This window comes from Streptomyces cyaneofuscatus (assembly GCF_000718135.1).
Lineage (GTDB): Bacteria > Actinomycetota > Actinomycetes > Streptomycetales > Streptomycetaceae > Streptomyces > Streptomyces cyaneofuscatus.
Genome location: NZ_JOEM01000005.1, coordinates 395,251 through 451,265 on the forward strand (window position 1 = coordinate 395,251; position 56,015 = coordinate 451,265).

General features: G+C 71.4%; 59 protein-coding genes and 1 tRNA gene (2 of these 60 only partly in view). 28 read left to right on the top strand and 32 right to left on the bottom strand.

All coding sequences use genetic code 11. The annotated features are described in order from the left end of the window. A protein-coding gene (locus IF17_RS0110845) for a peptidoglycan-binding domain-containing protein (protein ID WP_078615848.1) crosses the window boundary here: on the top strand, positions 1-955 show its 3' portion. Its footprint begins 227 nt before the window's first position; 955 of the gene's 1,182 nt are visible here — the last part of the coding sequence; its start codon lies off the left edge, out of view; its stop codon occupies positions 953-955. A gap of 188 nt (positions 956-1,143) precedes the next feature. Beyond that, complete coding sequence (locus IF17_RS0110850; RefSeq protein WP_030564591.1) at positions 1,144-1,806, top strand: HAD-IA family hydrolase; 663 nt, start codon at positions 1,144-1,146, stop codon at positions 1,804-1,806. Positions 1,807-1,836: 30 nt separating this feature from the next. Here the strand turns inward: IF17_RS0110850 and IF17_RS0110855 are convergent, their stop codons facing one another. Next, the gene (locus IF17_RS0110855; RefSeq protein ID WP_030564593.1) at positions 1,837-2,571 is read right to left on the bottom strand and encodes an ABC transporter permease; all 735 of its coding nucleotides are present in this window, start codon (positions 2,569-2,571) and stop codon (positions 1,837-1,839) included. Positions 2,572-2,894: 323 nt separating this feature from the next. Here IF17_RS0110855 and IF17_RS0110860 point away from each other — a divergent pair, with 323 nt between their 5' ends. The 3 genes from IF17_RS0110860 to IF17_RS0110870 all read left to right on the top strand — a co-directional run bounded on the left by IF17_RS0110860 (position 2,895) and on the right by IF17_RS0110870 (position 5,921). Further along, positions 2,895-3,539 (top strand): HNH endonuclease family protein, encoded by a 645-nt coding sequence (locus IF17_RS0110860; protein ID WP_030564595.1) that lies wholly within the window; start codon positions 2,895-2,897, stop codon positions 3,537-3,539. A 137-nt stretch (positions 3,540-3,676) separates the two neighbouring features. After that, the gene (locus IF17_RS0110865; protein ID WP_030564597.1) at positions 3,677-5,356 is read left to right on the top strand and encodes an alkaline phosphatase D family protein; all 1,680 of its coding nucleotides are present in this window, start codon (positions 3,677-3,679) and stop codon (positions 5,354-5,356) included. A gap of 115 nt (positions 5,357-5,471) precedes the next feature. Continuing rightward, on the top strand, positions 5,472-5,921 hold the full coding sequence (locus IF17_RS0110870; protein WP_030564600.1) for a DoxX family protein: 450 nt from the start codon (positions 5,472-5,474) through the stop codon (positions 5,919-5,921). A gap of 84 nt (positions 5,922-6,005) precedes the next feature. On the opposite strand, the gene IF17_RS0110875 is transcribed toward IF17_RS0110870, so the two are convergent. Then, on the bottom strand, positions 6,006-6,641 hold the full coding sequence (locus IF17_RS0110875) for a superoxide dismutase family protein (RefSeq protein WP_032771861.1): 636 nt from the start codon (positions 6,639-6,641) through the stop codon (positions 6,006-6,008). Positions 6,642-6,948: 307 nt separating this feature from the next. On the opposite strand from IF17_RS0110875, the gene IF17_RS0110880 reads away from it, so the two are divergent. After that, complete coding sequence (locus IF17_RS0110880; RefSeq protein ID WP_030564605.1) at positions 6,949-7,755, top strand: DedA family protein; 807 nt, start codon at positions 6,949-6,951, stop codon at positions 7,753-7,755. Positions 7,756-7,782: 27 nt separating this feature from the next. Here the strand turns inward: IF17_RS0110880 and IF17_RS0110885 are convergent, their stop codons facing one another. The 9 genes from IF17_RS0110885 to IF17_RS0110925 form a co-directional block, all read right to left on the bottom strand. Then, a complete protein-coding gene (locus tag IF17_RS0110885; protein WP_030564607.1) occupies positions 7,783-8,019 on the bottom strand; it encodes a DUF2277 domain-containing protein in 237 nt (78 codons plus the stop codon). A 62-nt stretch (positions 8,020-8,081) separates the two neighbouring features. After that, a complete protein-coding gene (locus tag IF17_RS0110890) occupies positions 8,082-9,464 on the bottom strand; it encodes a DUF1254 domain-containing protein (protein ID WP_051883946.1) in 1,383 nt (460 codons plus the stop codon). A gap of 1 nt (position 9,465) precedes the next feature. Continuing rightward, positions 9,466-9,915, bottom strand: a complete 450-nt coding sequence (locus tag IF17_RS0110895; RefSeq protein ID WP_030564618.1) for a DUF7144 family membrane protein — start codon at positions 9,913-9,915, stop codon at positions 9,466-9,468. Between the two features lie 224 nt (positions 9,916-10,139). Continuing rightward, a complete protein-coding gene (locus IF17_RS0110900; protein ID WP_030564620.1) occupies positions 10,140-10,358 on the bottom strand; it encodes a hypothetical protein in 219 nt (72 codons plus the stop codon). 62 nt (positions 10,359-10,420) lie between these two features. Then, positions 10,421-11,068, bottom strand: a complete 648-nt coding sequence (locus tag IF17_RS1000000138465) for a GNAT family N-acetyltransferase (RefSeq protein WP_030564622.1) — start codon at positions 11,066-11,068, stop codon at positions 10,421-10,423. An 81-nt stretch (positions 11,069-11,149) separates the two neighbouring features. Then, positions 11,150-11,440: a TraR/DksA family transcriptional regulator gene (locus tag IF17_RS0110910; protein ID WP_373036919.1), complete on the bottom strand. Its 291-nt coding sequence runs from the start codon at positions 11,438-11,440 to the stop codon at positions 11,150-11,152. A gap of 95 nt (positions 11,441-11,535) precedes the next feature. Then, entirely contained in the window at positions 11,536-11,781 is a 246-nt protein-coding gene (locus IF17_RS0110915) for a hypothetical protein (RefSeq protein WP_051883947.1), read from the bottom strand. A 144-nt stretch (positions 11,782-11,925) separates the two neighbouring features. Further along, positions 11,926-14,736 (bottom strand): CDP-glycerol glycerophosphotransferase family protein, encoded by a 2,811-nt coding sequence (locus IF17_RS0110920; RefSeq protein ID WP_030564627.1) that lies wholly within the window; start codon positions 14,734-14,736, stop codon positions 11,926-11,928. Positions 14,737-14,981: 245 nt separating this feature from the next. Then, positions 14,982-15,056 (bottom strand) — tRNA-Val (locus IF17_RS0110925). Between the two features lie 264 nt (positions 15,057-15,320). Between IF17_RS0110925 and IF17_RS0110930 the strand changes: the two genes are divergently transcribed. The 3 genes from IF17_RS0110930 (at position 15,321) to IF17_RS0110940 (ending at position 17,978) form a co-directional block, all read left to right on the top strand. After that, a complete protein-coding gene (locus IF17_RS0110930) occupies positions 15,321-16,121 on the top strand; it encodes a DUF4097 family beta strand repeat-containing protein (protein ID WP_030564629.1) in 801 nt (266 codons plus the stop codon). 252 nt (positions 16,122-16,373) lie between these two features. Continuing rightward, on the top strand, positions 16,374-17,678 hold the full coding sequence (locus IF17_RS0110935) for a hypothetical protein (RefSeq protein ID WP_244890455.1): 1,305 nt from the start codon (positions 16,374-16,376) through the stop codon (positions 17,676-17,678). Positions 17,679-17,756: 78 nt separating this feature from the next. Continuing rightward, on the top strand, positions 17,757-17,978 hold the full coding sequence (locus tag IF17_RS0110940) for an FmdB family zinc ribbon protein (RefSeq protein WP_026241426.1): 222 nt from the start codon (positions 17,757-17,759) through the stop codon (positions 17,976-17,978). Positions 17,979-18,036: 58 nt separating this feature from the next. Here IF17_RS0110940 and IF17_RS0110945 read toward each other — a convergent pair whose 3' ends face one another. The 4 genes from IF17_RS0110945 to IF17_RS0110960 all read right to left on the bottom strand — a co-directional run bounded on the left by IF17_RS0110945 (position 18,037) and on the right by IF17_RS0110960 (position 23,370). Continuing rightward, a complete protein-coding gene (locus tag IF17_RS0110945) occupies positions 18,037-18,696 on the bottom strand; it encodes an O-methyltransferase (protein WP_018511714.1) in 660 nt (219 codons plus the stop codon). A gap of 93 nt (positions 18,697-18,789) precedes the next feature. Beyond that, on the bottom strand, positions 18,790-19,611 hold the full coding sequence (locus IF17_RS0110950; protein WP_030564634.1) for an HAD family hydrolase: 822 nt from the start codon (positions 19,609-19,611) through the stop codon (positions 18,790-18,792). Further along, the gene (locus IF17_RS0110955; RefSeq protein WP_030564636.1) at positions 19,608-22,121 is read right to left on the bottom strand and encodes a phosphoribosyltransferase; all 2,514 of its coding nucleotides are present in this window, start codon (positions 22,119-22,121) and stop codon (positions 19,608-19,610) included. Before IF17_RS0110955 ends, IF17_RS0110950 begins: the two co-directional genes overlap by 4 nt. Positions 22,122-22,197: 76 nt before the next feature. Beyond that, positions 22,198-23,370, bottom strand: coding sequence for an HpcH/HpaI aldolase/citrate lyase family protein (locus IF17_RS0110960; RefSeq protein WP_030564638.1), 1,173 nt, complete (start codon positions 23,368-23,370; stop codon positions 22,198-22,200). Between the two features lie 267 nt (positions 23,371-23,637). Here IF17_RS0110960 and IF17_RS0110965 point away from each other — a divergent pair, with 267 nt between their 5' ends. Further along, complete coding sequence (locus IF17_RS0110965; RefSeq protein ID WP_030564641.1) at positions 23,638-24,564, top strand: TerD family protein; 927 nt, start codon at positions 23,638-23,640, stop codon at positions 24,562-24,564. A 36-nt stretch (positions 24,565-24,600) separates the two neighbouring features. On the opposite strand, the gene IF17_RS0110970 is transcribed toward IF17_RS0110965, so the two are convergent. The 6 genes from IF17_RS0110970 to IF17_RS0110995 form a co-directional block, all read right to left on the bottom strand. Further along, positions 24,601-25,335 carry a TerD family protein gene (locus IF17_RS0110970; protein ID WP_030564643.1) on the bottom strand — a complete coding sequence of 245 codons (735 nt, stop codon included), beginning with the start codon at positions 25,333-25,335 and terminating at the stop codon, positions 24,601-24,603. A 164-nt stretch (positions 25,336-25,499) separates the two neighbouring features. After that, positions 25,500-26,660, bottom strand: a complete 1,161-nt coding sequence (locus IF17_RS0110975; protein WP_030564645.1) for a DUF475 domain-containing protein — start codon at positions 26,658-26,660, stop codon at positions 25,500-25,502. Positions 26,661-26,730: 70 nt separating this feature from the next. Beyond that, positions 26,731-27,306: a TerD family protein gene (locus tag IF17_RS0110980; RefSeq protein WP_018511707.1), complete on the bottom strand. Its 576-nt coding sequence runs from the start codon at positions 27,304-27,306 to the stop codon at positions 26,731-26,733. A 242-nt stretch (positions 27,307-27,548) separates the two neighbouring features. Then, the gene (locus IF17_RS0110985; RefSeq protein ID WP_018511706.1) at positions 27,549-28,124 is read right to left on the bottom strand and encodes a TerD family protein; all 576 of its coding nucleotides are present in this window, start codon (positions 28,122-28,124) and stop codon (positions 27,549-27,551) included. A gap of 138 nt (positions 28,125-28,262) precedes the next feature. Further along, positions 28,263-28,721 carry a peroxiredoxin gene (locus tag IF17_RS0110990; protein ID WP_030564647.1) on the bottom strand — a complete coding sequence of 153 codons (459 nt, stop codon included), beginning with the start codon at positions 28,719-28,721 and terminating at the stop codon, positions 28,263-28,265. 195 nt (positions 28,722-28,916) lie between these two features. Then, entirely contained in the window at positions 28,917-29,354 is a 438-nt protein-coding gene (locus IF17_RS0110995) for a DUF3052 domain-containing protein (RefSeq protein ID WP_030564649.1), read from the bottom strand. Between the two features lie 506 nt (positions 29,355-29,860). Between IF17_RS0110995 and aceE the strand changes: the two genes are divergently transcribed. After that, on the top strand, positions 29,861-32,593 hold the full coding sequence (gene aceE / locus IF17_RS0111000) for a pyruvate dehydrogenase (acetyl-transferring), homodimeric type (RefSeq protein ID WP_030564651.1): 2,733 nt from the start codon (positions 29,861-29,863) through the stop codon (positions 32,591-32,593). 77 nt (positions 32,594-32,670) lie between these two features. Here aceE and IF17_RS0111005 read toward each other — a convergent pair whose 3' ends face one another. Both IF17_RS0111005 and IF17_RS0111010 read right to left on the bottom strand, forming a co-directional pair. Further along, positions 32,671-33,102, bottom strand: a complete 432-nt coding sequence (locus tag IF17_RS0111005; RefSeq protein WP_018511703.1) for a peptidase inhibitor family I36 protein — start codon at positions 33,100-33,102, stop codon at positions 32,671-32,673. 183 nt (positions 33,103-33,285) lie between these two features. Continuing rightward, a complete protein-coding gene (locus IF17_RS0111010) occupies positions 33,286-34,905 on the bottom strand; it encodes an MFS transporter (protein ID WP_030564654.1) in 1,620 nt (539 codons plus the stop codon). Between the two features lie 115 nt (positions 34,906-35,020). Between IF17_RS0111010 and IF17_RS0111015 the strand changes: the two genes are divergently transcribed. From IF17_RS0111015 to IF17_RS0111045, 7 genes are all read left to right on the top strand, one after another. Further along, entirely contained in the window at positions 35,021-35,677 is a 657-nt protein-coding gene (locus IF17_RS0111015; RefSeq protein ID WP_030564656.1) for a TetR family transcriptional regulator, read from the top strand. 148 nt (positions 35,678-35,825) lie between these two features. Then, positions 35,826-37,034: an alpha/beta hydrolase gene (locus IF17_RS0111020; RefSeq protein WP_030564658.1), complete on the top strand. Its 1,209-nt coding sequence runs from the start codon at positions 35,826-35,828 to the stop codon at positions 37,032-37,034. 86 nt (positions 37,035-37,120) lie between these two features. Next, positions 37,121-38,089 (top strand): DUF4429 domain-containing protein, encoded by a 969-nt coding sequence (locus IF17_RS0111025; protein ID WP_018511699.1) that lies wholly within the window; start codon positions 37,121-37,123, stop codon positions 38,087-38,089. A 151-nt stretch (positions 38,090-38,240) separates the two neighbouring features. Beyond that, the gene (locus tag IF17_RS0111030) at positions 38,241-39,623 is read left to right on the top strand and encodes a sensor histidine kinase (protein ID WP_030564660.1); all 1,383 of its coding nucleotides are present in this window, start codon (positions 38,241-38,243) and stop codon (positions 39,621-39,623) included. Further along, entirely contained in the window at positions 39,620-40,309 is a 690-nt protein-coding gene (locus tag IF17_RS0111035; protein WP_018511697.1) for a response regulator, read from the top strand. Before IF17_RS0111030 ends, IF17_RS0111035 begins: the two co-directional genes overlap by 4 nt. A gap of 166 nt (positions 40,310-40,475) precedes the next feature. Beyond that, positions 40,476-41,537: an alpha/beta hydrolase gene (locus IF17_RS0111040; protein ID WP_030564661.1), complete on the top strand. Its 1,062-nt coding sequence runs from the start codon at positions 40,476-40,478 to the stop codon at positions 41,535-41,537. Then, positions 41,534-42,769 carry an acyltransferase family protein gene (locus IF17_RS0111045; RefSeq protein WP_030564662.1) on the top strand — a complete coding sequence of 412 codons (1,236 nt, stop codon included), beginning with the start codon at positions 41,534-41,536 and terminating at the stop codon, positions 42,767-42,769. The genes IF17_RS0111040 and IF17_RS0111045 overlap by 4 nt, the downstream gene beginning before the upstream one ends. An 80-nt stretch (positions 42,770-42,849) precedes the next feature. Here the strand turns inward: IF17_RS0111045 and IF17_RS0111050 are convergent, their stop codons facing one another. The 3 genes from IF17_RS0111050 to IF17_RS0111060 form a co-directional block, all read right to left on the bottom strand. Further along, positions 42,850-43,878, bottom strand: coding sequence for an aldo/keto reductase (locus IF17_RS0111050; protein WP_030564663.1), 1,029 nt, complete (start codon positions 43,876-43,878; stop codon positions 42,850-42,852). Next, positions 43,878-44,384, bottom strand: coding sequence for a MerR family transcriptional regulator (locus tag IF17_RS0111055; protein ID WP_030564664.1), 507 nt, complete (start codon positions 44,382-44,384; stop codon positions 43,878-43,880). Before IF17_RS0111055 ends, IF17_RS0111050 begins: the two co-directional genes overlap by 1 nt. 73 nt (positions 44,385-44,457) lie before the next feature. Beyond that, positions 44,458-44,997 carry a hypothetical protein gene (locus tag IF17_RS0111060; RefSeq protein ID WP_030564665.1) on the bottom strand — a complete coding sequence of 180 codons (540 nt, stop codon included), beginning with the start codon at positions 44,995-44,997 and terminating at the stop codon, positions 44,458-44,460. A gap of 147 nt (positions 44,998-45,144) precedes the next feature. Between IF17_RS0111060 and IF17_RS0111065 the strand changes: the two genes are divergently transcribed. Beyond that, positions 45,145-45,960, top strand: a complete 816-nt coding sequence (locus tag IF17_RS0111065) for a serine hydrolase domain-containing protein (protein WP_030564666.1) — start codon at positions 45,145-45,147, stop codon at positions 45,958-45,960. Between the two features lie 169 nt (positions 45,961-46,129). Here IF17_RS0111065 and IF17_RS1000000140350 read toward each other — a convergent pair whose 3' ends face one another. Then, positions 46,130-46,408, bottom strand: a complete 279-nt coding sequence (locus tag IF17_RS1000000140350; RefSeq protein ID WP_425315161.1) for an ATP-binding protein — start codon at positions 46,406-46,408, stop codon at positions 46,130-46,132. An 84-nt stretch (positions 46,409-46,492) separates the two neighbouring features. On the opposite strand from IF17_RS1000000140350, the gene IF17_RS0111075 reads away from it, so the two are divergent. Both IF17_RS0111075 and IF17_RS0111080 read left to right on the top strand, forming a co-directional pair. Beyond that, the gene (locus tag IF17_RS0111075) at positions 46,493-47,317 is read left to right on the top strand and encodes a helix-turn-helix domain-containing protein (RefSeq protein ID WP_030564667.1); all 825 of its coding nucleotides are present in this window, start codon (positions 46,493-46,495) and stop codon (positions 47,315-47,317) included. Further along, entirely contained in the window at positions 47,301-47,567 is a 267-nt protein-coding gene (locus IF17_RS0111080) for a DUF397 domain-containing protein (protein WP_030564675.1), read from the top strand. The genes IF17_RS0111075 and IF17_RS0111080 overlap by 17 nt, the downstream gene beginning before the upstream one ends. 77 nt (positions 47,568-47,644) lie before the next feature. On the opposite strand, the gene IF17_RS01000000136295 is transcribed toward IF17_RS0111080, so the two are convergent. From IF17_RS01000000136295 to IF17_RS0111095, 3 genes are read right to left on the bottom strand one after another with little or no spacing between them, the layout of a single operon-like run. Further along, entirely contained in the window at positions 47,645-47,845 is a 201-nt protein-coding gene (locus tag IF17_RS01000000136295) for a hypothetical protein (protein ID WP_032771837.1), read from the bottom strand. Then, positions 47,842-48,051, bottom strand: coding sequence for a hypothetical protein (locus IF17_RS0111090; protein WP_030564677.1), 210 nt, complete (start codon positions 48,049-48,051; stop codon positions 47,842-47,844). Before IF17_RS0111090 ends, IF17_RS01000000136295 begins: the two co-directional genes overlap by 4 nt. Positions 48,052-48,079: 28 nt before the next feature. Continuing rightward, positions 48,080-48,415, bottom strand: a complete 336-nt coding sequence (locus tag IF17_RS0111095; RefSeq protein ID WP_030564679.1) for a hypothetical protein — start codon at positions 48,413-48,415, stop codon at positions 48,080-48,082. Between the two features lie 35 nt (positions 48,416-48,450). Between IF17_RS0111095 and IF17_RS0111100 the strand changes: the two genes are divergently transcribed. Then, the gene (locus IF17_RS0111100) at positions 48,451-48,756 is read left to right on the top strand and encodes a hypothetical protein (protein WP_030564681.1); all 306 of its coding nucleotides are present in this window, start codon (positions 48,451-48,453) and stop codon (positions 48,754-48,756) included. 37 nt (positions 48,757-48,793) lie between these two features. On the opposite strand, the gene IF17_RS0111105 is transcribed toward IF17_RS0111100, so the two are convergent. After that, positions 48,794-49,453, bottom strand: coding sequence for a pirin family protein (locus tag IF17_RS0111105; protein WP_030564683.1), 660 nt, complete (start codon positions 49,451-49,453; stop codon positions 48,794-48,796). A gap of 157 nt (positions 49,454-49,610) precedes the next feature. On the opposite strand from IF17_RS0111105, the gene IF17_RS0111110 reads away from it, so the two are divergent. From IF17_RS0111110 to fabF, 5 genes are all read left to right on the top strand, one after another. Further along, positions 49,611-50,810 carry a PucR family transcriptional regulator gene (locus IF17_RS0111110; RefSeq protein ID WP_015608300.1) on the top strand — a complete coding sequence of 400 codons (1,200 nt, stop codon included), beginning with the start codon at positions 49,611-49,613 and terminating at the stop codon, positions 50,808-50,810. 89 nt (positions 50,811-50,899) lie between these two features. Continuing rightward, positions 50,900-51,817 (top strand): ACP S-malonyltransferase, encoded by a 918-nt coding sequence (locus IF17_RS0111115; protein WP_030564685.1) that lies wholly within the window; start codon positions 50,900-50,902, stop codon positions 51,815-51,817. Between the two features lie 11 nt (positions 51,818-51,828). Beyond that, positions 51,829-52,860 (top strand): ketoacyl-ACP synthase III, encoded by a 1,032-nt coding sequence (locus IF17_RS0111120; RefSeq protein WP_030564687.1) that lies wholly within the window; start codon positions 51,829-51,831, stop codon positions 52,858-52,860. 63 nt (positions 52,861-52,923) lie between these two features. After that, on the top strand, positions 52,924-53,172 hold the full coding sequence (locus IF17_RS0111125) for an acyl carrier protein (RefSeq protein ID WP_014045780.1): 249 nt from the start codon (positions 52,924-52,926) through the stop codon (positions 53,170-53,172). Positions 53,173-53,248: 76 nt separating this feature from the next. Further along, a complete protein-coding gene (gene fabF / locus IF17_RS0111130) occupies positions 53,249-54,511 on the top strand; it encodes a beta-ketoacyl-ACP synthase II (protein ID WP_030564691.1) in 1,263 nt (420 codons plus the stop codon). A gap of 146 nt (positions 54,512-54,657) precedes the next feature. On the opposite strand, the gene IF17_RS0111135 is transcribed toward fabF, so the two are convergent. Further along, positions 54,658-55,152, bottom strand: a complete 495-nt coding sequence (locus tag IF17_RS0111135; RefSeq protein WP_030564693.1) for a DUF3145 domain-containing protein — start codon at positions 55,150-55,152, stop codon at positions 54,658-54,660. Between the two features lie 400 nt (positions 55,153-55,552). Between IF17_RS0111135 and IF17_RS0111140 the strand changes: the two genes are divergently transcribed. Further along, on the top strand, positions 55,553-56,015 hold the 5' portion of the coding sequence (locus tag IF17_RS0111140) for an SGNH/GDSL hydrolase family protein (RefSeq protein ID WP_030564695.1). The gene runs 443 nt beyond the window's last position; only the first 463 of its 906 coding nucleotides appear in the window; its start codon is at positions 55,553-55,555; its stop codon lies off the right edge, out of view.

A 56,015-nucleotide genomic window follows, 5' to 3' on the forward strand; every position in this document is an offset into this window, starting at 1 on the left:
CGCGGGGGACGGTGATGCCGCAGGGGACGGTGCCGGCGGGTCTGCGGAGGCCGGTGTGGTTGCGGGGGACGGCGGGTCCGGGCAGGGCCTCGGGGGTGATGCGGCCACCACCATGCCGCTGCACCTGGGCGTGGGTACGGAGTCGGACGCGGACTCCCGTACGGGCATGGGTACGGGCCCCGGGCCCGGCGCGGCCCACCCCCCGGCGGCGGACGAGAGCAGACGCCGCACCGCCTCCCAGGGCACGGGTACGGGTACGGGCCTTGGCGCGGGCGCACACCTGGGCACGGGTACACCCCCCGCCGCCCCCGACCCCGTCCAGCCGCGTCGCAGACGCCCCTTCGCGGCCCTGGCCGTAGGCGCGGCCGTGGCGGCGGTGGTCGGCACGGCGGCCTTCGCCGGGGGGCTCTTCGACCGGGACGGGAGCCAGGAGGAGGCGCTGCCGGAGGCGACCACGAGCGCCCCGGACACCGCGGACGAACCGGCGGCGGCCTCCGTGGCCCCGTCCCCCTCCCCCTCGGCCGCTCCGTCCCGTAAGGCATCGGCCTCGCCCACCCCCTCGGCGTCCACCGCCTCCCCGTCCCCCTCCGCCTCCCCCTCGCAGAGCACCGCGCCGAGCCCGACCGCCTCCGCCCCGGCGACACCGACCCCGGACGCCCCGTCCGCGTCGGCGACCGGTGACGCGCCCCCGCCCTCCGCCGCGCCGCCCGCGGAGCTGGCCCCTTCCTCGCTGCGGCGCGGCGACCAGGGTCCGCAGGTGGCCGTGTTGCAGAACCGGCTCGCGGAGGTGTGGCTCTACCACGGCGACGCGGACGGGAACTTCAACGACCGGGTGGAGAACGCCGTGCGGGTCTACCAGTCGTACAAGGCGATCCAGGGCGACCCGGCCGGCGTGTACGGGCCGGAGACCCGGCGTGCGCTGGAGGCGGAGACGACGGGACAGGGCCGCGACTGACCGGCCGCACCGGGCCCTCGGGCAGGGCCCGGCCGACGGGATTGGCTTTCCGGCCCAGGTTTTTGTATCTTCGTGGAACAAAGTAGCTCCCGCCCGCACTCCCTGACCGGCGGGCGGGGCTGCTCTTGTACCGCGTCACCCACACCCGCGTCACCGCACCACCATCCCCCGCGCTCTGGAGCCAGCCGATGTCGGCCACCGTCCTCACCGCCAGCGCCCTCCTGCTCGACATGGACGGCACCCTCGTGAACTCCGACGCGGTCGTGGAGCGCTGCTGGCGCCGGTGGGCGCTCAAGCACGGACTGGACCCCGAGGCCGCCCTCAAGGTGGTCCACGGGCGTCAGGGATACGCCACGATGGCCGTCCTGCTCCCGGACCGCCCCGTCGAGGAGAACTACGCGGACAACCGGGTGATGCTCGCCGAGGAGACCGCCGATGTCGACGGCGTGGTCCCGATCGGCGGAGCCCCCGCCTTCATGGCCGCGATCGCCGACCTCCCGCACGCCCTGGTGACCTCGGCCGACAGCGCCCTCGCGACGGCCCGGATGGGTGCGGCCGCGCTGCCGATGCCCGCCGTCCGCGTCACCGCCGAGCAGGTCGGCGCCAGCAAGCCGGACCCCGAGGGCTTCCTCAAGGGCGCGGCGGAGCTGGGCTTCGGGGCGGCGGACTGCATCGTCTTCGAGGACTCCGAGGCGGGCATCGCGGCGGGCCGGGCGGCCGGGATGCGCGTGGTGGGCGTCGGCCCGCGCGCCGCGGCCCTGTCGCCGGACGCGCACGTGGAGGACCTGACGCAGATCCGGGTGGAGGCGGCCGAGGACGGCACGATCCGCCTGCACATCGACGAGGCCTGAACCTCCGCCCCGGAACACCGGCCGACAGGCTCACCCCCGGTGCAGCCACCCCCGCGCGACCAGCTCCAGCACCACCGCGACGGCCACCACCTGTACCGCGATCAACGCCACCAGGACGAAGAGCTGCACGGCGCCCGCCTCCACCGGTGAGGCGCCGCCCAGCAGCATGCCCACGAAGGCTCCCGGCAACGAGACGAGCCCCACCGTCCGCGTCTGGTCGAGCCCCGGCAGCAGCGCGTCCGACGCGGCGGGCCGTACGATCTCCAGCCGGGCGTCCCGGTCGAGCATCCCGAGGGCCATGCCCGCCTCCACCTCCCCGTGACGGGTGGTGAGTTCGTCCAGCGCGCGCCGCCCGCCGAGTACGGTCGCGGTGAGCGCCCCTCCGATGAGGATGCCCGCCACGGGGATGAGCGCCAGCCCCCGGACCGGCACGAGCCCCGTGACCAGCAGCAGCCCGACGACCGGGAGCGCCCCCGCCCCGATCGGCACGGCCGCCCACCACCAGGTGCGGTTGCGGGTGACGCGGCGCCCCGCCGTCCAGGCGGCCACGGCGAACATCAGCACCAGGAATCCGAGCAGCGGCCCGAGCCGCTGGGCCACCCAGCCGATGAGCAGGGAAACCACGGCGAGTTGGCCTGCGGCCCGCACCCCGGCCACCAGGATCTCGCGCGAGCGGCCCAGCCGGGCCCAGGCGGCGACGGCGGCGGCGAGGGCCAACAGGGCGACGAGGACGACCCCGAGGGCCGGCGTGACCGGAAGCAGCACCAGGCAACGATAGATCCGCCGGCCACCCGGGCACGCCCCCGGCGGACGCTCCGGCCGCTCAACCCCCTTCCCCGCGCCCCCGGCGGACGCTCCGGCCGCTCAACCCCCATCCCCGCGCCCCCGGCGGACGCTCCGGCCGCACAACTCCCTTCCCACGCCCGGCGGTCGGTTCACCCCCACGCGACCTGTCACACCCCTTGATGTGACGTGCACATGTCGTCACTCTGTTACCTGGTGCCCACCCCCAGGAAACCTGGCGCCGCCACGCTGGCCGGGCTCCACATGCCGCCCGCCCAAGCACCCCCCACCTCAAGGGAGTTCGCATGTTCGGTATCTACGCGCGTCGCTCGGCCGTCGCCGCCGCGACCGCCACCCTCGCCGCCACCTCCGTCCTGCTCACCGCCCCGACCGCCCAGGCCGCCCTCCCCACCCCGGTCAGCGCGGCGACCGCACGCACCTACCTCGGCCAGCTCACGGTCGGCGCCGAGGGCTCGTCCAGCGGCTACAGCCGCGACAAGTTCCCGCACTGGATCACGCAGTCGGGCGCCTGCAACACCCGCGAGGTGGTCCTCAAGCGCGACGGCACGAACGTCCAGCAGGACGCCGCCTGCGCCGCGGTCAGCGGCAGTTGGTACTCGCAGTACGACGGCGCCACCTGGAGCGCCGCCTCCGACGTCGACATCGACCACATGGTCCCCCTCGCCGAGGCCTGGCGCTCCGGCGCGAGCAGCTGGACCAACGCCCAGCGCCAGTCCTTCGCCAACGACCTGACCCGCCCCCAGCTCATCGCGGTCACCGACAACGTCAACCAGGCCAAGGGCGACAAGGACCCGGCCAAGTGGATGCCGCCGCGCGCGGCGTACAAGTGCACCTACGTCCGCGCCTGGGTCCACGTGAAGCACTACTACGGCCTGAGCGTGGACTCGGCCGAGAAGAGCGCTCTCCAGACAGCCCTGAACGGCTGCTGACCACCGGACCCGCCACCTCGGCCGCACACCGCCCCCGGCCCCGACCCCGCCGCCGGCCGTCGGAACCTGTGCACCCTCCCCCGTCGTTCTGTACGTTACGGAGCCCATCCGTGACATAGGCGCGAGGAGGGCACGACATGACCGGACTGCGTCTGGGGCCACTGCTGCGGTACGTGGACTGGGGGTCCGGTTCCGCCGCGACCGTCTGGGTCGAGGTGAGCCGTCCGTGCACCGTGGAGGTCCGGTGCGCGGACGGGGCCTCGGGGGTGTCCCCGACCTTCGCGGTGGGCGGGCACCACTACGCCCTGGTGGTCGTGGAGGGGCTGACGCCCGGCACCACGACCGCGTACGAGGTGCTGGTCGGGGACCGGCGCGTGTGGCCGCCCGAGGACTCCCGCCTTCCGCCGAGCACCATCACCACGCCTCCGGTGGGGGCGGCCGCGGCGGAGGGGCACGGGGTCCGGGTCTCGTTCGGCTCGTGCCGCTGGGCCGCCGCCCCCGGCGACGGGCACGATCCCGTGGGCCCGGACGCGCTGGTCACCCTGGCCGCCCGTCTCGCCGCCGACCCGGCCGCCGAGCGGCCCGACGTCCTGCTGCTGCTCGGCGACCAGGTGTACGCGGACGAGACGTCGGCGGCGACGCGGCGGCGGCTCGCGATGCGGCGTGATCTGCGTGAGCCGCCGGGCGCGGAGGTCGCGGACTACGAGGAGTACACCTGCCTGTACGACGAATCGTGGCGCGACCCCGAGGTGCGCTGGCTGCTGTCCACCGTGCCGAGCTGCATGATCTTCGACGATCACGACGTCATCGATGACTGGAACACCAGCGCCGCCTGGCAGGAGCAGATTCGCGCCACGCCCTGGTGGCACGAGCGGATCGTCAGCGGACTGATGTCGTACTGGGTCTATCAGCACCTGGGCAACCTCTCCCCCGCCGAGCTGGCGGCCGACCCGGTGTACGCCGCGGTGCGGGCCCGCCCCGACGGCACCGAGACCCTGCGCCGCTTCGCCGCCGAGACCGACGCGGACCCGGCCCGGACCCGCTGGAGCTACCAGCGCATTTTCGGCCGAGTACAACTGCTGATGGTGGACACCCGGGCGGCCCGCGTCCTGGACGAGGGGCGCCGGGCGATGCTGGACGAGAACGAGGCCCGCTGGGTGCGGGATCGCATGCTGGAGGACCCCGCCGCGTACGACCATCTCCTGATCGGCAGCTCGCTGCCGTGGCTGCTGCCCCCGCTCGTCCACGATGCCGAGACCTGGAACGCGGCCCTGAGCGCGGGGGCCCGCGGTGGCCGCTGGGCGCGCTTCGGGGAGAAGGTGCGCCGGGCGGCCGATCTGGAACACTGGGCCGCGTTCCCCGAATCCTTCGGCCGGTTCACGGAGTTGCTCCGCCGCGTGGGGAGCGGCCCGGACGCCCCGGCGACCGTATGTGTGCTGTCCGGGGACGTGCACCACGCCTACATCGCCGAACCTCACTGGCCCGCCGACACCCCCGGCGGCGCCCCGCGCGCCCGCGTCCTCCAGCTGACGTGTTCCCCCGTGCACAACTCGGTCCCCCGGTCGATCCGGCTGGGCTTCCGCTTCGGCTGGAGCGGAGTGGGCCGGCGCATCGGCCGGATGCTCACCCGCCACGGACGTACGGAACCGTCGCCGGTCACCTGGAGCAGGGCGGGCGGCCCGTGGTTCGGCAACCAGCTCATGACGCTGACCCTGCGTGGCCGGAACTCTGCGCTGACATTGGTCCAGGCCAAGTCCGTAGGCGGCGACAACCAGCTCGTGAGTGTTCTTGAGCGTTCACTCACCGAGGAGCCCTAGTCAATTTTCAGCCATACGCCAGAATGTTGAACTTGCAAGTAATAGTGAGGTTTCCCTAACCTGAGGCGCTCAGTCGGTTCACGTCCCCACCCAGACCGAAGGAGCCCACCCCCCCATGTCCTCTCGCCTGAACGGTGCCCAGCCCTACGCGCTCGGCCTTTTCCGTTTCGCCATCGGCCTGATCTTCGCCATCCACGGCGCCTCCAGCCTCTTCGGCGTGTTCGGCGGCCGCGAGGCGGAGGCCGGAGCCTGGCCGGGCTGGTACGCCGCCCTGATCCAGCTGGTCTGCGGCGCTCTGGTCGCCCTCGGCCTCGGCACCCGTATCGCCGCCCTCCTCGCCTCCGGCTCGATGGCCTACGCGTACTTCGTCGTCCACCAGCCCGAGGCGCTCACCCCGGTGGGCAACGGCGGCGAGACGGCGGCCGTCTTCTGCTGGGCGTTCCTTCTGCTGGTCTTCACCGGCCCGGGCGCCTTCGCCCTGGACCGGCTCTTCGGGTCGCGCGCCGAGCGCGTCCCCGCCGAGGAGTCCCGCCGCGAGCCCGCCACGGCCGGCGTCTCGGCCTGACCTCCCGCACACTCCGGGACACAGCCCGGCACACCCCCACCGGCGCCGACCCGGTGGGGGTGTGCGAGGGACCGCCGTACGTGCCTAGGACGAGAACGGCACCGTGAAGCAGGCCACCCGCTTCCCCGCGCCACCCTGCGCGTCGTGGACGATCACCGACCGGGCACCGCCGTCCCGGAACCCCCACTCGTGCCGGGCCTCCGCCTCGCCGTTGCCGTTCCGGTCGGTGCGGAAGTCCAGCCACACCTCGTTGACCGGGTCCGCGGTGGCCGAGGCGCGGTGCTGGTAGTGCGGCCCCGCCGACGCCGGGTCGGCCGCACAGGGCGAGGTGTGCACGTGCATCCCGTACGCACGGTTCGGGACCAGGCCGCGCAGCCGGGTGCCGACGCGGTGGCTGGTCCGGTCGGCGTACTGGGTGATCTCGATCCGCGCGGCGGCCGGTACGAGGGCGGTGTCGTACGTCAGCGCGTCGGACGGGACGAAGGAGCCGGGCGGGGAGAACACCCCGTCGGCCCGCATCCAGAACCCGCCGCTCCGCGACGCACCACCGACCGGCCCCGCCTCCCCGGAGCCCGTCCCCGTCCCCGTCCCGGCCCCGGTGCCGGTGCTGTGGGCCGCGTGTCCTCCGCCGTCCGGAGCGGGTGCGCCGTCCGTGCCGTCCGCCGCGCCGTGGGCGATGGTGGCACCGCCGGTGAGCATCAGCAAGGCGGCCGCGCCCACCAGCACCCTTCTCCGTACGGTCCCCGGCGCCCGCGACGCCCGGCCCGCCCCGGCTGCCTCAGCCGCCCCCGCCGCCCCTGCTGTTCGATCCACCTGTGCCGTCATGCGCTGGTGCTCCTCGCTCGTTCCGGTCGTTGCGGCCTGCCTAACGCCCGTACCGCCCGCCAGGTGTACGCGACCCGCGCAAACGTCACCCGACCCTGAGCGATCTGCGCAGAACCCTCACGCGTACGCTGTACAGCTGAACCTGCCGCCCATGCCGCTCCCCTGCGACGTCGCGGCGTTGACATGATCGGGGAGTAGACGGGTGCTTGAGAGTGTGGGCGCACTGACCAGCAGCCCATGGATCTACGTGGTGGTCGCCGTCTCGGTGCTCCTGGACGTCTTTCTCCCCCTGTTGCCCAGCGGTGTCCTCGTGATCACCGCCGCCACCGCGGCCGCCGCGGGCTCGACCGGCGTCAACGGTTCGGGGGACGCGACCGGTGAAGTGCCCTCGCTCGTCGTCCTCATCCTCTGCGCGGCCACCGCCTCGGTGCTCGGCGACCTCGTCGCGTACCGCCTCGCCTGGCGCGGTGGCGACCGGCTGGACCGGGCGATCGCGCGCTCCCGCCGTCTCACCAAGGCGCAGGAACGTCTCGGCGCGGCACTGAGCCGGGGCGGCGGGGCGCTGGTGATCATCGCCCGGTTCGCCCCCGCGGGCCGCTCGGTGGTCTCGCTCGGCGCAGGCGCCGCCCACCGCCGGAAGCGGGACTTCCTCCCCTGGTCCGCCGTGGCGGGCCTGACCTGGGCGGGTTACAGCGTGGGGCTCGGCTACTTCGGGGGCCGGTGGCTCGGGTCGACCTGGTTCGGGACGGCCGTCTCGGTGCTGGCCCTCTTCATGGCGGGCGCGCTGGCCGCGTTCCTCGTGAAGCGCCCGGCTGCCGAGCGGAACGCGGCGGCGGCCGCGGCGGATCCGCTCCAAAACCCCTCCGACCCGGCGGCAGGGCCGGTGGCTCCGGACACCGGGACCCGGCCCGCCCAACAGGACACCGCGCCCGGCGCCGAGCCCGGCGCCGTACCCAGCCGGCCGAACGCCCCCGCCCCCGTCACATCACCGGCGCCGGTCTCCCCCTGAGCCATTCGCGGCGTTGACCGGGTCGTCTCAGCCCTCGACGGTGCTCCGGGCGGCGGCGCCCCGTATCTCCAGGCCGTCCAGGAGCTTCATCGTGGCCTCGGTGATCTCGTCGACGGCACGGTCGAACACCTCCCGGTTGTGCGCGGCGGGCGCGCGGAAGCCGGACACCTTGCGTACGTACTGAAGGGCTGCGGCCCGCATGTCCTCCTCGGTGGCCTCTTCGGGGAGGGCGGGCGGGCGAAGGGTCTTGATACTGCGGCACATGACTCCAGTGTGGACCGCGCCACTGACAACGGCCCGGCGTCCGGCCTCCTGGCGACCGGCCCTCACTCCCCGTCCCGCTCGACGGCGGGAATCTCGTAACTCCCGTCGAGGACGGCGGCCCCCGGCGTGTACAGCCGCAGCATGGGCCGGAAGTCCCCGGCGGGCGCGGGAAGCCAGTTCGCCGCCCGGGCCGGGTCGGCGGGCCGGTCGTGGGAGAGGTACAGGGTGAGCGAGCCGTCGTCCGCGTGGACGAGGCCGGGCGTACGGTCCCCGATCGAGTACCGGCCGGCCGGGTTGTCCACGAGGTAGTAGTCCGGGGTGCTGTACATGGTCACCGACCAGAACGACTCGACCGGCGGCGGCTCCGGGAAGCGCAGGACATAGGAGTGCGCCCCGTTCAGCTGCCGCCCCTCGCTGTCCTGGAAGGTCTGGGCGTACACCGCCTCGTACCCGTGATTCCCCCACAGCCCGATCCGGGCCGCCACCGCGCGGGCCAGGTAGGAGGCCTCCCGGTCGGCGATCCGCCACTGCGGCGAGTCGATGGTGCCGACGCCGAAGTGGTCCAGGTTGTAGTCGAACAGGTGCGGGTCCGCGTTCCAACTCCCCGGCCTCCCGCCCCCGCCACCCGTCCCGGCGCGGCTGACCCCCTCGACCCGGGCCCGCCCCCGCTCCAGCCCCTTCGTCAGCGCGTCGACGAGGGCCGGGCCGGCGGCGGCGTACGGCGAGGGCCCCTCCTCCAGCAGCCCCAACGGCTGGAACCGGTCCTGGTACGCCTGGTCGGCCGCGGACGGCGGGAAGTCGGCCATCCACACCCGCAGCTCCTCGAAGAACCGCAGCTCCTCCGGTACGCCGGGTTCGGGCGCGGGCAGCCCGGTGCGGTGAGGCCGGCCGTCGAGCGGGGCGAGGGTGAGCCGCTCCTGGAGCGCCCGGACGCGCGGCAGGTCGCCCGGGCCGTCGCAGGCGTAACGTCCCGCCACGGTCACCACGGAGGTGGGCGCGTCGATGACCCCGCGTACGCCGTCGGGGACGCTGCCCGCCCAGCCGGGCGGCACGACCAGCCACTCCCCCTCGCCGGTACCGGTGGCGCGGCGGCCGACGTACGCGAAGTTGTCCGTCCAGGCGTCGACGAACTGGAGCACGTAGTACGCGCCGCCGCTGTCGGGGACATGGAGGCGCAGCGGCCCGCCGGACAGGTCGAGCTGGGCGATGGAGTAGACGGTGTCGTTGTTGACGGAGACGAACTCCGTACGGTGGTCGGCGAGGCGCTCGGAGTGGGCGAACCGGTTGAAGGGCGCGGCCGCCAGCGCGCCGAACCCGTCACGGAGCGAGGTCCCGACCATGGAGAGGTCGTAGACCAGGGGATATCCGTAGACGTACGCCTCGGCGGCGAGGTCCACGAGGTCCACCCCGGCGCTGTCGGGTGACGTCTCGGTGGTCTCCGCCACGTCAGACCGCCGGGTCGGAGCGGTCGGTGCACAGGGCCCAGATGATGAAGACGTCGATGGCGATGGTGACGATGGCCCAGATCGGCGTGTACGGGAGCCACATGAAGTTGGCGATCAGGTTCAGGGAGACGAGGGCGATGCCCACGGCCCGGGCCCAGGTCGCGCCCTTGAGGATGCCCCAGCCGACGAAGATCAGGACGACGCCGAGGATGAGGTGGATCCATCCCCAGGTGGTGACGTTGAACTTGAAGACGTAGTCGTTGACCGCCGCGTACACATCGTTGGTGGCGATCCCCGCGACGCCCTTGATCACTCCGAGGACACCGTCGACGAGGAGCAGGAAACCGGCGAACAGCGTCCCGCCGCCTGCCCACGGGTTACCGGAGTCGGCCCCGGATGCGGCGGCGGGTCGGGAGGTGCTGTCGGGGGTGGGTGCGCTGGGCTGGGACATGGGGACTCCTTGGCCGGGGCAGGCACCGGTGCCTGCGGTCCTGACCTGCACTGATAGTGCGTGCAGATCAGATTCGACGTTCCCTGAGGCCTGGCCGGTGAGCCACTTGGACGCACCCGTTCGGGTGACGGCTGATGGGCTCACTCCCACGTGTCACGGGCTCACTCCCACGTGTCACGGGCTCACTCCCCCGTGTCACGGGCTCACTCCCCCGTGTCACGGGCTCACTCCCATGTGTCGAGGTCGCCGCCGCGCCATTCGATCAGCCCCGGCCGGTCCAGCTCGACGGCCTCGTCCGGCCCCGGCGCGAACCCGGCGGCCCGCAGCAACGCGGCCACCTCGCCCCGCCCGTGCGCGAGCCCCACGATCTGCCCGTGCACGGTGACCCGCCGCCCTCCGGTCGCGGAGGGCGGATAGACGATCACAGGCGGGTGCGCGGCCATGTCTTCACGGTGCCTTGGGGGTCGCGGGAGCGCATCCCGGGAGGCGCGACGGGCAAGATCCCCTACCGGTACCGGTCGAGCAGCAACGCCTCCGAGCCCACCGGCCGGAACCCGGCGGCCTGGAACGCCCTGATGCTGCGCGCATTCCCCGCGGCCTGCTGGGACCAGAGGGGCTCACCGTCGGGCACCAGATGCCGGGCGGCGGTGGCCAGGGCCCGCCCCAGGCCCCGGTGCCGGGCGTCCTCGTCGAGTTCGACGGCCGCTTCCCAGCGCCCCGCCACCCCGCGCCCGAGGACCAGCACCCCACCGTCGACCGCCCACATCCGCACCCCGTCCCGCCGCCTGCGCGCGCTCATGACCCGGGGATGCACCGGGTCGGTGATCTCCCGCAGCTCCAGCGGAGGATCGCCGGGGAGAGCGGGCGCGACCGTGAGGAGGTCGATCGTGTCGGTGGTCCGGCCGGTCCGCTCCAGGAACGCGTGCAGGAACCGCGGATGCATGGTGGCCGCCAGCGCATCGCACTCCAGGGACGCCAGGGTCGCGTGGACCCACGCGGGGTCCTCGTCGGTGAACACCACCGAGTGCGCGGTGAAGGCGATCACGCCACTGTCCCGCCCGCTCGGCGCCTCCACCACGGTGGTACGTCCGTCAGGCGCCGGAAACCGGCCGCGCGCGGCCCCGTCCAGGATCTCCGCAAGGGTCTGCCCCATGGCTGTGTCTCTCCCCGTCACGTTGCAGCGTGCCCGCAGCCGCAGGGGCGCCGCCGGCGCCGCGCTGCTTTCCAGCGCCCATCATGGTGTACGCCCCGCGCAGCCGACACAGGTCGTGGCCGCCGGGCGTACCTCCAGCCGGGCGGCCGGAATGGGCTCTCCGCACACCTCGCAGCGACCGTAGGCGCCGCTCGCCAGCCGTTCCACGGCCAGGTCCAGCTCGGCCAGGTGCTCACGCGCCTGCGCCAGCAGGGAGGCGACATGGGCCCGCTCGAAAGCGGTGCTCGACCCCTCGGGGTCATGCTCGTCGTCGACGGCCACCAGGGCGTTCGCCTCGACGATCGCCTCGAAGTCACGGGTCAGCGCCGCCATGCGCTCGCTCGTGTCGGCGTGTTCCGCCAGGAGCCGCTTCCGTACCGCTTCCTGCTCAGGAGGCGGTACGTACGCATCGCCACGACTGTTCTCGGTCACGAACCCTCGCTGAAGCGGACCGACCAGGCGTAACCGCTCAAGGTGTCGTGCGGGACCTTCCGGACCTCTCTGACCTGGCAACCGTCGTGGGCGTACTTGAGCGCGAACCGGTCGAGACGCTGCGCGTCGGTGAGTTCCTCCATGGACAGGGGCGCCCCGACCACGAGGTCCTCGTGGAGGACATCACCAGGTGCGGTGCCGTCCGAACAGGCCGAGCAGTGATGCGTTCTGGGTAGGGCCATACCGCCAGTGTGCGCCCTGCCCGGACACTCCGTTCACCACGGAGGCCGGGCAGGGCGGGAGGAGAGGTGGCCGAGCAGGGCGGGAAGAGAGGTGGTCAGGCGCACGCGGGGACGACACGCGCACCGCACGACCGCACCCCACGCTCAGCCGTCGGTCGAGCCTGCGGCGTGCGGTCCGCCGGCGAGCATGCGGTCCACGACCCGCGCTGTCGCGAGACCGTCCCCGGGCTCGCAGAAGTCCCGCTTGAACTGGGCGTACTTCTCCCGGTACTCCGCCTCGACGGCATCGACGTCGCGCAGGGCCTTGACCAGCTCCTCGGAGGTCTTCAGCAGCGGCCCGGGAGCCCGGGTGGTGAAGTCGAAGTACAGGCCACGCAACGTGTCCCGGTAGTGCTCCAGGTCGTAGGTGAAGAAGAGCATCGGCTTGTCCGAGTGCGCGAAGTCGAAGAGCGCCGAGGAGTAGTCGGTGATCAGCACATCGGCGACCAGATACAGATCGGCGATGTCCGGATAGCGGGTCACATCCCAGACGAAGCCCCGGCCGGCACCCGGCACGCTGCCATGGACCTTCGGGTGTTTACGGAAGAGCAGCACGTGATCGTCACCGAGCTCGGCCTGCGCGGCGGCCAGGTCGATCCGCAGATCCAGCTTGTACAGCTTGCTCGCGTGCCGCTGGTCCTCCCGCCAGGTAGGCGCGTACAGCACCACCTTCTTGCCCTCGGGCAGACCGAGCCGCTCCCTGACCCGCGCCGCCCGCTCCTCGCGGTCGGGCGCGTAGAAGACGTCGTTGCGCGGATAACCGCTCTCGAACATGCCTCCTTCGATGTAGTACGCCCTGCTCATGATCTCCGTGGTGTACGCGTTCGGCGACACCACGAAGTCGAACTGCCGGTAGCTGTGCGGCAGGCTGGCGATATAGGCGGGGTTCGACTTGGGAGAGCCGAGCAGGTCCGCGCCGATCTTCTTCAGCGGTGTGCCGTGCCAGGTCTGCACGACCTTCTGCCCGGGACGGGTGACGAACCAGTCGCCGATCGCCGTGTTGACGACGACGTAACGGCTGCGCGCCAGTGCCTCGTAGCACTCGCGGCTGCCCCAGCCCACCACCCGCGCCTCCGGAGGCATCTCCGGCAGCCCCGAGTCCTGGATCCAGATGTGCTCGACCGGCACTCCCCGGCGCACCAGTTCCTCATGGACCGACCGCGGCGAATCCGAGAACTGCTTGCCCCCGAGACTCAGGTAGAGCACCGCGTCACGCAACGGGAGCTCACGCTGCTGCTGGAAGTACTCCTCGCGCAGAATGCGCTGCCGGTAGGCGCCGTGCTCATCGGGGCCGAGCATCCGTTCCGGCTCGATGAAGATGCGGTCGAATTCGCGGCGGTCCACGGTGAAGGCGCGCGGCTGCCCACCGGCGCGCTGCGGGCCAGTGAAGCGCAGAGGAAGCTCCCCCACCTGCTCCGGGCGCAAGGTCACGGGGATGTCCCTGGACTTGTCCCAGGCGTCCACATCGCGGAAGAACAGATACCAACGGCCGGGGCACAGGGGAAGCTCCGGGCCGCTCACCTGAGGGGCCGCCTCGGGCTCGATCCGGACCGTGAACCGCCCGTCGGCGATCTCGACCGGCAGCTCCTTCTCCTCCAGGCGGACGCCGTGCCGCAGGACGACCTTCTTCTTGGCCGCCTCCTCACCGGGATACGTACCCTCGATCACCAGCTCTCCCGCCGCCGTCACGGTCATCGCGTCGACGATGGGTCGGACGGGTCGCGTCGCCAGCATCAGCCGGCCACGCTCGTCGCGGTGAACGGACAGTTCACGGCCGGGCGCAAGCCCGTGCCGGCCGGTCGTGAAGTCCTCGGCGAGGAGGGCCTCCCGGTCCTGCCCGTCGGCTCCCTTCAAGGCCACCTTGAAGGGGCGGGACTTGATTCCCGACGGGTCGTTCGCGGCCAGCCGGTCAAGGCTGAACACCGCTCGGTAGCGCCGGAAGCCACCAGCGGAACCGGACGGGCCGGACGAGCCGGACAAGGGGGTGAGCGGGCTCTCGAACCCGGTGTCGCCCTCGACGACGCTCACGGCGGTGGGGACCTCGGCGCCACTCCGCGCCCTGGCGACCAGCACCAGTTCGCCGTCCACCACGGTGCAGGACTCGACCTCGACCGGAGGCTGCTGAACGGTGATGCTCACGGCATTCTTGGTGAAGCCGACCACGAGACGGGAGCCGTCCGCCAGGTGACGCACCTGGTTGTGCCCGGCCGTGCCCGCGTCGCGCTGGCGCACCCGCGCGGTGTGGATCCCGCCCGGCCCCGGTATCCCGATGTGGAGGAACCACTGACCGGCACCGCGCCCGGCGAGCTCGCGCAGCCGACGGGCGGAGACGACGACCTCGAAGCCTGTCCGGTCGTAGCAGTGGAGCGCCTGCCCGGAGGCGACGGTGGCCTGCTCGTTCTTGGTACGGCGCAGGCGCAGCTTGATGAGGCGCCCGGTCTTTCCGTTCTTCAGCACCGCGAACCGGCCGACCCGGCCCGACGGACGCGGCAGGTTCGCGACGAACGCGTACCCTCCCCACACCAGATCGTCGCCGCGCCACTCGACCGAGGTGAGCTGCGCCGTCACCGGCAGGTCACGACGTTCGAGCGCGGTTATCCGGTCCGGCAGCGCAAGGCTTCGCAGGCCCGGCAGCACCAGCCGTGGCCGCCGGGCACCTGTCACGAGGAAGGCGCCCGGGTCCCTGCGCTGCCCCCGGACCACCTCGACCAGATCCTCGGCACGCCCTTCGGAAGCGAGGTACCACATGACACGCTCGGCCGGACGGAGGCCGGTGAGGACCTTCTCACCGTGCGTGTCGAGCAGTTCCCGCGCCGTGGCACGCAACTCCTCGCGCTCCGCCTGCGAGCTCTCGGGAAAGAACCGCAAGGTCCTTCGCGCTCCTGCCGATGTGAGATCGGCGAGAGACTGTGCCATGGGTAACGCCCCTCTACAACGTGCTGGTCAACTCCAAGCCATCGCACGTTAACCGAGCTGCTCGCGTGCCTCACACTTGGCGTGATAACAGTACGAAAACATGCAGCTGGAAGCCGTCGGGGCTGGAGGGGCTGGATATCGGTGCAGCGGTATCGGGGTCCGGACCAGCAAACGCTGCGGGGGCTGCCGTCCTTCACTACCGTCGACGCCCCCCGCAGCGGCTCGCTGCGGGGGGCGTTCTGGTCTGGTGGGCGCGGACGGTTTCGAACCGCCGACATCTGCTTTGTAAGAGCAGCGCTCTACCCCTGAGCTACGCACCCGTGGATGAGGCAACAGCGTACATGGGCCGGGCCCCCTGCTCCTAAACCGATACGAGCCCCGAGCTGCGGGGGCTGGGGCGGGGGCTGGGGCGGGGGCTGGGGGCAAAGGCTGGGTCGAGCGGGGGGGGATAACCCCACCCCCGAGACGGTAGCTCTCCGGATGCCGCTGACCGGGCCCCGGTGCATACGGTTGGCAGTACACCGGACACCGGCAGCGACGACCGGTGGCACCGTCCGGCTGTACTTCCTGGGGGACCGATCATCGTGGACATCCGTACCAGCGCACCGACCCGCAAGCGCGGCGGGGTCCCCGGACGCGTAATCGCCGTGGGCGGCGGGGTCGCGCTGCTCGCGCTGGCTCTCTCCGGGTGCGGGGGTGCCGACGTCGATGACGCGCCGGTGGAGCGCAAGTCGTTCGCGTTGCAGGGGAAGACGCTGACCATCGACGCCGAGGACTCGACCGTGACCCTTGTGCCGGCCGATGTGGACGAGGTCGAGGTGGAGCGGCAGGTCGACGGGTGGGTGGTGCTGGGGAGTGGGCCCGATCCCGTCTGGAAGATGGAGAACGACACCCTGACGCTTCGGCTGAAGTGCGACGCCATGATCAACAACTGTGCCGCGCGCCACGAGGTGAAGGTGCCGCGCGGGGTGACCGTGAGGGCCGACGCGGACAACGGGGAGATCACCGCGACCGGGTTCGACGCCCCGCTGCGGCTCTCCGCCGACAACGGTGACATCGCCGTACGGGATTCCGGCGGACCGCTCGACCTCAAGAGCGACAACGGGTCCGTCCTCGCCGAGCGGATAGGCACCAAGTCCGTGGTCGCCCGCGCGGACAACGGGGAGATCCGGCTGGGGTTCAGCGGTGTGCCCGATCTGGTGGACACCGTCAGCGACAACGGGAGCATCGTCATCGATCTGCCGCAGGGCGGACAGAAGTACGCCGTGAACGCGAGCGCCGACAACGGGGAGGTCGCCATCGGGGTGCCGCGCAGCGACAGCAGCGCCCATGTGGTGAAGGCCCGCAGCGACAACGGGGAAGTGAAGGTTCGAACAGTGAACTAGAACCGCGAACTATCGGGCCCGTGTGTTCGTCCTTACCTGGTGGGAGAATGTACCGGCAGGGGCGGAACAGCACGGGAGAGGGATGTGACGGCGACGCGCACGCGGCCAGAGGCAGGAGCGGGTGGGAGTTCCGCCGTCGAGAGCGTTTCCGGTGCCCGGGGCGGGAGCCGCGAGCGGCTAGCGCCCGGAAAGCCTCCCGGGAGGCCGCCGGGGAGGCGGACAGGCCCGGCAGGGCAGGGGCTCCGGGATGTTCTGGCCCTCGCGCTGCTGCCCGTGCCCCTGCTCGTCGCCACGCTGCCCGCCGCCTTCGCCGGGGGCGGTACGCGGCGGTGGTTCGGCGGGCGTGGGGAGAGTCAGCGTGCCGAGGCCCAGGCAGCGAGGGACGCGGCGGCCGAGGCCTTCTACGAGCTGGACACCGCCCAGCGTGACCTCAAGATCTCCATCGAGACGATCAACGCCGTCGACGACTCTCCGCGCGGCCGCAAGGCGGCCGAGGACTTCGCCGCGTTGGGACGACGCATCGACGACGTCAGCCACGCCTACATCACCGCCGTCGACGCCCACGATCTGGACCGGGACGACCTGGAGCCCTCCGTCGCCGCCAGCGCCCGCACCGAGCTGACCCGGGCCAAGGACGATCTCGTACGGGTCAAGGGCGAGCTGGACCGGTTCGGCCAGGGGCTCGGGACGCTGCTGGGCAGTGCGGAGACCCAGCTCGCCCGGCTCGCCCCCGCCGTGGAGCGGGCCCGGCAGGCGCTGCTCGGGGCGAGCAACGCGCTCGATGCCGTGCGGGCGGCGGGGCTGCGCGCCGATGAGCTCGCGGCCCGGCTCGCCGCCCTCGCCCCCGAGCTGACCAAGCTGAACCAGGGCGCGGGAAAGCACGGGGTCGCCGAGACGCTCCAGCGGGCCGATGTGGTCCTGCGCGATGCGGAGGCCCTGCGGGCCGAGGCGGAGCGGCTGCCGGAGCGGGCCGCCGAGATCGACCGCCGGCTGGTGTCGCTGCGGACCCGCGCCCAGGCCCTGACGACGCGGGCGGGCTCGGTGGAGCCGGTCCTCAGCGAGCTGCGGCGCCGGTTCTCGGCCGCCTGCTGGCAGGACCTCCAGCCGGTGCCGGAGCAGGCCGCCGTCAACGTGACGCAGGCGGAGGAGAAGCTCGCGGAGGCAGCGAAGGCACGCGACGAGCAGCGCTGGGCGGACGCCACGTCCCGGCTCTCCACGGTCCGGGCCCTGCTCAACGCCGTGGACGAGGCGGTCTCCGCCGCCGGGGACCGGTTGCAGCGGCTGGACGCCGTGGCGAAGGACCCGCAGCAGGAGATCGAGCGGACCCGGTTCGCCGTACGGGACGCGCAGCGCCTCGCCATGGCCGGCCGGCACACGCCCGACCCCCGGCACGCCCGGCCCCTGGACGACTCGGTGGCACGGCTGGACCGGGCCGTCGCCGGTCTTGAGGGCCGCCACCCCGACTACTGGCACTTCCTGACCGAGACCGAGGCCGTGCGGCAGACCGCCGCCCGGGTCGTCTCCGACATCCGCGAGGAGCGCGGCGGCGGCGCCTGAGCCCGCACGGTCCCGCCCAGTCCCGCCCAGTCCCGGGAGTCCGTAGCCGCCGGGCGCCGATGGCTCTAGCCTGGGGCCATGCCTCGCTATGAATTCCGCTGCCGCACCTGCGGAGACACGTTCGAACTCAGCCGTCCCATGGCCCAGTCCTCGGACCCGGCCTCCTGCCCCGCCGGCCATGACGACACGGTCAAGCTGCTCTCCGCCGTGGCCGTGGGCGGCGCCGCCGCGTCCGCACCCGCACCGTCCGGTGGCGGCGGTGGGGGCGGAGGCTGCTGCGGCGGCGGCTGCTGCGGCTGAGCCCAGCCGCACAGAAAGAAGAACAGAAGCACAGGAAGAAGAGCAGAAAAGGGTCGCGCTACTTCTTGCGCGCGAGCGTCAGGCCGTCCGAGACCGCCAGCAGCACGCTGTCCATCCGGGCGTCCGCGCTCGCGTGGTCGTTGAACTCCTTGATCGCCGCCGTCGACCCGGTGGCCCGCGGGTCCGTGACACCGCCGTGGAAGAGCACGTTGTCCACGGCGATCACGCCACCCTGCCGCATCCGGGGCACCAGTTCCTCCCAGTACCCGATGTAGCCGCCCTTGTCCGCGTCCAGGTAGGCGAAGTCGATGTGCGGCTCGGCGGGCATTGCGCGCAGGGTGTCCAGGGCCGGGGCGATGCGCAGGTCGATCCGGTCCGCGACGCCCGCCTTCTCCCAGGCCTCACGCCCGTACGCCGTCCACTCCTCCGAGATGTCGCAGGCGATCAGCGTGCCGTCGGCGGGCAGCGCCTGGGCCATGGCGAGGGCGCTGAACCCGGTGAACGTGCCGACCTCCACCACATGCCGGGCGCCCACCAGCCGGACGAGGAAGGCGAGCAGCGGCGCCTGCTCCTCGGCCGACACCATGCCGGCGTGGTCGGGGAAGCGGGCGTACGTGGTCTCCACCAGCTCCCGTTGGACCGGGTCCAGCGGCGGGTTGTGGGCCAGCATGTACGCGTACAGCTCGGGGGTGATCGTGGTCTCGTTGCCCTTGGTCATGCCCCCCAGCCTTCCCCAACCGGCGCCGTCGCGCAGCCGAACCCACGCAGCCCACACGGCCGGACTCACGCAGCCGGATTCACTCCCCCGCGCTCACCCGGCCGAAGCCGCCAGGAACCGGCGCAGGATCTCCTCCCCCGCAACCCCGCCCCGCTCCTCCAGCGCCACGACGTGCGGGGCGCGCCAGTCGTTCTCGGCCAGCTCACCGTGGCCGGGGCGCCAGCCCAGGTCGGCGGCGAGCAGCAGGTCGGCGTCGAGGAGGGAGTCCCCGGCGGCGAGGGTGCGGGTGGCGCCGGAGCGGCGGGCGACCTCGTTCATGGCGGCGCTCTTGGTGAGCGGCACGGGGACCGCGTAGATCTTGCGGCCCTGGAGGGAGACGGTCCAGCCCCGCTCCTGCGCCCACACCGCCAGCTCCTTCACCCACTCCTCGGGGAGCAGGGAGCGTTCGACGACCAGATAGGCGAAGAGGTTCTCGGCGACGCGCTCCTTGAGGAGCCAGCCCGGGTCGGCGGTGGTGGCGAGGTGGGCGCGGATCTCGGTGAGGGGGGCGCACTCGTCGGCGATGCGCGCCTCCACCTGCTGCTGCCAGTCCCGGTCGGAGACCCCGTCGACGAGGATGTGCCCGCCGTTGGCGCAGATCGCGTACTGCGGGGCGGGGCCGGGGAGATGGATGCGGTGGTACTGCTCGCGGGTCCGGGTGGTGGTGGGCACGAAGACCGTGGAGCCGGCCACCTCGGTGAGGAGGGCGGCGGCCGTCTCCGTCATGTACGAGAGGGGCTTGTGGCCGTACACCTCGACGCAGAGGAGCCGCGGAGCCTCCGCGTCCGGCATCGACAGGTCGAGCGCGGCCGCCGAGTAGATGAGGGTGCGGTCGAGGTCGCTCGCCACGAGAGTGGTGGAAGAAGCCGTGCTCATGCGCCCTGCACCGCCTTACCGTCCGCACCCGTCGCACCGCGCGTGAACCGGGGGTGGATCAGACCGACACAGCTGTACGGGAGGTCGTCGACCTCCTCGACCGGGACGCCGCGCTGTTCGGCCAGCAGCCGGATGTGGGTCAGGTCCGTGCCCGCCCCGCGCTTCGCGAGGATCTTCCAGGGGACCCGGCGCAGCAGGACCCGGGTGGTCTCGCCGACGCCCGGCTTGACCAGGTTGACGTCGTGGATGCCGTACTCCTCGCTGATCCGCTCGACGGCCGCCCAGCCCTCCCAGGTCGGGGCCCGGTCGGCGGCGAGCAGCTCCTTGGTCTCGGCGCCGACCCGGTCCGCCACCTCGTCGAACCGGGCGGTCACGGCCGCCAGGAAGTCGCCGGAGACGTCGGAGTCCGCCAGCTCGCGGTAGAACTTCGCGCCGTGGAAGTCGTCGGGGCCGACCAGGTCGGCGCGGAGCACCGTACGGGAGATGAGGCCGGAGACCGTGGAGTTGAGGCAGGCCGAGGGGATCAGGAAGTCCTCGCGGGTGCCGTACGTACGGACGCAGCCGCCCGGGTCGGCGAGCACCGCGATCTCCGGGTCGAAGCCGACCGGACCGGCGGAGCCGCCGGGTCCGCCCGACGCCTCGAACTCCTCGATCGCCGCCGCCAGTTCGCGGGTGATCGCGCCCTTCCCCGTCCAGCCGTCGACGAACACCACGTCGGCCGGGTCGTGGTGGGCGGCGAGCCAGCGCAGGGCGGTGGCGTCGATGCCCCGGCCCCGGACGATGGAGATCGCGTAGTGCGGCAGGTCCAGGCCGTGCCGGTGGCGGGCCCAGTGGCGCATCAGCACCCCGACGGGCGTTCCGGCGCGGGCGAGCGAGACGAGGACCGGGCGCGGTCCGCGTTCGGCGAGGACCGTCTCGGTGACGGTGCCCACCGCACGGGCGATGCGCGTGGCGGAGGCGTCCAGGGCGGCCGCGAACAGGGCTTGGTACTCGGCGCTCGGCTGGTACTCCACGGGCAGCGACTCCGCGTAGTGCGCGCCGCCGCTCTGGATCGCCTCCTCGCGCTCCTCGGTGGGCGCCTCCAGCTCGGTGTCCGAGAGGTCCTGGAGCAGCCAGCCGACGTCCTCGGGCGCGTAACTGGAGAAGTCGGGGCCTCGGAGGGGCTCGGGCAGCACGGCGGGCTCCTGAAGAGGTGTAGGGGTGTACGAGGGGACGACCGCGAGGAGGACCTGGCCGGTGTGGGCCGCGAGGCGGGCCGGCAGGCCGTCGGGGGCGTGCAGTTCGGGGGTGTCGGCGATGGAGTCGACGACGGCGACCACCGCGTCGAAGCCCGCTCCCGCCACGTTGTACGCGTACCGGTCGCCGGGGCCGTCCGCCGGGTCGTCGTGGGCCGGGAAGACCAGGCGGGTGCGTATCGCGTAGCCGGGATCGTCGACGGCGAGGACGGGCGAGCGGGTGGTGGTGGAGTACCGGACCTCGGCGCCGGACCCCATGGCCGCTTCCAGGGCGGTGCCCAGGCGCAGCGGCGCGTACATCAGCTCCTCGAAGCCGAGGACGAGCACGCGGCGGACATCGCTGTCCAGCGCGCCCGCGATCCGCTCCGCCATGCCCGGGAGCGCCGCTTCGAGCGCCGCCCGGTGAGCGGGGGTGAAGCCGTGCCGGCCGCCGTCGGGGACCTCCGCAGGCCAGTCCAGGGCGACCCGGGTGACGGGGGCGGGGGCGGGGGCGGAGGCTGCGACAGTCTCGTCGGCGCGCCCCGCCTGCTCGGCCTCCTGGTCCGCGACCAAGGCCTGCCCCCGCTCCAGTACGCCTTCGGGGAGCGTGACCGTGCCCGAGGAGCGGGTCACCAGGTCGACGCGGGCGCCGATCTCGGCGGCGAAGGCGGTCAGCCGGTCGCGGTCCCCCGCCGAGCGCATGTCGACCAGCGCGACGATGACGTACCGCTCGCGCGGGTGCGTCTCGTGCAGCGCGCGGATGGTGTTGAGCACGGTGTTGCCGGTGGAGAACTCGTCGTCGACCAGCACCAGAGTGGAGGCCTCCGCTCCCCCGGCCAGCAGCTCCGGGTCCTCCGGCAGCAGCAGGTGCGAGGTGGCGTGCGAATGGGCCTCCTCGAAGCCGCCCGCCTGCGCGACGCCCGCGACGGGCCGCCGGGTGGAGTGCAGGTACGGGGCGTCCCGCAGGCCGTCCGCGACGGCGTGGCCGAGGCCGGTGGCCGTCTCCGCGTACCCGAGGACGACCGCGCGGCGGGCCTCCTCCGCGCCGAGGAGCGCCCGTACGCGCTCACCGAGCCCGTACCCCGCCCCGTACACGACGGAGGGCTTCTGGGGCACATGCTTGCCCAGCACGTTGGAGACGAGCAGGTGGGCCCGCTTGGGGTTGCGCCGCAGGGCGAGGCCCAGCAGCTCGTGGAGCTCCCCGTCGCCCTCCAGGGCCACTCCCAGCCGCTCGGCCACCCAGTCGCCCGACCACACCACGTCCACGGCCTCTTCTCTCCTGGCGCGCCCGCTCATCGGTACGCGCTCACTACGCCCGCTCATCGGCGCGCGCTCATTACGCTCGGTCATCGGCACGCGCCGCCACGCGCGCTCATTTCGTCAGGCCGGCGGCCAGCAGGTCCACGAAGCCGACGTCCTCGCTCGCCACCCCGAAGACCTCGGCCCGCCGTAGCGTGCGCTCGGCCCAGGCCCGGTGGGGCTTCACTTCATTCATCTTGTTCGTATACGCCGAGCGCAGCACCCCACCGCCTCCGCGCTCGGGCCGCAGGATGTCCTGCGCGTCGGTGAACTCCTCGTGGCTGACCACGGAGAGTGCGTGGACGGGTGCCACGTGCGACGGGTGGATGCAGGTCTTGCCGAGCAGGCCGTTGGCGCGGTCGAGCTCGATCTCCCGCAGCAGGCCGTCGAGGTCGTGCTCGATCAGTGCCGTACGGAGCTCCTCCGCGCTGCCCTCCAGGAAGGGGCTGCGGCGCAGCTGGGGCTTGAACATGCGCTCCTGGCGGCGGAAGTACTCCCAGACCGGGCCGGTGATCGTGAAGCCGGTGCCGTCGGCCCGGCCGAGCACGTTGACCACGTCGGCGATCACGGAGCCGACGATCTGGACGTCGTACGCCGTCATGTCGGGCGCGCGGCGCAGTCCGTAGGCCGAGCAGAAGTCGGTGACGCCGAGCCGGAGGGCGAGCACCCGGTCCCGGTACTTGTCGACGGAGCGCGCGATTCCCTGGAGGACCTCACCGCGCGTCTCCAGGTGGAGCAGCTCGGGCGATTCGAGGACCGGCATGGCGAACAGCCGCTGTCCGCAGGCCGCTTCGGCTTCCGCCAGGGCCTCCAGGAAGAGCGTTCCCCGCTCTTCGGTGAATTTGGGAAGTACAAAACCGGACAACATCCGGACGGAGGTGCCGAGCCGGTCGACGAGGTCGGTGATCTGGCCCGGTTCACGGACCCGGACGAACAGGAGCGGCAGCCCGGTGCCCGTGGCGTCCCGCTCCGCGAGCTGTGCGAACTGCCTGACCAGGTTGGCCTCGGCGTCGACCACCTCGGCGTCGTCGATCGAGTCCTCCAGGCACAGCACCATGGAGACGACGCCGCGCCCGGCCTGCTTCATCACATCGTCGGCCAGCGTGGGCCGGGTGGCCGGGGAGTAGAGCGTGGCGCCCAGGGCGACGGAGAGCAGGCTCGCGGGCGAGGCCGCGCTGAACTCACACGGCTCCTGGAAGAACAGGCCCTCCCGGGCAGCGGGCGGTATATACCCGAAGTGACGCATGAGTTTCCCCCGAACTGCCTGACCGGCCGGACAACGTATGGCCGGTAATAGTACGTACGGACGCGTGTCAACAGTTCCCGATGTACATGAATTTCCGGTTACCCGCCCTTCACGCCGCCTCTTCTCGCGGTACCGTTCGGCCCTCTTTCCTCCCTCCCCCTCCCCTCCTCCTTCCCTCCCTCTTCCCCCTCTCCGGCCCGGCACCGACGCGACAGGCCAGGGACTTTGCCGCCCCCGCGTTGTCCGGACGTGCCGCCAGCAGGCAGGATGACGCCCATGACGCACACGATGCTGAAGGGCTCGAACGTCCCGGTCGACGCCGTGGCCGTACGGGCCGTGCTGCGCTGGACCCCGGGGACCGGTGTTCCCGACGTGGACGCCTCCGCCCTGCTGCTCGGGACCTCCGGCCGTGTGCGGTCCGACGAGGACTTCGTCTTCTACAACCAGCCCCGCCACCCCTCCGGGCTGGTCCGGCGGCTGCCGAAGCGCAGTGTCGCCGAGGGGCTCACGGACACCGTCGAGGCGGACCTCGGCGGGCTGGACGCGTCGGTGGACCAGGTCGTCATCGCCGCCTCCACCGACGGCGACGCCTTCCAGCGCGTGCCTGACCTGCGGATACTCCTCTTCGACGCGGCGTTCGCCGACGGGGACCCGCTGGCCGTCTTCGATGTGCGGCCGGAGACCGGGGAGGAGACCGCGATCATCTGCGGGGAGCTCTACCGGCGCGGCGAGGGATGGAAGTTCCGGGCGGTCGGCCAGGGCTATCCCACCGGGCTGATCGGTCTTGCCACCGCCTTCGGGATCTCGGTCGACGATTCGGAGGCCGGTGACGGTGCGGAGGAGCCGTCCGGAGCCGCTCCGGGCCCCGCTCAGCCGCCCGCTGCCCACGCGCCCGCCCACGCCGCCTCCGATCCCGCCGCCACGCACACGGCCTCCGCGCCGGACCCCGACTCCCAGGCCACGGTCCTGCACCGGCAGCCCGCCTACGGCTACCCGCCGCCCGTCGCGCCCCCGGCCGTGCCTCCGGTGGCCGCGCCGCAGCCCGCCGCGAACGCCCAGCCGGCGTACGGCTACCCGCAGGGGGCCGGTGCGCCGCCCGCGTACGGCTATCCGCAGCCGGCGGCGGCCGCCGCCCACGCGCCCGACCCGCACTTCGTCCTGCCGCCGCAGGGGCCGCAGTTCATCCGGTCCTGAGCGATTCCGGTCCTGTGGGCTCAGGTCCGGACGGGCTCAGGTCCGTGACTTGTAGCCCCGCCCCCACTGCATGCCGTAGCCGTAGAGCCGGTCCAGCTCGGACTGGAATCCATACACGAACTTCACCTCGCGCCGCACGATGAGCTCGTCCTTGACGTTGTCCACGGTGAACACCGCGCAGGAGCGGGCCTGCGGTGCGCGCTCGTCGAGTTCGATCTCGATCCGGGGGCCGTTGCCCGGGTAGAGCGTGATCTTGGCGTGCGTACGGTCGAACGCGGGCGTCCGGTCGTAGATGTAGACGAAGAACAGCAGCCGCTTGAACTGGTCGCGCTGGTCCAGGTTGACGTAGACCGTCTCCCCGGAGGGGGCGCCGAAGCGGTCGTCGCCGCTGAGCCGGATGTAGGGCGGGCTGTTCAGATCGCCGATGAGGTTGCCCAGCGGCTGGACGACCCCCTTGGTGCCGTCCTTCAGCTCGTACATGCAGCCGAGGTCCAGGTCGACGTTGACGACGCCCTGGGTGTGCGCCTGGACAACCTCGGGCTGGAAGAGCTTCAGAGGGCGCCGCAGCCGGCCGCTCTGGCGCGAGCGGCCCTCGATGTCCGATGTACGCATCCGCCAGGACAGGTTGACCCTCAGGTTGCCCGAGAGGGCGCCCTGTTTGCTGAGCGAGACCGTGGCATTGCGTTTCGAGAGCACGATGGCGCTCGATGTGCCGTTGCCCGAGTCGAACTGTGCCGCGCGCCCCGGCCACAGGCCGTCGAAGAATCCCATCCCAACCCCCACCTGTTCGCCCTGTCGCCTGTCAACCCTGTCGCCCGCTGTCGCGGGCCCTGCACACCACTGCGGGGCGGCCACCGGGCCGGGTCCGGGGGAATCCCGGAGAGCCGTCGCCGTGTGGGCCGCCCCGCAGAGAGCGTTCCTCAATCCCTACCGGGTCACACCCCGGAGCGGACTTCGGCCTTGGAACCCGGACTTCCGCCGGTGTCCCCGTCGCCTCCGCCCGAGGCGGCGATGGCCCGGTTGCGGCGGAGCGAGGACCAGAAGGAGAGACCGATGAGGACGACACCGATCAGGCCGGTGATGATCTCGTTGATCTCGTACTGGATGGTGACCAGCAGGATGACGGAGAGCGCGCCGATCGCGTAGTGCGCGCCGTGCTCCAGGTAGACGTAGTCGTCCAGCGTGCCCTGGCGGACCAGGTAGACGGTGAGCGAACGGACGTACATGGCGCCGATACCGAGGCCGAGGGCCATCAGCACGATCTCGTTGGTGATGGCGAAGGCGCCGATGACGCCGTCGAACGAGAAGGAGGCGTCCAGGACTTCCAGGTAGAGGAAGAGGAAGAACGCGGCCTTTCCGGCGAGGGCGACCCCGGTGACGGGCTTGCCCTTCTTCTTGGCCTGCTCCTCGGCCTCGTGCTCGCGCTCCTCCTCCTCTTCGAGCTTGCCCTCGAAGAATCCGGAGAGCCCGCCGACGACGAGGTAGGTGATCAGACCCGCGATGCCCGAGAGCATCACGGTCGAGGCCTTGTCCACATGCCCGCCACCGTGCTGGTGGGCCTGGGTCGCGAAGGTCATGGCGGTGATCATCAGCACGATCAGCGCGACGCAGACCGACAGCATGTCGACCTTGCCGAGCTTGGCGAGCGGGCGCTCGATCCAGCGGAGCCACTGGATGTCACGGTCCTCGAAGATGAAGTCGAGGAAGATCATCAACAGGAACATGCCACCGAAGGCGGCGATCGACGGATGGGCGTCCGTCACCAGTTCCTTGTACTTCTCGGGGTCGTTGAAGGAAAGGTCGATGGCCTCGATCGGCCCGAGCTGGGCGCTCACGGCCACGATCACGACGGGGAAGACCAGCCGCATACCGAAGACGGCGATCAGGATGCCGATGGTGAGGAAGATTTTCTGCCAGAAGGCATTCATCTTCTTCAGGATTCCGGCGTTGATCACCGCGTTGTCGAAGGACAGCGAGATCTCCAGGATCGTCAGGATCGCGACGATACCGAAGGCTTGCCACCCCCCGTAGAAGAAGGCTGCGACCAGGCCGAGCGCGGTAACCGCGAACGACCAGCCGAAGGTTTTCAGGACCACTGCTACCCCATCGTGTCTATGTAAGGGTCTCCCCCGGTGTGTACGGGGCTCCCCCGCGCCGTGCGCGGCGTTACGAAACGTTGACGCCGAAGTCTAGAGCGATGCCCCGGAGCCCCGACGCGTACCCCTGACCGACTGCACGGAATTTCCACTCGCCCTGGTAGCGGTAGAGCTCACCGAAGATCATCGCGGTCTCGGTGGAGGCGTCCTCGCTGAGGTCGTAGCGCGCCAGCTCCTGGCCGTCGGCCTGGTTGACGACGCGGATGAAGGCGTTGCTGACCTGCCCGAACGCCTGGCCCCGGTTGTCGGCGTCGTGGATGGAGACCGGGAAGACGATCTTGTCGCAGTGCGCGGGGACCTGGTCGAGCCGCACGATGACCGACTCGTCGTCGCCGTCGCCCTCACCCGTCAGGTTGTCACCGGTGTGCTCGACGGAGCCGTCGGGGCTGGTGAGGTTGTTGTAGAAGATGAACCACTCGTCCCCGAGCACCCGGCCCGACCGGCACAGCAGCGCGCTGGCGTCGAGGTCGAAGTCGGCTCCGGTGGTGGAGCGTGCGTCCCAGCCGAGCCCGACCAGCACCTGCGTGAGGTTGGGTGCGACCTTGGAGAGGGAGACATTGCCTCCCTTGGCGAGTGTGACGCCCATGTGTGTCCTCCCCGAGTCGTGGAAACGCTTTACGGGCGCTCTCCACGCCCGCGGTCGGGCGCCGAAGGCGGCCCGGTCAGGGTGGACCCGGCCATGGATCCGCCGGACACCCCCTGAGCGCGTCCGGCGCCGCACGGGATGCGGCGCCGGACGGGTGGTACGTGAGCGCTGCGCGCGCCCGGTCATGCTGGACCGTGATGTCCTCGGACGGTGCCCTCAGGCGGTGCCCTCAGCCGGTGTCCTCAGACGTTGACGCCGAAGTCCTGCGCGATGCCGCGCAGGCCCGAGGCGTAGCCCTGGCCGATGGCGCGGAACTTCCACTCGGCACCGTTGCGGTAGAGCTCGCCGAAGACCATCGCGGTCTCCGTCGAGGCGTCCTCGCTCAGGTCGTAGCGGGCGAGCTCGCTGTTGTCTGCCTGGTTCACCACGCGGATGTACGCGTTGCGGACCTGGCCGAAGCTCTGCTGACGGCTCTCGGCCTCGTAGATCGAGACCGGGAAGACGATCTTGTCGACGTCGGCCGGGACACCGGCGAGGTTCACCTTGATGACCTCGTCGTCGCCCTCGCCCTCGCCGGTGAGGTTGTCACCGGTGTGCTCGACGGAGCCGTCGGGGCTCTTCAGGTTGTTGAAGAAGACGAAATTGCCGTCCGCCGCGACCTTGCCCTCGGCGTTCGCCAGCAGCGCGCTGGCGTCGAGGTCGAAGTCGCCGCCGGTGGTGGTGCGGGCGTCCCAGCCCAGACCGACGATGACCGCGGTCAGGTTGGGCGCGGCCTTGGTCAGCGAGACGTTGCCGCCCTTGCTGAGGCTGACTCCCACGAGTCCTCCAGTAGTTTTCTCAGGGGCCGGCAGACACCAGCGTCCCCGTCGTTCGTTGGCATCGGATCAACGATTGGATCCTAGTGACCGGTTCCCGGCGAAAACAGGCTTTTGGCCGGGCGCCGCCAGGAGATCGTCTCAGAGCGCTTCGAGCGCCTTGATGTAGTCGTTCAGGTCACGCGCGTCCGGCAGGCCGTTGACGACGCTCCAGCGGACGGTGCCCGCCTTGTCGATGATGAAGGTGCCGCGCACCGCGCAGCCCTTGTCCTCGTCGAAGACGCCGTACGCCCGCGAGGTCTCGCCGTGCGGCCAGAAGTCGGAGAGCAGCGGGTATTCGAGGCCCTCCTGCTCGGCGAAGACGCGCAGGGTGTGGATGGAGTCGCTGGAGACCGCGAGCAGCTGGGTGTCGTCGTTCTCGAAGCGGGGCAGCTCGTCGCGGAGCGCGCACAGCTCACCCGTGCAGACGCCGGTGAAGGCGAACGGGTAGAAGAGCAGCACCACGTTCTTCTCGCCGCGGAAGTCCGCCAGCCGCACGGTCCGGCCGTGGTTGTCCTTGAGTTCGAAATCCGGAGCCTCGGTACCGACCTCGATCGCCATGGAACACACAGCCCTTCCGTCGCTTCTCACGTCTCTCACGTCCCGGCTTCCGTTCGTACGTGGCCGTCGTGTCCGTTCACACGTGTCCGGCCGTCCGGGTGACTCCCACCCTACGCACGGGCCGCCGGAGCACGTACGAAGGCCCCCGACGGCGGCTCAGCGCCGTCGGGGGCCCCGGGTGGTGTAGCGAGTGGTTCAGCGCTTGGCCTTGGCCCCCTTGGGGGTGACCAGACGGCTGCCCGTCCAGTCCTTGCCCGCGCTGATGCTCTTGGTCTGGGCGAGACCGGCCGTCTGGGCAGCCTCATTGATGTCGCTCGGTTCGACGTATCCGTCACGGCCGGTCTTCGGCGTCATCAGCCAGACCGTACCGCCGTCCTCGAGCAGACCAATGGCATCCACCAGCGCGTCCGTAAGGTCGCCGTCCTCGTCGCGGAACCAGAGCAGGACGACGTCTGCGACGTCGTCGTACTCCTCGTCGACGAGTTCCTGGCCGGTAGTGGCCTCAATGCCCTCACGGAGCTCCAGCTCGACGTCGTCGTCGTAGCCGATCTCCTGGACCACTTGTCCGGGCTCGAACCCCAGGCGTGCTGCCGGGTTGGTCCGCTCCTCCGCGTGGTCCGCGGTCGCGCTCACGGGTTGCCTCCTGATCATGTCTTCGGAAAATGCTGCAGCCACGCGCGTGCGCGGGGCGTAGGCCGTAGTCCACACGGGCCCGGCGAATCGCGCAAGTACCCGGCGTGCGAGACCGCCTAAACGGTGACGTTCCCTGCCACGTCACCGCAGGCTCCGGCATGTCTCTCCGGGGCCTGGGCCGGTCCCTCCGGGGCTCCGCAAGGTCACCCCATCCGTTTACGTCCTTCCTCAGCTTATGCCGTTTCGCTCCGCCAATCGGATTCGAACGGCCTTTGGGAACGCTTGGACGGCTTGGGCGTAAGGTTGCGGTTTGCCCGTACCCCGCCGCGTACTGCCCATACTCGTGCCCCGCCGGAGAAATTTCGGAACCTCAGGGTTACCCCACGGTAGAGATGACGTTCGGGCCCTCGCGGTAGCACGATGGAGGCGGCGCACACACAGTTGACCCGGGGGTACGTTCCCCGTAACAGACCCCGCAGAGCACCACCGAACAGCGAAGGAACAGTGTGGCTTCCGGATCCGATCGCAACCCGATCATCATTGGCGGCCTTCCGAGCCAGGTCCCGGATTTTGATCCGGAGGAGACCCAGGAATGGCTCGACTCCCTCGACGCCGCCGTCGACGAGCGAGGCCGTGAGCGGGCCCGCTACCTGATGCTCCGGCTCATCGAGCGCGCGCGGGAGAAGCGTGTCGCCGTGCCGGAGATGCGCAGCACGGACTACGTGAACACGATCGCCACGAAGGACGAGCCGTTCTTCCCCGGCGACGAGGAGATCGAGCGCAAGGTCCTCAACGCGACCCGCTGGAACGCGGCCGTGATGGTCTCGCGGGCGCAGCGCCCCGGGATCGGTGTCGGCGGCCACATCGCCACCTTCGCCTCCTCCGCCTCGCTGTACGACGTGGGCTTCAACCACTTCTTCCGCGGCAAGGACCAGGGCGACGGCGGCGACCAGATCTTCTTCCAGGGACACGCGTCCCCGGGGATCTACGCCCGCGCGTTCCTGCTCGACCGGCTGAGCGAGGCCCAGCTCGACGCGTTCCGCCAGGAGAAGTCGAAGGCGCCGAACGGGCTGTCCAGCTACCCGCACCCGCGGCTGATGCCGGACTTCTGGGAGTTCCCGACCGTCTCGATGGGCCTCGGCCCGCTCGGCGCGATCTACCAGGCGCGGATGAACCGCTACATGGAGGCGCGCGGCATCGCCGACACCTCCAAGTCGCATGTGTGGGCCTACCTGGGCGACGGCGAGATGGACGAGCCCGAGTCGCTGGGCCAGCTCTCCATCGCCGCCCGCGAGAACCTGGACAACCTGACCTTCGTCGTCAACTGCAACCTCCAGCGGCTCGACGGCCCGGTGCGCGGCAACGGCAAGATCATCCAGGAGCTGGAGTCGCAGTTCCGGGGTGCCGGCTGGAACGTCATCAAGCTGGTCTGGGACCGCTCCTGGGACCCGCTGCTGGCGCAGGACCGCACGGGCATCCTGGTCAACAAGCTGAACACCACGCCGGACGGCCAGTTCCAGACGTACGCCACCGAGACCGGCTCGTACATCCGCGAGCACTTCTTCGGTGACGACCCGCGGCTGCGCGACATGGTCAAGGACATGACCGACCAGCAGATCCTGCACCTGGGGCGCGGCGGGCACGACCACAGGAAGGTCTACGCGGCCTATGCGGCGGCCAAGGCGCACAAGGGCCAGCCGACCGTGATCCTCGCGCAGACGGTCAAGGGCTGGACGCTGGGGCCGAACTTCGAGGGCCGCAACGCGACCCACCAGATGAAGAAGCTCACGGTCGAGGACCTCAAGCGGTTCCGCGACCGGCTGCACATCCCGATCACCGACAAGCAGCTGGACGAGGGCTACCCGCCCTACTACCACCCGGGCCGCGACTCGGAGGAGATCCAGTACATGCACGACCGCCGCAACAGTCTGGGCGGCTATGTGCCGACCCGGGTGGTGCGTGCGAAGCCCCTGCCGCAGCCCGAGGAGAAGACGTACGCGGCTGCGAAGAAGGGTTCGGGTACGCAGTCGATCGCCACCACCATGGCGTTCGTCCGCATCCTGAAGGACCTCATGCGGGACAAGGAGATCGGCAAGCGGTTCGTGCTGATCGCGCCCGATGAGTACCGCACGTTCGGCATGGACGCGTTCTTCCCGAGTGCGAAGATCTACAACCCGCTGGGCCAGCAGTACGAGGCGGTCGACCGCGATCTGCTGCTCGCGTACAAGGAGTCGCCGACGGGCCAGATGCTGCACGACGGCATCTCCGAGGCGGGCTGTACGGCCTCGCTGATCGCCGCCGGTTCGGCGTACGCGACGCACGGCGAGCCGCTGATCCCGGTGTACGTCTTCTACTCGATGTTCGGGTTCCAGCGCACCGGTGACCAGTTCTGGCAGATGGCCGACCAGCTCTCGCGCGGTTTCGTGCTGGGTGCGACCGCCGGGCGTACGACGCTGACCGGTGAGGGCCTCCAGCACGCGGACGGCCACTCGCAGCTGCTCGCCTCGACCAACCCGGGCTGTGTCGCCTACGACCCGGCCTTCGGGTACGAGATCGCGCACATCATGCAGGACGGGCTGCGCCGGATGTACGGCGAGGCCAACGAGGACGTCTTCTACTACCTCACCGTCTACAACGAGCCGATCCAGCACCCGGCCGAGCCCGAGAACGTCGACGTGGACGGCATCCTCAAGGGCGTCTACCGCTTCAAGCAGGGCGAGGCGGGCGAGATCCCGGCGCAGATCCTGGCGTCCGGTGTGGCGGTCCCGTGGGCCGTCGAGGCGCAGAAGATCCTCGCCGAGGAGTGGAACGTCAAGGCGGACGTCTGGTCGGCCACCTCCTGGAACGAGCTGCGGCGCGAGGCCGTGGACGTGGAGCGGTACAACCTGCTCCACCCGGAGGAGGAGCAGCGCGTCCCGTACGTGACGAAGAAGCTCGAAGGGGCCGAGGGCCCGTTCGTGGCGGTCTCGGACTGGATGCGTTCGGTGCCGGACCAGATCGCGCGCTGGGTGCCCGGTGCGTACCAGTCGCTGGGCGCGGACGGCTTCGGCTTCGCCGACACCCGTGGTGCGGCGCGCCGGTTCTTCCACATCGACGCGCAGTCGATCGTCCTCGCGGTGCTCACCGAGCTCGCGAAGGAGGGGAAGATCGACCGGTCGGCCCTGAAGACGGCGCTGGACCGCTACGACCTCCTGGACGTGGCCGCGGCCGATCCGGGTGCGGCGGGCGGCGACGCGTAGCCGTAGAGCTGTTGTGGGGGTCCGAGGGGCGGTGACGCGCGTGCGTCGCCGCCCCTCGGCGTGTCCGGTCGCGGACGCTAGTTCTCCCAGATTTTGAACGCCCGTACCTGGTACGGGGAGCGGGGCAGCCAGGTCCCGCCGCCCGGGTACGTCTCGAACTCACCCGTCTCCTGGCATTCGGCGGACTGGTAGGTGGTGACGGGCCGGCCGGTGCGATTGGCGAGGGACTGGGCGTCGCCGCCCTTGGGGAGCGGGGTGCAGCTCTCGATGTCGACGGTGGAGAGTTCGTACGTCTGCCGGGCGCCGGTGAAGTCGGGCTTCTTCCAGAGGCAGAGCCGGCCGGCCTCGCAGGTGCCGAGCCGGACGTCGGAGGCAGGCTGCACGCGCGCCGGGGACCGGTCCTGGGCGAGCGCCTGCGGGATGAGTGCGGTGAGCGCGGTGACGGCCAGGCCTGCGGCGAGAACGGTCGTGCGGTTCGTGCGCATGGTCGTGCGCGTGGTCGTACGCATGATGGATCAACCCCCGTGGTCGTGCGCCGCGCCCTGTCGTGGCGCGGTGCTGTCCTGACCACCCTGACCAGCGCGGAAGCGCCCGGGGAAGAGGGGGACGGCCCACGCCACCCTGATAGGCGACAGCCCCGCCGAAAGGATTCGGCGGGGCTGTGGTGTGCGCTGTGTTGACGCCGTGAGCGCCTAGATGTGGCCGACTCCCGCGCCCGCCTCGGCGTTCGCGCCGCGCTTGGTGAGGGTGGCGACACCGGCCGCGATGACAGCGACGACGCCCGCGACGGTGAAGGCCAGGCCCATGCCGGACATGAACGTGTCGTGGATGACGCCGCCGATGGTGTCGATGACGTCCGGCGTCATGCCGGGAGCCTTGGAGAGGGCGTCCACCGGGACCATGCCGAACTCGGCGGCTTCCTCCAGCTTCGGGTCGGGCGTGCCGGGCAGGCCCGCGTCCGTCCAGTTGCCCGCGAACTCCGAGCTGACCTTGGAGGACATGACCGCGCCGAGGACGGCGGTGCCGAGGGCGCCGCCGACCTGCATGGCGGCCTGCTGGAGGCCGCCGGCCACGCCGGAGAGCTCCAGCGGCGCGTTGCCGACGATGACCTCGGTGGCGCCGACCATGACCGGGGCGAGTCCGCAGCCGAGCAGGGCGAACCAGAGGGACATGGCGAAGGTGCCGGTGGACTCGCTGAGCGTCGTCATGCCGAACATGGCGGTGGCCGTGCAGACCATGCCGCCGACCAGCGGCACACGGGGGCCGAACTTGGTGATCAGCAGACCGGCGACCGGCGAGGAGACGATCATCATGGCGGTCAGCGGCAGCAGGTGGAGACCGCTGTCGACCGGGCTGAGGCCGTGGACGCCCTGGAGGAAGAACGTCACGAAGAAGAGGCCGCCCATGAAGGCGAACGCCATCAGCACCATGAGGATGGTGCCGGCCGTCAACGGGATGGAGCGGAACATCGTCAGCGGGACGAGCGGCTCGCGCACCCGCGTCTGCCAGAGGCCGAAGGCGAGGAAGAGGGCGATCGCGAGGCCGAGGAAGAACCAGGTCCAGGCGCCGCCCCAGCCCCAGGACTCACCGGCCTTGATGATGCCCCAGATGAGGGAGAACATCGCGCCCGAGAGCAGCACGATGCCCAGGATGTCGAAGGAGCGCGGCGCGTTGGCGGCGCGGTGGTCCTTGAGGATCACCAGGCCGAAGATGAGCGCGACGATGCCGACCGGCACGTTGATGAAGAAGACCGACTGCCAGCTGACGTGCTCGACGAGCAGACCGCCGACGATGGGGCCGCCCGCGGTGGACGCCCCGATGACCATGCCCCAGATGCCGATGGCCATGTTCAGCTTCTCGGCGGGGAAGGTGGCCCGCAGGAGGCCGAGCGCGGCGGGCATCAGCAGGGCGCCGAAGAGGCCCTGGAGCACGCGGAAGAGGACGACCAGGCCGATCTCCTTGGAGAAGCCGATCGCGGCGGAGGAGGCCGCGAAGCCCGCGATGCCGATGAGGAAGGTCTGGCGGTGGCCGAAGCGGTCGCCGAGCTTGCCCGCGGTGATCAGGGCGACGGCCAGGGCGAGCAGATAGCCGTTGGTGATCCACTGGACGTCGGCGAGCGTGGCGCCGAGGTCCTTCTGGATCGCGGGGTTCGCGATGGCGACGATCGTGCCGTCGAGCGCGACCATCATCACGCCGATGGCGACGGCGAACAGGGTCAGCCAGGGGTGGCCGCGAAGCCCCTTGGCCGCGGCGGGTACGGGGCCGTCTTCCGGTTCCCGCGGCGCCTTCTCGACGGTGGTCTGACTAGTCATACGCGGAGACTAGTGACAGCCGCTGACAGTTGACAAACGCATTCACGAGACAGTAGCTGTCGCGTAGCTCACAGGTAAGCTGACCTGGACAAACGAGGGAAAAGAGGACTAGTACGTGACCCATGGGCAGAGAGCCGCGACCCGGCCCGGACTGCGTGAGCGCAAGAAGCAGCGCACCCGCGACGCCCTGTTGCGCGCCGCCCTCGAACTCTTCACGACCCAGGGGTACGAACGCACCACCGTCGACGAGATCGTCGAGGCGGTCGACGTCTCCCAGCGCACCTTCTTCCGCTACTTCGCGAGCAAGGAGGACATCACGTTCGCGGTACAGGAGATGGTCGAGTCCCGCTTCATCGCGGAGCTGCGCGACCGCCCCGCCGGCGAGGCCCCGTTCGAGGCGATGCGCCGGGCGGTGCTCTGCGCCTGGAACAGCATCGGTGAGGCGATCGAGGAGGTCATCACGGTCGACCTCCATATGCGCACGTACCAGATGATCGAATCGACCCCCTCCCTGCTCGCCGCCCATATGCGGCGCGGGATCGCCCTGGAGAACCAGATCGCCCAGCTGATCGCGGAGCGCGAGGGTCTCGACGTGACGCGGGACCCGCGGCCCCGGGTGGCCGTCGCCGCGTTCTCCGGGGTGATGCGGGTGACCGGCCAGCTGTGGGGCCAGGGCCACGATTCGAGCGTGGAGGCGCTGCGCGACCTCACCGAGGAGTATCTGGACCAGCTCGTCCCGGCGCTGGCGGGGGACTGGCGGCAGGCGGGGTGACCACGGCCTCCAGGCGGACGGCGGCTACCACAGCGACAGCGGTCGGCCGTGACCGTCCGTGAAGAATTGCGGTTGAATCCTTCGCAGCCGGGTGATGTACCTCACCTGAATCACGGTCATACGCGCACGTCTCCTAGGGTGTGGCGCAGTGACTTCTTTCGACTCCTCCCCCACCCTGACCGCATGGCGCGCGCTGCTCGCCGTAGCGGTCGTGTTCGTGATGCTGGCGACGACGGGATGGTCCGCCGTACGGGATCACCAGGCCGACGGGGCGCGTGAGCTGGCCCTCGCCTCCTGGGCGCGGGACCGGATAGCGGGGCGTCCGCTGCCGGAGGCCGGGGCGCCCGCCTTCCGGATGGCCCACTTCTTCGCCACGCTCACCTCGGGGCAGCAGAGGTCGCTCGCCGACAAGTACCCCACGGTCGTGGGGAACCTGAACGGAGTCCCGGTCACCCTGCGCTACCACGCCAACCGGCTGGCCCTGAAGCAGGCGGTGGCCGTCGAGAAGCGGCGTACGTACGACGAGACGCTCTCGGAGGGCGGCCGCAGCGAGGCGGCCCAGCGGGCGGCCCGCTTCCGGTCGATGCTCGCGAAGGACCGCCAGATCCTTGCCTTCGACCCGTCCGGGCGCGGCCGTGCCGCCGAGGTGTTCGGCGATCTCGACCGGGCCTCCCGGGTCTCCGTGGTCGTCCCGGGCGTCGACACCAACCTCCTCACCCTGGAGCGGAGCCGGCGCGTCAACTCCGCGCCCGTCGGCATGGCGAAGTCCCTGTACGGGGCGGAGCGCGCGGCCTCCCCCGGCACCCGTACCGCCGTCATCGCCTGGGCCGACTACACCGCCCCGGCCGGTCTCGGCATGGACGCGGCGCTCGGCGGACTCGCGACGGAGGGCGCCCTGCGGCTGAACGCTCTGGTGGGGGCGTTGCCCGGCACGTCCACGGTCTCGCTGTTCTGCCACAGCTACGGCTCCGTGGTGTGCGGGGTGGCCGCCGACAAGGCCCCCGACCGGGTGGCCGACATCGCGGTCGCCGGATCCCCCGGTATGCGGGCCGAGAGTGCCGCGCGGCTCGACACCGACGCCCGGATCTGGGCGATGCGGGACCGGGACGACTGGATCCAGGACGTGCCGCACCTGGAGTTCGGCGGCATCGGGCACGGCGCGGACCCGGTCGACCCGGCCTTCGGGGCCCGGCTGGTCTCGGCGGCCGGCGCCGCGGGCCACAGCGGCTACTTCGAACCCGGCACCGAGAGCCTCGGCAACTTCGCGGCGATCGGCGTCGGCGCCTACGGATCGGTCAGCTGCGCAACCGCCGATGGCGCTTGCCACAGTGGTATTTCCGGTGACCGGGAAGGCTGACGCGCGTAGAGCGGCGTGACAAGCCGATTAATTGCGACTTACGCCGAGGGGGGACGTGTGAGCCTGTGCCGCATACGATGAGGCACATGGGTGATGTGCTGGCCGGAATTCATGCCACCTGGGAGTTCGACGCCGACTCCGTGCTCATCCGCTTCGAACGGGGTATCCGCACGCCGAAGCTCCTGCAGAGCCTGCGGGAGCGCCGCATCCCGCATGCTGCGCTGTCGTCGGTGACGCTGACCCCGGGCAAGCGGGACACGGTGGTGCTGCGTGTCGTGCCGAGACCGGGTGCGGACCCGCTCCTGGAGGCTGCCGCGGGGCAGCTGAAGGAGGGGTGCGACCCCTACCGCCTGGTGCTTCCTGCGGACCGGGAGCTGCTCGCGGAGTACTACGCGGACGAGCTGCGGTCCTGTCTGGGCCCCGCGTCCGACGAGCCCGCCGACCGTTTCCTGGTCGCCGCCCCCGAGGCGCCGATGCAGTTCAAGGCGTACGACGGACGGGCCGCCTTCGACGGGGAGCGGATCTCCTTCCGGTGGTTCTGGACGGGGGCCTCCAGCGCGAAGTGGAAGGCCGGTGACCAGACGTACCGGGTGAGCGAACTGGCCGGAATCGAGTGGCGCTCCCCCGAGGGCCTCGACGGCTATCTCCGTCTGGTGCCCCGTGCGGCCGTCCCGGCGGACCACCGCACCGGCGGCAGCCTCGGCGACCTCCACCGGCCCGTCAGCCCTGGTCTTGAGGCGGCGGGCATAGCCGTGGACGGCGCCCCGGCCACCGTGAACCGAGCCCCGGCGGACCAGGACCCGGCGGCGGTCCTTTTCGGCCTCGGCTACGGGCCGGTGCACGAGTCGCTGCCCTTCGCCGCCGCCGTACTGGAATCCGTACGCAGCACCCAGAGCGCGCCGGCCGTCCCGGCTCCGGTCCTGGTGAACGCCGGGCGGCGCGACCCCGCGGACATCGCCGAGCGGATCCATCACCTAGGCGAACTCCATCAGGCGGGACTGGTGACGGACGACGAGTACAGCGCGAAGAAGGCACAACTGCTGGCGGAGCTGTGAGGCCCCGTACGCACCGGAGACCTGCCCTGCCATCCCGTACGTCCCGGAGTGCGACCCCGCCACCCCGTACCCCGGTATGAGGCGGGCCGGGGGCGGTCAAGTCCCCGGTATGACGCCCGGGAGGCGTTCGCCCTCCTAGGCTGACCCGGTCATGTCCACTTCCCCCACCGGGCCCCTGCCGCCCGCCGACGGCCTGCTGAGCGCCGCCCGCCGCAATCTGCGCGAGCTCGCCCACGGGCTGTCCCACGCGTCCCATCCGTCCACGCCGTTGCTGGCGCACGCCCCGAAGCGGTGGCAGCGGCTGCTTCCGTACGTCGTGGTCCTCGCGCTGGCCGCGACGTTCATCCCGGTCACCATCACCAACCTGACCACGCAGTACGGCGTGCCCGGCGCGCTGGCGGGGGCGCTCGGCGTGGCCCAGGCGGCGCCGCTGCTGATGCTGGCCCACCGGCCCCTCCAGGCCTGGTGGATCATCTTCCCCGCCGACGTCCTGGGCGCGCTGGTGCTGCTGGCGCAGCCCGCCGATCCGCACGACGTCTGGCCGTGGACCCCGCCGGTGATCGTCGCCTACCTCTTCCTGCTGCTGGCGCTCGGGCTGCGCGAGACACGGCGGACCGTGATCGCCGTCTGGGCAGTGACGGGCGCAGCCGGCGCCGCCCTGCACCTGATCGCACCGGACCGCAGCAGCGGCAGTGCCCTGCTGCTGACGATCCTCGGCGGGGTGGTGCTGGTGATCGGCGGGGCGGTACGGGAGCGGGGCGTCGCGCAGCGCCGGCTGGCCGAGCAGGAGACGATCAGCGAGGCCGAGCGGGCGCAGCGGACGCTGCTGGAGGAGCGGACCCGGATCGCGCGTGAGCTGCACGACGTGGTCGCCCACCACATGTCGGTGATCACCGTGCAGGCGGACTCCGCCCCCTACCGGATCAGCGGGCTGCCGAAGGCCGCCGAGGAGGAGTTCACGGCGATCGCGGCGGCGGCGCGGGAGTCGCTGGGCGAGATGCGGCGGCTGCTGTCGGTGCTGCGCAGTGAGGGGACCGAGGGCGACCGGGCGCCGCAGCCCGGCCTGGACCGGCTCCAGCAGTTGGTGGAGGCGACCGTGCGGGCGGGGCTGCCGGCGGAGCTGGCGCTCAGCAAGGAGCTGAGCTCGGGGCGGGTCGAGGTGCCCCCGGCGGTGGACCTGTCGGCGTACCGGATCGTGCAGGAGGCCTTGGCCAACGTCGTGCGGCACGCGCCGGGGGCCCGCACCCGGGTCCTCGTCTCGCCGGAGCGCGGCCACCTCCTCGTGCTCGTCGTCAACGAGCGCGCCGCCACCCGCGGTTCGCCGCTGGAGACGAGCGGGACCGGGCACGGGCTGGTCGGGATGCGTGAGCGCGTACGGTTGACCGGCGGCACGCTGGACACCGGTCCGCTGCCCGACGGCGGGTTCCGGGTCGCGGCCCGGATGCCGCTGCCCCCGGCCACCGCGCCGCCCGCCCCCCCGTCCACCGCGCCGTCCGCCGCACCGCCAACGCCCCTGCCTCCGGAGGATCTGTGACCATCCGCGTGATCATCGTCGACGACCAGGCCATGGTGCGGGCGGGGTTCGCGGCGCTGCTGGCGGCGCAGAGCGACATCGACGTGGTCGGCGAGGCGGCGGACGGCCGGCAGGGCGTGGAGGTCAGCCGCCACCAGCACCCGGATGTGGTCCTGATGGACGTGCGGATGCCGGAGATGGACGGACTGGCCGCCGCCCGCGAGCTGTTGAACCCGCCGATCGGGGTGGTGCACCGGCCGAAGGTGCTGATGCTGACCACGTTCGACGTGGACGACTATGTGTACGAGGCGCTGCGCGCCGGGGCCTCCGGGTTCCTGCTGAAGGACGCCCCGCCCGCCGATCTGATCGCGGCGGTACGGGTGGTGGCGGCGGGCGACGCGCTGCTGGCGCCCTCGGTGACGCGGCGGCTGATCGCGGACTTCGCGGCGCAGCGGCCGTCGGGGGCGACGCGCGGCGGCCAGGCGTTGCGGCTGAACGGGCTGACTCCGCGCGAGACGGAGGTGCTGGAGCTGATCGCCCGGGGCCTGTCGAACCAGGAGATCGCGGGGCGTCTGGTGCTGGCCGAGCAGACCGTGAAGACGCACATCGGCCGGGTGCTGGCCAAGCTGGACCTGCGGGACCGGGCGCAGGCGGTGATCTTCGCGTACGAGTCGGGGCTGGTGACGCCGGGGGACGCGGGGGCCTGACTCCTCCTTCGTAGGGAGCCGTCCCCTCGCACGGGGCCGTCTCCGCCACCCCCTACCCCAGTAGCACTTCGCAGTTGGCCCCCCGGTGTGACGCCCCCTCACCCACCTTCTTCTTACCTTCCTCTCGCTCGCGCCGCCCGGTGCGGCAGCGGAGAGGGAGGGCACGATGCGCCGATACGCGAGGACCGTGGTCGCGTTGGCACTGGCTACGAGCGTGGTGACGGGGACGGCGGGCTGGGTCTCGGGGGATGCGCAGCAGGCGCTGACCGGGCCGCCGCCGGGCACCACGTCGTGGCGGGCGGACCGGGTGCTGGGGGCGGAGCTGCCTGATCCGGAGCGCGCGGACCCCGCCGAAGTGGCCGCGTTCTTCGAGGGGTTGAGCACCAAGGAGCGTCATCTCCTGCTCCTGCGCCACCCGTCCGTCGTCGGCAATCTCGACGGTGCCCCGCTTGAGCTGCGTTACCGCGCCAACTCCCTCGCCCTCGCCGCCGACGACGACCCCCGCTACCGCTCGCTCGTCGCCCCCGGCCGCCAGATCCTCGCGTTCGACCCGCGGGGGCGCGGCCAGGTCGCCGAGGTCTTCGGGGACCTGCGCTCGGCGCACGGGGTCTCGGTGGTGGTGCCCGGCTCGGACAACGACGCCGGGACCTTCGACCGGGCGAACGATGTGTACGGGACACCCGCCGGTATGGCCAAGTCCCTGTACGCAGAGGCCGGTCCGGGCACCGCCGTCATCGCCTGGACCGGGTACACCACCCCCGTGGGCGTGGGCGTCGACGCCGCGACCGGGCGGCTCGCGGAGGCGGGCGCGGGGCGGCTGACCCGGTTCGCGGAAGGGCTGACCGCCGACGGGCTGCCCGAGCCCGCCGTCTTCTGCCACAGCTACGGCTCCGTCGTCTGCGGCCTCGCCGCCCACCGCCTGCCCGCCACCGACCTGGTGGTCCTCGGCTCCCCCGGGATGCGGGCCGACGACGTGGACGGGCTGCGGACCCGGGCCACGGTGTGGGCGGCGAAGGACCCGACCGACTGGATCGACGACGTGCCGAGCGTGCGGTTCGCCGGGCTCGGCCACGGGACCGACCCCACGGACCCGGCGTTCGGGGCCCGTCGCATACCGGCCGGCGACGCCCGGGGCCACACCGGCTACTTCGCGCCGGGCACGGACTCGCTGCGGGCCTTCGCGGCGATCGCGCGGGGAGCCGCCACCGAGGAAGGGGCGGCCCGATGAACACCCCTACCCATACCCGTGCGCACCGGCTCGCCGCCCGCGTCGAGGCCGCCACCCCCGCCCACCGGGACCGGGCCATCGACGGCCTGCGCGCCCTCGCGCTGCTCGCCGTGCCGCTCGGGCACTGGATGCTCGGCGGGTTCCGGCTCGACGCGGACGGGCTGCACAACGCGTCCCCGCTCTCGACGTTCGGGGCCTTCGCCCCGCTCAGCTGGGTGCTCCAGATGCTGGGGATCTTCTTCCTGGTCGGCGGGTACGCCTCGGTCCTCTCCTACCACCGCCGCCCCTCGACCACGGCCGCCTGGCTGCGCGGGCGGCTGGTCCGGCTCGGCCGGCCGGTGCTAGGGGTGACCGCGGTGTGGGCAGTGCTGCTGGCCGCGCTGTCCTGGCTGGGCGTACCGGGCGACACCCTGCGTACGGGGTCGACGCTGGTGATCCAGCCGCTCTGGTTCGTCGGGGTGTACACGGTCGTCACGGCGCTCACCCCGCTCTGTGTCCGCCTCGCGCGCAGGCTCGGCGGGTGGGCGGCGCTGCCGCTGCTGGGGTCGGTCGCGGTGGTGGACTTCCTGCGGTACGGGCCCTTCGCCGAGGGGATGCCGTCCTGGCTGAGCGTGCTGAACATCCTGCCGGGGTGGCTCTTCGCCTATCAGCTCGGCGTCTCGTGGGGCGAGGGGCGGATAGGGAAGCGGGGTGCGCGGCTGCTGCTCGTCGGGGGCGGGGTGCTCTTCGCCGTGCTGCTGCTGGCGTTCCACTACCCGGCGTCGATGGTCGGCGTGCCCGGTGAGGCGCGGACCAACTCGCACCCGCCGTCGCTGCTGGTGGTGGCGCTGGCGGCGGCGCAGAGCGGGGCGGCGATCCTGGTGCGGGACCGGCTGGGGCGGGCGTTGCGCAGCCCGCTGCTGTGGGCGCCGGTCGTGGTGGTCAACCTGTCGGCGATGACCATCCTGTGCTGGCACCAGAGCGCGATGCTGGCCGCCGCCGTACCGGCCTCGTTGCTGGACGGGGGTACGGCGGCGGTGGCGGGGCTGACGACCGGGCCGGACACGGTGGGCTGGGTGCTGGCCCGGATCGTGTGGCTGCCGGTGTTCGCGGGGCTACTGGTGCTGATAGCGCGGTACACCCGCCGCTTCGACGCCCCGTGGAAGGCGGGCACCCGCGCCGCGAACGCCCGCCGCGCGCTGGCGGGGGTGCTGGCGGCGGGGTTCGCGGTGTTCGCGCTGGGGCTGGCGTGAGGGGGCCAGGGGGCCTTGGTCGTGATGAACTTCATGAACCACGCGATGACCACGTAGTGAGCCATCGCCACCTGCCGCACCTACTCCCGCGCCGACGACGTCAGGCTCATGTCCGGGTAGCGGTCGCCCGCGACCTGGCCCGCGATCGGCTCCAGGAGGGCCAGCTCCTCGGGTGTCAGCGTCAGCCGGGTGGCTGCGACGTTCTCCAGGAGGCGGCTGCGCTTGCGGGTGCCGGGGATGGGGACCACGGTCAGGCCATGCACCTGTGCCCGCTGCTGCACCCAGGCGAGGGCCACCTGGGCGGCCGTCACCCCGCGAGCGGCGGCGATCTTGTGGACCGGCTCCAGCAGGGCCGCGTTGGTGCGGGCGTTGTCGCCGGTGAAGCGGGGCTGGTGCTTGCGGAAGTCGCCCTCGCCCAGGTCCTTGCCCGCATCGGTGAAGGAGCCCGTGAGGAAGCCCCGTCCGAGCGGCGAGTACGGCACGAGCGTGACGCCGAGTTCCACCGCAGCACCGAGCGCGCTCTTCTCCACGTCCCGGCTGAAGAGGGACCACTCCGACTGGAGGGCGGCGATCGGGTGCACGGCGTGCGCGGCGCGCAGTTCGGGGCCGGTGACCTCGCTCAGCCCGATCTGTTTGATCTTGCCCTGCTGGATCAGCTCCGCCATCGCGCCGACCGATTCGGCGAACGGGACGGCCGGGTCGTGGCGGTGCATGTAGTAGAGGTCGATGACGTCGGTGTTCAGCCGGCGCAGGCTCGCCTCCACGGCGGTCCGGATGTACGCGGGGTCGTTGCTCACGCCCCGGTAGCCGGGGTCGTCGGAGCGCACCAGGGCGTACTTGGTGGCGAGGGTGATCTCGTCGCGGTGGGCGCCGACGAAGGGGGCGAGGAACTCCTCGTTGGCCCCGCGCCCGTAGACGTCGGCGGTGTCGAAGAGCGTGACGCCCGCCTCCAGCGCGGCATCGAGGGTGTCCCGGGCGGAGAGCTCGTCGGTGGCCCCGTAGAACTCGCTCATGCCCATGCAGCCGAGCCCTTGGACGCCGACCGTCGGGCCGCCCTCGCCGCCCAGCTCGACGGTGGTGGCGATCGTGTTCCTGTCGTTGTCGGTCATCAGGCGCTGTGCCTCTCCGGCGCCGTGCGGGCGCCCGCGTAGAACTCGATCTTGTGGTCGAGAACGGCGAGGGTGTCGTGGAGCTCCGCGATCCGCGTGATCACATCGCGGCGGGTCGACTCCAGAAGCTCTTGGCGCGCCTCGAAGGTGGACTCGCCCTCACGCAGCAGCTCCGCGTACCGCACCATGTCGGCGACGGGCATGCCGGTCAGCCGCAGCTTGCCGACGAAGACCAGCCAGTCCAGGTCGCGGTTGGAGAAGCGGCGCTGGCCGGTGTGCGAGCGGTCGACGTGGGGCATCAGCCCGATCCGTTCGTACCAGCGCAGGGTGTGTGCGGTGAGCCCGGTGAAGGCGACGACCTCGCTGATCGTGTAGCTGTCCTTGCCCTCGGGCCGGGGGTGCGGCTTGGGGAGAGCCGTGCAGGCGTTCACCCCCGAGGAGGGCTGCGGCCGTGGTGGTGCGCCGGTCGCGGGGGTGCTCCGGGAGGTTCCGTCGATCACCGTCATGCCCTCCACGCTAAATCCTTGGAGTGCACTCGAAGCAAGCCGTGGCCGGCAGGCGGTCAGTGGGGAAGGGGGCTCAGAGTTCCTCCTCCGCCCGGGTCAGCGCGTCGGTGATCACCCGGGTGGCGAAGTTCTCGTCGTCGGCGATGCGGTTGATGTGCTCCGCGAGCAGGAAGGCGGTGGCCTCCAGGGGCGTCATCTCCGCCTCCGTCCAGTCGCCGTACTGCTTGCGCCAGAGGCTGGGGCTCAGGCCGGTACCCGCGGCGATGACCAGGCCGGCCATCGTGGGGACGGCTTCCGGGCGGATGCTCTTGGGCATCATGCGCATCGAGGCGACCAGGGTCGGGACCACGTACTCGATGACGTCCTTGTCGTGGTCCTCATGAGCCTTCCGCAGCCACGTCATGTACATGTAGATCAGCGTGCAGACGCCGTCCAGCAGGTCTTCGGCCCCGCCGGGGCCGAGCGACTCGGTGAACTGCGCCATCATCGCCTGCTGTTCGGCGTCGGTCTCCGCGTTACCCGCGTGGATGCTCCGGAGCCGGGAGTCGATCAGCATGAGCGCCGCGCCCACATCGCCGGCGGGAGCGTGCTGGGGACCGTAGGCCGATGACACAGTGGACACGGGAACCTCCTCGTACGGCTGCGGTGCGCAGCGCCTCGCCTCCGCACAGTAGTCGGCCGAGGGGGCGGGAGTTGGTGACTTCGTCACCTTTCGGACGCGGTGACGGGGCCGGTTCCACGAACGTTAGGCTCGGGTCCCATGGAGAGCTTGCGGATCATCGACACCTGGCCCGTCCCGACCGCGGCGGCCGCCGTCGTACGGGCGGACGGCACCGTCCTCGGTACGCACGGCCCGACCGACCACCGCTTCCCCCTCGCCTCGGTCACCAAGCCGCTCGCGGCCTACGCGGCGCTGGTGGCGTACGAGGAGGGGGCCGTGGAGCTGGACGAACCGGCCGGGCCCGAGGGCTCCACGGTCCGCCACCTCCTGGCCCACACCAGCGGCCTCGCCTTCGACGAGCACCGGGTGACGGCCCCGCCCGGCAACCGCCGCCTCTACTCCAACGCGGGCTTCGAGGTGCTGGGCGACCACATCGCCAAGGCGTCCGGCATCCCGTTCGCGGAGTACCTGCGCCAGGCGGTCCTGGAGCCGCTGGGCATGACGTCCACGACCCTGGACGGCTCCCCCGCCCGCGACGGCGTCTCCACCGTGGACGACCTGGTCCGCTTCGCCGCCGAGGTCCAGGCCCCCCGCCTCCTCGACCCGCGTACGGTCCTGGAGGCCCAGAGCGTCGTCCACCCGGGCCTCAAGGGCGTCCTGCCGGGCTACGGCCACCAGAGCCCGAACGACTGGGGCCTCGGCTTCGAGATCCGCGACTCCAAGTCCCCGCACTGGACGGGCGCTTCCTCCTCCCCGGCGACCTTCGGCCACTTCGGCCAGTCGGGCACGTTCCTGTGGATCGACCCGGTGGCCGGGGTCGCCTGCGTGGCGCTGACCGACCGGGCCTTCGGACCGTGGGCGGCGGAGGCCTGGACCCCGTTCACGGACGCGGTCCTGTCGGAGGTCGCGGGCTGAACCGGGCGCGGGCGCCCGTCGACTTCCTCCGGTCGACGCACTCGAACCACACGGTCTTCCCCGTGCCGTCCCAGCGCTTGATCACGCCCCAGTCGTCGGTGACGGCATTGACCAGAATCAGCCCCCGCCCGCCGTCGTCGAGTTCGTCGCGCTTGATCGCGAGCGGAATCTACGGGCTGCTGTCCGCGACCTCCACGCGTACGCCGTCCCCGGTCGGCAGCCGGAAAATGAAGGTCTGGCAGCGGCGCCCGGGCACGTGCCGCACCACGTTGGCGATCAGCTCGGTGAGTGCGAGTTCCGCCGCCGGAGCGAGTTCGAGCAGGTCCCAGGTGGTGAGGTAGAGCCGCATGATGCGGCGCAGATGGCGGGCGGAGTGCTCCCCCATGGCGAGGTCGGCACGGTAGACGGGCTCCCCTGGATCAATTCGGGGGATGGATACACGGTTCATGCTCCCAGCCTGCGATCACGTGGCTACGCTCGGCTACGCCGTGAATCGAACGCCCCAAGGCGTTGCACATCGGAGGTCCGTGCCGTGGCCAACATCCAGACGCTCGACCCGACCCTGTCCCCTCTCAACTACTTCGGCTCGGAGCTGCGCCGCATGCGCGAGGCGCTCGGCCTGAAACAGAACGAGTTGGGCGCGATGCTCTACTGCACGGGCTCGCTGATCGGCCAGATCGAGACGACGAAGAAGGTCCCCACCCGCCAGTTCGCGGAGGCCGTGGACCAAGCGCTGCGCGCGGAAGGGTACTTCTCCCCGCTGGTGGGGCTGGTCCTGCGAAGCCAACTGCCGAGCTGGTTTCGTCCGTACGCGGACATGGAGGCGAAGGCGACGTACATCTCCACCTTCCAGTCGCAGGTGGTCTACGGGCTGTTGCAGACGGAAGCGTACGCGCGAGCCCTGATCGGCATGGAGCACCCGCACAAGGTGGACGAGATGGTGGCCGCCCGGCTGGAACGCCAGCGAGTCCTGGAGCGGGAGGACCCGCCCGCGCTGTGGGTCATCCTGAGCGAGGCCGTACTGCACCAGGAGGTCGGCGGGCCGGACGTGATGCGCGAACAACTGGCCCGGCTGTTGGAGTTCCGGGACGACCCGTGGGTGAACATCCAGGTACTGCCGTTCTCTGTCGGCCAATACCCGGCCATGCCGGGGGCGTTCAATCTCCTCCGGTTCGACGACGACCCGGACCTGTTCTACGCGGAGAGCTACGACCAGGGCCATATGACCGCCAACCCCTCCGTGATCAAGGAGCGTTCGCTCGGCTACGCTCGGCTGCAAGCCACAGCCCTCTCCCCCGAGGACTCGGCAACGACGATCACTCGTGTGATGGAGGAACGCTATGGGAACCGGCCGTGACCTCACAGGCGCAGAGTGGCGCAAGTCCTCGTACAGCGGCCCCAACGGCGGCGACTGCGTCGAATGCACCGTGACCGGCGGCGCCGCCTGGCAGAAGTCCTCGTACAGCGGCAACACCGGCGGTGACTGCGTCGAGATGGCCGCCGCCCCCTGCGGCTCCGTCCCCGTCCGGGACAGCAAGAACCCGACCGGCCCCGCCATCACCATCGGCGCCCCCGCCTGGCAGGCGTTCGTGGACGGGCTGCGCTGAGGCGCGTTCACACCGACGCGGCCGCAGCGGCGGTACGGAGGCGAGTCGGTCGCCCCGCACCCTCGCCGCTGCTGCTTTCAGAGATCGGCAGCCGCCCGCTTCCGCCGCCGCTCCTTGACGAAATCAACGGCCAGAGCCACCACGCAGAACGCGCCGAACACTCCTCCGAGCACCCTGAGGTAGACCGGAGACCCCGAACTCGCCGCTGTCCAGAGACCGGAGATGCCCAGCAGCACGAGGTATACCGGCGACTCGACGGCGGCCTGTTTCCTGGTCACGGCCGGACCTTCCGCCTGGGCCAACGAGTCGTTCCCCCGCCGCGCCGCTTCCGCCGGTCCTTGATCCTCTCCCCGACGAACCCGGCAACCCCTCCGGCCGCGAGCGGCAGCATGGCCTGACTCACCCATCCGTCCCCGAGCAGGGCGGCCAGCGCCGCGGCCACACCCAAGGCGCCGATGACGATCAGCACATCGGACGGCTTCACCGCTCGCCCCCCTCACGCTCCGGTCAGCTCACACTCCGGGCAAGGGAAGCGCTACTCGTCGCCCCTGCCCGAACTCCTCGGCCTCATCATCGCTGACGACCGCGAACGCGCCTGCGGGAACCCCGGGCAGCGTGGCCACCCGGGAAGCCACCGCCAAGAGTTCCTCTTCAGCGGCTCCGGTGACGAAGAAGACGTAGGCGTCCCCGTATTCCTCGCCCTCGTCATGGACTTCGACACCGCCCTCGTCCTCAAGGTCGACCAGGAAGTCCTCGACCTGGTCGATCCAGGCGTGCGGGGAGGAGCCGTCCGGCAGGTCCGGCGTCGGCAGCAACGGCACATGTATCTCGACAAGGGTGGCGGTCACGGAGACATACTGCCCGCTTGCTGAATTCGTGCGCCATGCGATCATCAGCGTACGACCTCGAATTCCGGGAGCAGTCCGGCCGCATACGCGACTGGGGGGCGGGTCTCCTGCTTCTGGCGGCCTTGATGTGGGGCTGGTGCGCGATTCTGCTCCTGACGAGCAAGGTCGCGGACGACTGGTCCGAGGCGCTGGTCGTCCTGGGGCTCTCCGTACCCGTGTCGGTCGCGGGAACGGCGCTGTTCACGATCGGCATGGTGAGCCGGCGGATGAGCGCACACGGCCAGGCGATGCGTGACCTGGACCGGCTGGCGGGCGAGGCCGTGAGGCCGCCCACCACCTGAGACGGACACCAAGTCCCCTCCCGGCGCCCGCCGGTGATCAGCCGGCCAGCTCCCAGACCAGCAACTCCGCCCCCTCCGCCACCGCGACCGCCTCCAGCCCTTCCGCGCCCGTGATCCGGGCCGCGTCCCCCGGCCCCAACTCCTCCCCGCCCACCGCGACTCGACCCCGCACCACATGCACGTACAGGCGCGCCGCGTCCGGCAGCGCCGTGCGCTCGCCCTCCGTCAGGCGGCGCACGTGCAGCATCGCGCCGGCCTGCGGCAGGGCGTACGGGGTGGAGTCGGCGATGCCGGGGACGACCGTGTACGCGGGTTCGCCGCCGGACTCCAGAGGAGCCAGCCACATCTGGAGGAAGGTCAACGGGGCTTCGCCGTCGTTGCGTTCGACGTGGCGGACTCCGGCGGCGGCACTGAGGTGGGCGACGTCCCCGGCCCGTACGACGGTGGAGTGGCCGGCCGAGTCGCGGTGGGTCAGCTCGCCCTCGACCACCCAGGTGACGATCTCCGTATGGCTGTGCGGGTGCTCGTCGAATCCCGCGCCCGCTGCCAGGCGTTCCTCGTTGCAGGCCAGGATCGGGCCGAAGCGGAGGTTGTCGGGGTCGTAGAAGGGGCCGAAGGAGAGGGCGTGCCGGGTCTCGATACCGGCGTCCGGCTCACCGCCCCGGTAGCGGTCCTCGGACCGGTGTACGGAAATCACCCGGCCACGGTAGCCCGGTGGCCCCCTTTCCGGGAGCGGCGGCCACCGGGCCGGAAGCTCCCGTACCGACCGGGCCGCACACTCCCGTACCGACCAGTAGGCGAGACCCTCGCCCCGCCCCACCGATCCACCGGCCCGATAAGGCAGTCTTGTCCTCGTGCCCCGACCCGATCCTGAGCATTCCGCCGCCCACGACGCCCACCTGCATGCCGCGACCCTGAAACGGCTGGAGCAGTCCTCCGGCCGACTGGCCGCGAACGCGATTGCCCGCATGGACGAATCGCTGCCGTGGTACCGGGCGATGCCCCCGGAGAACCGGTCCTGGATCGGCCTGGTCGCCCAGGCCGGTATCGCGGCGTTCACCGAATGGTTCCGGCATCCGGAGACCCCGCAGGCCATCTCGACCGATGTGTTCGGCACCGCCCCGCGCGAGCTGACCCGGGCGATCACGCTGCGGCAGACCGTCGAGATGGTGCGGACCACGATCGAGGTCATGGAGGCCGCGATCGAGGAGGTGGCGGCGCCGGGCGACGAGTCCGTGCTGCGGGAGGCGCTGCTCGTCTACGCGCGGGAGATCGCCTTCGCCACCGCCCAGGTCTACGCCCAGGCCGCCGAGGCCCGGGGGGCGTGGGACGCGCGGCTGGAGTCGCTGGTGGTGAACGCGGTGCTGTCCGGGGAGGCCGACGAAGGGGCCGTGTCCCGGGCCGCCGCGCTCGGGTGGAACTCGCCCGAGCACGTCTGCGTCATCCTCGGCACCGCCCCCGACGGGGACAGCGAGCTGACCGTGGAGGCGATCCGGCGGGCCGCCCGCCACGCCAAGCTCCAGGTCCTCACCGGGGTCCTCGGCAACCGGCTCGTCGTCATCGCGGGCGGCAGCGACAACCCGCTCCAGGTCGCCAAGGGCCTGATCGGGCCGTACGCGGCCGGGCCGGTCGTCGCCGGGCCCGTGGTGCCGGACCTGCTGGCGGCCACCCGGTCCGCGCAGGCCGCGGCGGCCGGGCTGAAGGCCTGCTTGGCGTGGCAGGACGCGCCGCGCCCGGTGCTGGCGGACGATCTCCTGCCCGAGCGCGCGATGGCTGGGGACCCTGCCGCGCGCGACCAGTTGGTGGAGGAGATCTACAGACCGCTGGAGGAAGCCGGTTCGGCGCTGCTGGAAACGCTGAGTGTCTATCTGGAGCAGGCGAGCAGTCTGGAGGGGGCCGCACGGATGCTTTTCGTCCACCCCAACACCGTGCGCTACCGGCTACGACGTGTGACCGACGTCACCGGGTGGTCACCCTCCGATGTGCGCTCCGCGTTCACCCTCCGAATCGCTCTCATCCTGGGGCGCTTGGCCGCGGCGGATCCTCAGTCCTAGACTTTTGTCGGACTTCAACAATTCCCCTGACGGTTCTTCGTCCCTGTCCCCACGGGCGTACCGAGCCGTCCACAAGAGAGAGTGTGAGGGTGCTCGTACTCGTCGCTCCCGGCCAAGGCGCTCAGACGCCCGGCTTCCTGACTCCCTGGCTCGACCTCCCCGGTGCCGCCGACCGCATCGCGGCGTGGTCCGACGCCATCGGGCTCGACCTTGCCCACTACGGCACGCAGGCCGACGCGGACGAGATCCGCGACACGGCCGTCGCCCAGCCGCTCCTGGTCGCCGCGGGCCTGCTCTCGGCCGCGGCCCTGGACGCGCCCTCCCCCGACGTCGTCGCGGGTCACAGCGTCGGTGAGATCACCGCCGCCGCGATCGCCGGTGTCATCGACGACGAAGCCGCGCTCCGTTTCGTCCGGACCCGGGGGCTCGGCATGGCCGAGGCCGCCGCGGTCACCGAGACCGGTATGGCGGCCCTGCTCGGCGGCGACCCCGCCGTCACGGTCCCGCACCTGGAGAAGCTCGGCCTGACCCCCGCCAACGTCAACGGGGGCGGCCAGATCGTCGCCGCCGGCACCGCGGCCCAGATCGCCGCCCTGGAGGCCGACAAGCCCGAGGGCGTACGCCGGGTCGTCGCACTGAAGGTGGCCGGCGCGTTCCACACGCACCACATGGCCCCGGCCGTGGAGAAGCTGCGCGCGGCCGTCGGGGACCTCACGGTCACCGACCCGACCGTGCGGTACGTGTCCAACGCCGACGGCCACACGGTCGCCACCGGCACCGAGGTCATCGCCCGGCTGGTCGGCCAGGTCGCGAACCCGGTCCGCTGGGACCTGTGCATGGAGACCTTCCAGAAGCTCGGCGTCACCGCGCTGGTCGAGCTGAGCCCCGGCGGCACCCTCACCGGCCTCGCCAAGCGGGCGCTGCCCGGTGTGAAGACGCTCGCGCTCAAGACCCCCGACGACCTCGACGCCGCCCGCGCGCTCATCTCCGAGCACGCAGGCGCCTAAGGAGCCCGAGCATGTCGAAGATCAAGCCCAGCAAGGGCGCCCCGTACGCGCGCATCCTCGGGGTCGGCGGCTACCGCCCGACCCGGGTCGTGCCGAACGAGGTGATCCTCGAAACGATCGACTCCTCCGACGAGTGGATCCGCTCGCGCTCCGGCATCGTCACCCGCCACTGGGCCTCCGACGAGGAGACCGTGGCCATGATGTCGATCGAGGCGTCCGGCAAGGCCATCGCCGACGCGGGCATCACGCCCGAGCAGATCGGCGCGGTCATCGTCTCGACCGTCTCGCACTTCAAGCAGACCCCGGCCGTCGCCACCGAGATCGCCCACAGGATCGGCGCGGGCAAGCCCGCCGCCTTCGACATCTCGGCCGGCTGCGCGGGCTTCGGCTACGGCCTGACGCTCGCCAAGGGCATGATCGTCGAGGGTTCGGCCGAGCACGTCCTCGTGATCGGCGTGGAGCGGCTCAGCGACCTGACCGACCTGGAGGACCGCGCGACGGCCTTCCTGTTCGGTGACGGCGCGGGCGCGGTCGTCGTCGGCCCCTCCCAGGAGCCGGCCATCGGCCCGACCGTGTGGGGCTCCGAGGGCGACAAGTCCGAGACCATCAAGCAGACGGTGTCCTGGAACGAGCTGCACATCGGCGACGTCTCCACGCTGCCGCTCGACTCCAAGGGCGAGATCAAGTTCCCGGCCATCACGCAGGAGGGCCAGTCGGTCTTCCGCTGGGCCGTCTACGAGATGGCCAAGGTCGCCCAGCAGGCGCTGGACGCGGCCGGGATCTCCCCGGAGGACCTGGACGTCTTCATCCCGCACCAGGCCAACATGCGGATCATCGACTCGATGGTGAAGACCCTCAAGCTGCCGGAACACGTCACGGTCGCCCGTGACATCGAGTCCACCGGCAACACGTCCGCCGCCTCGATCCCGCTCGCGATGGAGCGGCTCCTGGCGACCGGTCAGGCGAAGAGCGGCGACACCGCGCTCGTCATCGGCTTCGGGGCGGGTCTCGTCTACGCCGCGACGGTCGTTACCCTCCCCTAGGCACACCGGACCTTTTGGTCCGTATGCACGACCCCTGAAGAAACCCACCGAAGGAGCGCCAAGATGGCCGCCACGCAGGAAGAGATCGTCACCGGTCTCGCCGAGATCGTCAACGAGATCGCCGGTATCCCGGTCGAGGACGTCCAGCTGGACAAGTCCTTCACCGACGACCTGGACGTCGACTCGCTGTCCATGGTCGAGGTCGTCGTCGCCGCCGAGGAGCGCTTCGACGTCAAGATCCCCGACGAGGACGTCAAGAACCTCAAGACGGTCGGCGACGCTGCCGACTACATCCTGAAGCACCAGGGCTGATCCCAGCCCGGCTGTGTCGCCACCCGGCGGTGGCGCCGCTGATTCACGACCCTCTACACGTGGAGAAGATTTTCCAGTGAACTCGACCAATCGCACCGTGGTCGTCACCGGTATCGGCGCAACCACTCCGCTGGGTGGCGACTCCGCATCGACCTGGGAAGGTCTGATGGCCGGCCGGTCCGGCGTCAAGCCTCTCGAAGGCGAGCGCTTCGCCGAACTGCCCGTCCGGATCGCCGCCCTCGCGGCCGTCGACCCGAACGACGTACTGCCCCGCCCGCTCGCCCGCAAGCTGGACCGCTCGGCGCAGTTCGCGCTGATCGCGGCCCGTGAGGCGTGGGCCGACGCGGGCTTCACCGCCAAGGCCGGCGAGGACGAGTCCATCGCCCCCGAGCGGCTCGGCTCGGTCATCGCCTCCGGCATCGGCGGCGTGATCACCCTGCTCGACCAGTACGACGTGCTGAAGGAGAAGGGCGTACGCCGCGTCTCCCCGCACACCGTTCCCATGCTCATGCCCAACGGCCCGGCGGCCAACGTCGGCCTGGAGGTCAACGCCCAGGCCGGTGTGCACACGCCGGTCTCCGCGTGCGCGTCCGGCGCCGAGGCCATCGGGTACGCCGTCGAGATGATCCGCACCGGCCGGGCCGACGTGGTCGTGGCCGGCGGCACGGAGGCGGCGATCCACCCGCTGCCGATCGCGGCCTTCGCCAACATGATGGCGATGTCCAAGAGCAACGACGAGCCGGAGAAGGCCTCGCGCCCGTACGACACCGGCCGGGACGGCTTCGTCCTCGGTGAGGGCGCGGGCGTCGTCATCCTGGAGTCGGCCGAGCACGCCGCCAAGCGCGGCGCCAAGGTCTACTGCGAGGTGCTGGGCCAGGGCCTGTCGGCCGACGCCCACCACATCGCGCAGCCCGAGCCGACCGGCCGGGGCATCGCGGCGGCCATGCAGAACCTGCTGGACTCCAGCGACCTCAAGCCGTCCGAGGTGGTTCACCTCAACGCGCACGCCACGTCGACGCCGCAGGGTGACATCGCGGAGATCAAGGCGCTGCGGAAGGTCCTGGGCGACGACCTGGACCATGTCGCGATCTCGGCGACGAAGTCGATGACGGGGCACCTGCTGGGTGGCGCGGGCGGTATCGAGACGGTGGCCACCGTGCTCGCGCTGCACCACCGGATCGCTCCGCCGACCATCAACGTCGACGAGCTCGACGAGGCGATCGACGCGGACATCGTGCGCGGGGAGCCCCGGGTGCTGCCCGAGGGGCCGATCGCGGCGATCAACAACTCGTTCGGGTTCGGCGGGCACAACGTGGTGCTGGCGTTCCGGTCCGTGTGACCTTGCCTTTACGGGTGAAGCCCGCTTCCCGGTTGCCGGGGAGCGGGCTTCGTCGTGCGTTTTCGGGGCTCTGCCCCGGACCCCGCTCCTCAATCGCCGGAGGGGCTTGATCTGCTCGCCGGTCACCGCCGGGCAAGGGGCTTGAGCTACACCACCTGGTGCAGCCAGCGGACCGGGGCTCCCTCGCCCGCGTGGCGGAAGGACTCCAGCTCGTCGTCCCACGGCTTGCCCAGGAGGGAGGCGATCTCCACCTCCAGGTCGCTCTCGCCGCGCGTCGAGCGGGCCAGGGCCGCACGCAGGCGGTCCTCGGGGATCAGGATGTCACCGTGCATGCCGGTGACGGCGTGGAAGATACCGAGGCTGGGGGTGGAGCTGTAGCGCTCGCCCTCAGCCGTAGGGCACGGCTCGGCGGTCACCTCGAAGCGCAGCAGGTCCCAGCCGCGCAGGGCGGAGGCAAGCTGCGACGCGGTGCCGGCCCGGCCCTTCCAGGAGAATTCGGACCGCCAGGTGCCGGGCGCGGCCGGCTGTCTGATCCAGTCCAGCTGGACCCGCACACCGAGGACGCCCGCCACTGCCCATTCGACATGTGGGCACAGCGCGCGCGGTGCGGAGTGAACGTACAGGACTCCACGTGTCGTCACCGGAACCTCCCGTGTGGGACGAGGTACGCCTTCCCCAGCGGCCTCGCGCCCGCACCGCCTCTTTTCGGCCGGATCCCGAGGTTGTCATCAGTAAACAGCATCGGGAGTTAATCTCCTGAAAAGGGACAGTGTGTGACGTGACGTAATGTACCGGAGCCACCCGCCGTGACGAGGCCGGGAGCGGTGCCACTGGTTCGACGGGGAAAAGCTACCGTGCGCCGGGGCCGTCCGTGTGACGTACCGTCGGTCCGGGGCCCCTGATTCGCCGGCTTTCACCCGGCAGGGCGCGCACGCCCGCGACCTGGGGGATCGCGGGCTTGCCGGGGGCATGACCAGAGGCATAAACCAGGGGTTGACCGGAGGGGAACGGCGAATGACGGAGCGTGCGACACGCCCTCGAATGCGTACCGTCGGGGCCGCGCTGGCGGCGCTCTCGTTCGTCGGTGTGGCGGCGCTGGCCGGATGCAGCGGTGAGGGTTCGGGTGACGGCGTGTCACAGAACGCGTCCACCACCTCCTCACCCTCCGCGTCGCCGTCCCCCTCCCGCGCCTCCGGCTGGAACCCGAAGCCCGGGTCCGTCGCCGCCGTCGGGGACTCCATCACCCGGGGCTTCGACGCCTGCTCGGTGCTGGCGGACTGCCCCGAGGTGTCCTGGGCGACCGGGAGCGACAGCCTGGTGCGGAGTCTCGCCGTCCGGCTGCTCGGCCCGGCGAAGGCCGTGGACCGCAGCTGGAACCATGCGGTGTCGGGGGCCCGGATGGCCCAGCTGCCGGAGCAGATGGCGCTGGCGGCGAAGGAGCGGCCGGAGCTGGTCACGGTGATGATGGGCGCGAACGACGCCTGCCGGGACTCGGTGGGGCTGA

Coding starts and splice junctions, on each gene's coding strand:
- IF17_RS0111065 (WP_030564666.1), top strand. CDS start 45,145: ATGGAGAGCTTGCGGATCATCGACACCTGGCCCGTCCCGACCGCGGCG.
- IF17_RS0111045 (WP_030564662.1), top strand. CDS start 41,534: ATGAACACCCCTACCCATACCCGTGCGCACCGGCTCGCCGCCCGCGTC.
- IF17_RS0111080 (WP_030564675.1), top strand. CDS start 47,301: ATGGGAACCGGCCGTGACCTCACAGGCGCAGAGTGGCGCAAGTCCTCG.
- IF17_RS0110885 (WP_030564607.1), bottom strand. CDS start 8,019: ATGTGCCGCAGTATCAAGACCCTTCGCCCGCCCGCCCTCCCCGAAGAG.
- IF17_RS0111030 (WP_030564660.1), top strand. CDS start 38,241: ATGTCCACTTCCCCCACCGGGCCCCTGCCGCCCGCCGACGGCCTGCTG.
- IF17_RS0111120 (WP_030564687.1), top strand. CDS start 51,829: ATGTCGAAGATCAAGCCCAGCAAGGGCGCCCCGTACGCGCGCATCCTC.
- IF17_RS0110865 (WP_030564597.1), top strand. CDS start 3,677: ATGACCGGACTGCGTCTGGGGCCACTGCTGCGGTACGTGGACTGGGGG.
- IF17_RS0110860 (WP_030564595.1), top strand. CDS start 2,895: ATGTTCGGTATCTACGCGCGTCGCTCGGCCGTCGCCGCCGCGACCGCC.
- IF17_RS0110915 (WP_051883947.1), bottom strand. CDS start 11,781: ATGGCCCTACCCAGAACGCATCACTGCTCGGCCTGTTCGGACGGCACC.
- IF17_RS1000000138465 (WP_030564622.1), bottom strand. CDS start 11,068: ATGGGGCAGACCCTTGCGGAGATCCTGGACGGGGCCGCGCGCGGCCGG.
- IF17_RS0110870 (WP_030564600.1), top strand. CDS start 5,472: ATGTCCTCTCGCCTGAACGGTGCCCAGCCCTACGCGCTCGGCCTTTTC.
- IF17_RS0111100 (WP_030564681.1), top strand. CDS start 48,451: ATGCGATCATCAGCGTACGACCTCGAATTCCGGGAGCAGTCCGGCCGC.
- IF17_RS0110920 (WP_030564627.1), bottom strand. CDS start 14,736: ATGGCACAGTCTCTCGCCGATCTCACATCGGCAGGAGCGCGAAGGACC.
- IF17_RS0110895 (WP_030564618.1), bottom strand. CDS start 9,915: ATGTCCCAGCCCAGCGCACCCACCCCCGACAGCACCTCCCGACCCGCC.
- IF17_RS0111025 (WP_018511699.1), top strand. CDS start 37,121: ATGGGTGATGTGCTGGCCGGAATTCATGCCACCTGGGAGTTCGACGCC.
- IF17_RS0111055 (WP_030564664.1), bottom strand. CDS start 44,384: ATGACGGTGATCGACGGAACCTCCCGGAGCACCCCCGCGACCGGCGCA.
- IF17_RS0111040 (WP_030564661.1), top strand. CDS start 40,476: ATGCGCCGATACGCGAGGACCGTGGTCGCGTTGGCACTGGCTACGAGC.
- IF17_RS0111010 (WP_030564654.1), bottom strand. CDS start 34,905: ATGACTAGTCAGACCACCGTCGAGAAGGCGCCGCGGGAACCGGAAGAC.
- IF17_RS0110965 (WP_030564641.1), top strand. CDS start 23,638: ATGACGCCCATGACGCACACGATGCTGAAGGGCTCGAACGTCCCGGTC.
- IF17_RS0111125 (WP_014045780.1), top strand. CDS start 52,924: ATGGCCGCCACGCAGGAAGAGATCGTCACCGGTCTCGCCGAGATCGTC.
- IF17_RS0110955 (WP_030564636.1), bottom strand. CDS start 22,121: ATGAGCGGGCGCGCCAGGAGAGAAGAGGCCGTGGACGTGGTGTGGTCG.
- IF17_RS0110940 (WP_026241426.1), top strand. CDS start 17,757: ATGCCTCGCTATGAATTCCGCTGCCGCACCTGCGGAGACACGTTCGAA.
- IF17_RS0110970 (WP_030564643.1), bottom strand. CDS start 25,335: ATGGGATTCTTCGACGGCCTGTGGCCGGGGCGCGCGGCACAGTTCGAC.
- IF17_RS0110990 (WP_030564647.1), bottom strand. CDS start 28,721: ATGGCGATCGAGGTCGGTACCGAGGCTCCGGATTTCGAACTCAAGGAC.
- IF17_RS0110900 (WP_030564620.1), bottom strand. CDS start 10,358: ATGGCCGCGCACCCGCCTGTGATCGTCTATCCGCCCTCCGCGACCGGA.
- IF17_RS0110850 (WP_030564591.1), top strand. CDS start 1,144: ATGTCGGCCACCGTCCTCACCGCCAGCGCCCTCCTGCTCGACATGGAC.
- IF17_RS0110910 (WP_373036919.1), bottom strand. CDS start 11,440: ATGGCGGCGCTGACCCGTGACTTCGAGGCGATCGTCGAGGCGAACGCC.
- IF17_RS0111005 (WP_018511703.1), bottom strand. CDS start 33,102: ATGCGTACGACCACGCGCACGACCATGCGCACGAACCGCACGACCGTT.
- IF17_RS0110960 (WP_030564638.1), bottom strand. CDS start 23,370: ATGCGTCACTTCGGGTATATACCGCCCGCTGCCCGGGAGGGCCTGTTC.
- IF17_RS0111050 (WP_030564663.1), bottom strand. CDS start 43,878: ATGACCGACAACGACAGGAACACGATCGCCACCACCGTCGAGCTGGGC.
- IF17_RS1000000140350 (WP_425315161.1), bottom strand. CDS start 46,408: ATGAACCGTGTATCCATCCCCCGAATTGATCCAGGGGAGCCCGTCTAC.
- IF17_RS0110980 (WP_018511707.1), bottom strand. CDS start 27,306: ATGGGCGTCACACTCGCCAAGGGAGGCAATGTCTCCCTCTCCAAGGTC.
- IF17_RS0110950 (WP_030564634.1), bottom strand. CDS start 19,611: ATGAGCACGGCTTCTTCCACCACTCTCGTGGCGAGCGACCTCGACCGC.
- IF17_RS0110945 (WP_018511714.1), bottom strand. CDS start 18,696: ATGACCAAGGGCAACGAGACCACGATCACCCCCGAGCTGTACGCGTAC.